Annotated in this window: 55 protein-coding genes and 1 tRNA gene (1 of these 56 running past the window's edge); 20 read left to right on the plus strand and 36 right to left on the minus strand. The window is 56.5% G+C overall.

The genetic code is table 11. The features are described 5' to 3' along the window. From BLS30_RS17220 to BLS30_RS18475, 6 genes are all read right to left on the minus strand, one after another. Positions 1-693, minus strand: partial view of a TatD family hydrolase gene (locus BLS30_RS17220; RefSeq protein WP_090230752.1) — the 5' portion only. Its footprint begins 129 nt before the window's first position; 693 of the gene's 822 nt are visible here — the first part of the coding sequence; its start codon is at positions 691-693; the stop codon falls past the left edge of the window. Positions 694-709: 16 nt separating this feature from the next. Next, positions 710-2,329: a methionine--tRNA ligase gene (gene metG, locus BLS30_RS17225; RefSeq protein WP_090230672.1), complete on the minus strand. Its 1,620-nt coding sequence runs from the start codon at positions 2,327-2,329 to the stop codon at positions 710-712. An 83-nt stretch (positions 2,330-2,412) separates the two neighbouring features. Further along, complete coding sequence (locus tag BLS30_RS17230; protein ID WP_090230674.1) at positions 2,413-3,525, minus strand: DNA polymerase III subunit delta'; 1,113 nt, start codon at positions 3,523-3,525, stop codon at positions 2,413-2,415. Positions 3,526-3,529: 4 nt separating this feature from the next. Then, positions 3,530-4,159, minus strand: a complete 630-nt coding sequence (tmk, locus tag BLS30_RS17235) for a dTMP kinase (protein ID WP_046478558.1) — start codon at positions 4,157-4,159, stop codon at positions 3,530-3,532. Positions 4,160-4,199: 40 nt separating this feature from the next. Further along, the gene (locus tag BLS30_RS17240; RefSeq protein ID WP_082101155.1) at positions 4,200-5,462 is read right to left on the minus strand and encodes a D-alanyl-D-alanine carboxypeptidase family protein; all 1,263 of its coding nucleotides are present in this window, start codon (positions 5,460-5,462) and stop codon (positions 4,200-4,202) included. Positions 5,463-5,583: 121 nt separating this feature from the next. Then, complete coding sequence (locus BLS30_RS18475) at positions 5,584-6,246, minus strand: septal ring lytic transglycosylase RlpA family protein (protein WP_052743963.1); 663 nt, start codon at positions 6,244-6,246, stop codon at positions 5,584-5,586. A gap of 397 nt (positions 6,247-6,643) precedes the next feature. Here BLS30_RS18475 and BLS30_RS17250 point away from each other — a divergent pair. The 3 genes from BLS30_RS17250 to BLS30_RS17260 all read left to right on the plus strand — a co-directional run bounded on the left by BLS30_RS17250 (position 6,644) and on the right by BLS30_RS17260 (position 8,792). After that, positions 6,644-6,733, plus strand: a tRNA-Ser gene (locus BLS30_RS17250). 301 nt (positions 6,734-7,034) lie between these two features. Then, entirely contained in the window at positions 7,035-7,280 is a 246-nt protein-coding gene (locus BLS30_RS17255; RefSeq protein ID WP_090230677.1) for a hypothetical protein, read from the plus strand. 363 nt (positions 7,281-7,643) lie between these two features. Further along, a complete protein-coding gene (locus BLS30_RS17260) occupies positions 7,644-8,792 on the plus strand; it encodes a GGDEF domain-containing protein (RefSeq protein ID WP_090230679.1) in 1,149 nt (382 codons plus the stop codon). 28 nt (positions 8,793-8,820) lie between these two features. Here BLS30_RS17260 and BLS30_RS17265 read toward each other — a convergent pair whose 3' ends face one another. From BLS30_RS17265 to BLS30_RS17300, 8 genes are all read right to left on the minus strand, one after another. Further along, positions 8,821-9,924: a glycosyltransferase family 4 protein gene (locus BLS30_RS17265; RefSeq protein ID WP_046478556.1), complete on the minus strand. Its 1,104-nt coding sequence runs from the start codon at positions 9,922-9,924 to the stop codon at positions 8,821-8,823. After that, positions 9,921-11,039: a glycosyltransferase family 4 protein gene (locus BLS30_RS17270; protein WP_090230682.1), complete on the minus strand. Its 1,119-nt coding sequence runs from the start codon at positions 11,037-11,039 to the stop codon at positions 9,921-9,923. Before BLS30_RS17270 ends, BLS30_RS17265 begins: the two co-directional genes overlap by 4 nt. Positions 11,040-11,041: 2 nt before the next feature. Beyond that, a complete protein-coding gene (locus tag BLS30_RS17275; protein ID WP_046478555.1) occupies positions 11,042-12,010 on the minus strand; it encodes a glycosyltransferase family 2 protein in 969 nt (322 codons plus the stop codon). After that, on the minus strand, positions 12,007-12,978 hold the full coding sequence (locus BLS30_RS17280) for a glycosyltransferase family 2 protein (protein WP_090230684.1): 972 nt from the start codon (positions 12,976-12,978) through the stop codon (positions 12,007-12,009). The genes BLS30_RS17275 and BLS30_RS17280 overlap by 4 nt, the downstream gene beginning before the upstream one ends. Next, positions 12,975-14,081 carry a glycosyltransferase gene (locus tag BLS30_RS17285; protein ID WP_090230686.1) on the minus strand — a complete coding sequence of 369 codons (1,107 nt, stop codon included), beginning with the start codon at positions 14,079-14,081 and terminating at the stop codon, positions 12,975-12,977. The genes BLS30_RS17280 and BLS30_RS17285 overlap by 4 nt, the downstream gene beginning before the upstream one ends. 150 nt (positions 14,082-14,231) lie before the next feature. Further along, on the minus strand, positions 14,232-15,140 hold the full coding sequence (locus BLS30_RS17290; protein WP_090230689.1) for a sulfotransferase: 909 nt from the start codon (positions 15,138-15,140) through the stop codon (positions 14,232-14,234). After that, positions 15,137-16,132 carry a glycosyltransferase family 2 protein gene (locus tag BLS30_RS17295; protein ID WP_090230691.1) on the minus strand — a complete coding sequence of 332 codons (996 nt, stop codon included), beginning with the start codon at positions 16,130-16,132 and terminating at the stop codon, positions 15,137-15,139. The genes BLS30_RS17290 and BLS30_RS17295 overlap by 4 nt, the downstream gene beginning before the upstream one ends. A 5-nt stretch (positions 16,133-16,137) precedes the next feature. Next, positions 16,138-16,893 carry a methyltransferase domain-containing protein gene (locus BLS30_RS17300; protein ID WP_170832506.1) on the minus strand — a complete coding sequence of 252 codons (756 nt, stop codon included), beginning with the start codon at positions 16,891-16,893 and terminating at the stop codon, positions 16,138-16,140. A gap of 95 nt (positions 16,894-16,988) precedes the next feature. Between BLS30_RS17300 and BLS30_RS17305 the strand changes: the two genes are divergently transcribed. Further along, positions 16,989-17,612, plus strand: coding sequence for a sulfotransferase (locus BLS30_RS17305; protein WP_090230697.1), 624 nt, complete (start codon positions 16,989-16,991; stop codon positions 17,610-17,612). 2 nt (positions 17,613-17,614) lie between these two features. On the opposite strand, the gene BLS30_RS17310 is transcribed toward BLS30_RS17305, so the two are convergent. The 7 genes from BLS30_RS17310 to BLS30_RS17340 form a co-directional block, all read right to left on the minus strand. Next, positions 17,615-18,796 (minus strand): hypothetical protein, encoded by a 1,182-nt coding sequence (locus tag BLS30_RS17310; RefSeq protein WP_090230699.1) that lies wholly within the window; start codon positions 18,794-18,796, stop codon positions 17,615-17,617. A 55-nt stretch (positions 18,797-18,851) separates the two neighbouring features. After that, positions 18,852-19,652 (minus strand): sulfotransferase domain-containing protein, encoded by an 801-nt coding sequence (locus BLS30_RS17315; RefSeq protein ID WP_090230702.1) that lies wholly within the window; start codon positions 19,650-19,652, stop codon positions 18,852-18,854. A gap of 19 nt (positions 19,653-19,671) precedes the next feature. Next, positions 19,672-21,459, minus strand: coding sequence for an ABC transporter ATP-binding protein (locus tag BLS30_RS17320; protein WP_170832507.1), 1,788 nt, complete (start codon positions 21,457-21,459; stop codon positions 19,672-19,674). Between the two features lie 501 nt (positions 21,460-21,960). Then, the gene (locus BLS30_RS17325) at positions 21,961-22,344 is read right to left on the minus strand and encodes a hypothetical protein (protein WP_046478547.1); all 384 of its coding nucleotides are present in this window, start codon (positions 22,342-22,344) and stop codon (positions 21,961-21,963) included. Positions 22,345-22,367: 23 nt separating this feature from the next. Then, a complete protein-coding gene (locus BLS30_RS17330; RefSeq protein ID WP_090230704.1) occupies positions 22,368-25,484 on the minus strand; it encodes an efflux RND transporter permease subunit in 3,117 nt (1,038 codons plus the stop codon). Positions 25,485-25,496: 12 nt separating this feature from the next. Beyond that, the gene (locus BLS30_RS17335) at positions 25,497-27,206 is read right to left on the minus strand and encodes an efflux RND transporter periplasmic adaptor subunit (RefSeq protein WP_090230707.1); all 1,710 of its coding nucleotides are present in this window, start codon (positions 27,204-27,206) and stop codon (positions 25,497-25,499) included. Between the two features lie 709 nt (positions 27,207-27,915). Continuing rightward, entirely contained in the window at positions 27,916-28,191 is a 276-nt protein-coding gene (locus tag BLS30_RS17340) for a metal-sensitive transcriptional regulator (protein ID WP_090230710.1), read from the minus strand. A gap of 80 nt (positions 28,192-28,271) precedes the next feature. On the opposite strand from BLS30_RS17340, the gene BLS30_RS17345 reads away from it, so the two are divergent. From BLS30_RS17345 to BLS30_RS17360, 5 genes are all read left to right on the plus strand, one after another. After that, on the plus strand, positions 28,272-30,665 hold the full coding sequence (locus tag BLS30_RS17345) for a heavy metal translocating P-type ATPase (RefSeq protein ID WP_090230712.1): 2,394 nt from the start codon (positions 28,272-28,274) through the stop codon (positions 30,663-30,665). 617 nt (positions 30,666-31,282) lie between these two features. Next, the gene (locus BLS30_RS18195; protein WP_170832508.1) at positions 31,283-31,444 is read left to right on the plus strand and encodes a hypothetical protein; all 162 of its coding nucleotides are present in this window, start codon (positions 31,283-31,285) and stop codon (positions 31,442-31,444) included. Beyond that, positions 31,441-31,662: a hypothetical protein gene (locus BLS30_RS17350; RefSeq protein ID WP_090230716.1), complete on the plus strand. Its 222-nt coding sequence runs from the start codon at positions 31,441-31,443 to the stop codon at positions 31,660-31,662. The genes BLS30_RS18195 and BLS30_RS17350 overlap by 4 nt, the downstream gene beginning before the upstream one ends. Before the next feature lie 71 nt (positions 31,663-31,733). Further along, complete coding sequence (locus BLS30_RS17355) at positions 31,734-33,224, plus strand: P-loop ATPase, Sll1717 family (RefSeq protein ID WP_139165391.1); 1,491 nt, start codon at positions 31,734-31,736, stop codon at positions 33,222-33,224. Between the two features lie 521 nt (positions 33,225-33,745). Further along, positions 33,746-34,057 carry a GIY-YIG nuclease family protein gene (locus BLS30_RS17360; protein WP_046480405.1) on the plus strand — a complete coding sequence of 104 codons (312 nt, stop codon included), beginning with the start codon at positions 33,746-33,748 and terminating at the stop codon, positions 34,055-34,057. A 476-nt stretch (positions 34,058-34,533) separates the two neighbouring features. Here BLS30_RS17360 and BLS30_RS17365 read toward each other — a convergent pair whose 3' ends face one another. Continuing rightward, positions 34,534-35,154: a PRC-barrel domain-containing protein gene (locus BLS30_RS17365; RefSeq protein ID WP_090230721.1), complete on the minus strand. Its 621-nt coding sequence runs from the start codon at positions 35,152-35,154 to the stop codon at positions 34,534-34,536. A gap of 213 nt (positions 35,155-35,367) precedes the next feature. Between BLS30_RS17365 and BLS30_RS17370 the strand changes: the two genes are divergently transcribed. The 3 genes from BLS30_RS17370 to pip all read left to right on the plus strand — a co-directional run bounded on the left by BLS30_RS17370 (position 35,368) and on the right by pip (position 37,172). Then, positions 35,368-35,745 (plus strand): VOC family protein, encoded by a 378-nt coding sequence (locus tag BLS30_RS17370; RefSeq protein ID WP_090230724.1) that lies wholly within the window; start codon positions 35,368-35,370, stop codon positions 35,743-35,745. 137 nt (positions 35,746-35,882) lie between these two features. Continuing rightward, positions 35,883-36,092, plus strand: a complete 210-nt coding sequence (locus BLS30_RS17375) for a hypothetical protein (RefSeq protein ID WP_046478539.1) — start codon at positions 35,883-35,885, stop codon at positions 36,090-36,092. 114 nt (positions 36,093-36,206) lie between these two features. Continuing rightward, complete coding sequence (pip, locus tag BLS30_RS17380; protein WP_090230757.1) at positions 36,207-37,172, plus strand: prolyl aminopeptidase; 966 nt, start codon at positions 36,207-36,209, stop codon at positions 37,170-37,172. Positions 37,173-37,218: 46 nt separating this feature from the next. Here pip and BLS30_RS17385 read toward each other — a convergent pair whose 3' ends face one another. Further along, positions 37,219-37,773: a DUF1269 domain-containing protein gene (locus tag BLS30_RS17385; protein WP_046478538.1), complete on the minus strand. Its 555-nt coding sequence runs from the start codon at positions 37,771-37,773 to the stop codon at positions 37,219-37,221. Positions 37,774-37,862: 89 nt separating this feature from the next. Beyond that, entirely contained in the window at positions 37,863-39,077 is a 1,215-nt protein-coding gene (locus tag BLS30_RS17390) for an MFS transporter (protein WP_210184062.1), read from the minus strand. A gap of 189 nt (positions 39,078-39,266) precedes the next feature. Here BLS30_RS17390 and BLS30_RS17395 point away from each other — a divergent pair, with 189 nt between their 5' ends. After that, positions 39,267-40,178, plus strand: coding sequence for a DUF7946 domain-containing protein (locus tag BLS30_RS17395; RefSeq protein WP_090230730.1), 912 nt, complete (start codon positions 39,267-39,269; stop codon positions 40,176-40,178). Positions 40,179-40,372: 194 nt separating this feature from the next. Here the strand turns inward: BLS30_RS17395 and arsH are convergent, their stop codons facing one another. Next, complete coding sequence (gene arsH / locus BLS30_RS17400; protein ID WP_090230760.1) at positions 40,373-41,065, minus strand: arsenical resistance protein ArsH; 693 nt, start codon at positions 41,063-41,065, stop codon at positions 40,373-40,375. Between the two features lie 367 nt (positions 41,066-41,432). Here arsH and BLS30_RS17405 point away from each other — a divergent pair, with 367 nt between their 5' ends. The 3 genes from BLS30_RS17405 (at position 41,433) to BLS30_RS17415 (ending at position 43,704) form a co-directional block, all read left to right on the plus strand. After that, on the plus strand, positions 41,433-42,608 hold the full coding sequence (locus BLS30_RS17405; protein ID WP_342027559.1) for an MFS transporter: 1,176 nt from the start codon (positions 41,433-41,435) through the stop codon (positions 42,606-42,608). Positions 42,609-42,718: 110 nt separating this feature from the next. Further along, the gene (locus tag BLS30_RS17410) at positions 42,719-43,270 is read left to right on the plus strand and encodes a 2OG-Fe(II) oxygenase (RefSeq protein ID WP_046478534.1); all 552 of its coding nucleotides are present in this window, start codon (positions 42,719-42,721) and stop codon (positions 43,268-43,270) included. Positions 43,271-43,344: 74 nt separating this feature from the next. Next, positions 43,345-43,704 carry an SPW repeat protein gene (locus tag BLS30_RS17415; RefSeq protein WP_046478533.1) on the plus strand — a complete coding sequence of 120 codons (360 nt, stop codon included), beginning with the start codon at positions 43,345-43,347 and terminating at the stop codon, positions 43,702-43,704. A gap of 48 nt (positions 43,705-43,752) precedes the next feature. On the opposite strand, the gene BLS30_RS17420 is transcribed toward BLS30_RS17415, so the two are convergent. Next, positions 43,753-44,160, minus strand: coding sequence for a response regulator (locus tag BLS30_RS17420; protein WP_052743969.1), 408 nt, complete (start codon positions 44,158-44,160; stop codon positions 43,753-43,755). A gap of 434 nt (positions 44,161-44,594) precedes the next feature. Continuing rightward, positions 44,595-44,780, minus strand: coding sequence for a DUF3008 family protein (locus BLS30_RS17425; RefSeq protein ID WP_046478532.1), 186 nt, complete (start codon positions 44,778-44,780; stop codon positions 44,595-44,597). Between the two features lie 537 nt (positions 44,781-45,317). On the opposite strand from BLS30_RS17425, the gene BLS30_RS17435 reads away from it, so the two are divergent. Beyond that, positions 45,318-45,560: a helix-turn-helix domain-containing protein gene (locus tag BLS30_RS17435; RefSeq protein WP_090230735.1), complete on the plus strand. Its 243-nt coding sequence runs from the start codon at positions 45,318-45,320 to the stop codon at positions 45,558-45,560. Between the two features lie 30 nt (positions 45,561-45,590). Here BLS30_RS17435 and BLS30_RS17440 read toward each other — a convergent pair whose 3' ends face one another. The 3 genes from BLS30_RS17440 to BLS30_RS17445 all read right to left on the minus strand — a co-directional run bounded on the left by BLS30_RS17440 (position 45,591) and on the right by BLS30_RS17445 (position 46,617). Further along, entirely contained in the window at positions 45,591-45,872 is a 282-nt protein-coding gene (locus BLS30_RS17440; protein ID WP_090230738.1) for a hypothetical protein, read from the minus strand. Between the two features lie 19 nt (positions 45,873-45,891). Then, a complete protein-coding gene (locus BLS30_RS18200) occupies positions 45,892-46,050 on the minus strand; it encodes a hypothetical protein (protein ID WP_160298718.1) in 159 nt (52 codons plus the stop codon). A 114-nt stretch (positions 46,051-46,164) separates the two neighbouring features. Continuing rightward, a complete protein-coding gene (locus BLS30_RS17445) occupies positions 46,165-46,617 on the minus strand; it encodes an MgtC/SapB family protein (protein WP_076605324.1) in 453 nt (150 codons plus the stop codon). A gap of 170 nt (positions 46,618-46,787) precedes the next feature. Here BLS30_RS17445 and BLS30_RS17450 point away from each other — a divergent pair, with 170 nt between their 5' ends. After that, positions 46,788-47,399, plus strand: a complete 612-nt coding sequence (locus tag BLS30_RS17450) for a hypothetical protein (RefSeq protein ID WP_046478528.1) — start codon at positions 46,788-46,790, stop codon at positions 47,397-47,399. A 60-nt stretch (positions 47,400-47,459) separates the two neighbouring features. Here BLS30_RS17450 and BLS30_RS17455 read toward each other — a convergent pair whose 3' ends face one another. From BLS30_RS17455 to BLS30_RS17480, 5 genes are all read right to left on the minus strand, one after another. Next, positions 47,460-47,783 (minus strand): hypothetical protein, encoded by a 324-nt coding sequence (locus tag BLS30_RS17455; RefSeq protein WP_139165393.1) that lies wholly within the window; start codon positions 47,781-47,783, stop codon positions 47,460-47,462. Positions 47,784-47,894: 111 nt separating this feature from the next. Then, on the minus strand, positions 47,895-48,398 hold the full coding sequence (locus tag BLS30_RS17460) for a DUF992 domain-containing protein (protein ID WP_046478526.1): 504 nt from the start codon (positions 48,396-48,398) through the stop codon (positions 47,895-47,897). 248 nt (positions 48,399-48,646) lie between these two features. After that, positions 48,647-49,864: a formate dehydrogenase subunit gamma gene (locus BLS30_RS17465; protein ID WP_090230740.1), complete on the minus strand. Its 1,218-nt coding sequence runs from the start codon at positions 49,862-49,864 to the stop codon at positions 48,647-48,649. Between the two features lie 11 nt (positions 49,865-49,875). Then, positions 49,876-50,478 carry a formate dehydrogenase FDH3 subunit beta gene (gene fdh3B / locus BLS30_RS17470; protein WP_046478525.1) on the minus strand — a complete coding sequence of 201 codons (603 nt, stop codon included), beginning with the start codon at positions 50,476-50,478 and terminating at the stop codon, positions 49,876-49,878. 25 nt (positions 50,479-50,503) lie between these two features. Further along, positions 50,504-53,677: a formate dehydrogenase subunit alpha gene (locus tag BLS30_RS17480; protein WP_244512523.1), complete on the minus strand. Its 3,174-nt coding sequence runs from the start codon at positions 53,675-53,677 to the stop codon at positions 50,504-50,506. Between the two features lie 754 nt (positions 53,678-54,431). Here BLS30_RS17480 and BLS30_RS17485 point away from each other — a divergent pair. Together BLS30_RS17485 and BLS30_RS17490 are read left to right on the plus strand one after the other, a co-directional pair. Continuing rightward, positions 54,432-54,863 carry a hypothetical protein gene (locus BLS30_RS17485; protein ID WP_052743972.1) on the plus strand — a complete coding sequence of 144 codons (432 nt, stop codon included), beginning with the start codon at positions 54,432-54,434 and terminating at the stop codon, positions 54,861-54,863. 190 nt (positions 54,864-55,053) lie between these two features. Continuing rightward, positions 55,054-55,308 (plus strand): hypothetical protein, encoded by a 255-nt coding sequence (locus BLS30_RS17490; protein ID WP_046478524.1) that lies wholly within the window; start codon positions 55,054-55,056, stop codon positions 55,306-55,308. Positions 55,309-55,627: 319 nt separating this feature from the next. On the opposite strand, the gene BLS30_RS17495 is transcribed toward BLS30_RS17490, so the two are convergent. Further along, on the minus strand, positions 55,628-55,999 hold the full coding sequence (locus BLS30_RS17495; RefSeq protein WP_139165394.1) for a hypothetical protein: 372 nt from the start codon (positions 55,997-55,999) through the stop codon (positions 55,628-55,630). Positions 56,000-56,395 lie beyond the last annotated feature (396 nt).

Genomic DNA, 56,395 nt, shown 5'->3' on the forward strand with positions numbered 1-56,395 from the left:
AGCCACTGCCGCTGCGGTATGCACGACATAAGCCGGCTCATTGGTTTTACCGCGATAAGGAACTGGCGCGAGATACGGAGCGTCCGTCTCAACAAGGATCCGGTCAAGCGGCAACTCTGCAGCTAGCGCCCGCAACGCCTCCGACTTCTTAAAGCTCACCACGCCCGAGAACGAGACGTACAGGCCAAGATCAACGGCCCGCATAGCCAAGTCGCGCCCACCGGTGAAGCAATGCAGAACGGCTGGAAACGCACCCTGTGCATGCTCATCCGCCAGGATTGTTGCTGTATCCTCATCAGCATCACGGGCATGAATCTCGAGCGGCAATCCCGTTTCGCGCGCCGCCCGAATATGCCGCCGAAACCCTTCTGCCTGCCCCTGTGCACTGGAGTGCTGATAGTAATAGTCGAGGCCCGCTTCGCCGATGGCCACGCACTTCGGATGTTGCGCTAAGCGGATGATGTCCTCGACCGGAATATCGAGTTCCTCATCCGCATTGTGCGGATGCGTTCCGACGGAGCAATAGACGTCCTTATACGTCTCGGCGATCACCCGAATGCGATCGAACTGACGAATGCGCGTCGAGATCGACACCATCGTGCCGACGCCCGCCGCTTTCGCGCGTCCGATAACGCCGTCGAGATCTTCTGCAAACTGCGGGAAATCAAGATGGCAATGATGATCTACGAGCATCGCTGCGTTGGTCACGTCAGCCCCGTTCCTTGTTCTTTTTGGACTTTCCATTACCGTCGGACGGCTTCTCCTGCCCCTCCCGCTTCGCCTGTTCCTCAGGACTCACATAGCGCGGGAACACACCTGCTGGCGGTGGCAACGATAATCCGGACGCAAGCCGGCCGCTCTCGCCCAATTGGCTGAAGCTCCGTTGATCTTCACCGAGCCCCAGTTGGTCAAGCAGTTTGGCGCACGATTCCGGCATCGCCGGCTGCGCCAGGATAGCAACCTGCCGCACAACCTCGACCGTGACGTAAAGGATCGTCTCCATGCGCGCGAAATCAGATTTCTTCTTCGCCCATGGCTCTTGGCTGGCAAAATACCGGTTGGCCTCTGCAACGACTGCCCACACGGCGTCGAGGTATTTCTTTAGGCCCTGCAGCTCCATCGCTTCGCGAGCCTTCGCGTACATCCCGTCCGCCACCGAGAGAATAGCGCGATCCTCTTCCGTCAAAGCACCTGGTGTCGGCACCCGGCCCTCGCAGTTTTTCGCGATCATGGACAGCGAACGCTGCGCCAGGTTGCCAAGGTCATTCGCCAGATCAGCGTTGGTCCGGTTGATGATCGCTTCTTCGCTGTAGCTCCCATCCTGCCCAAACGCGACCTCGCGCAGCAGAAAATAGCGAAGCTGATCGAGGCCGAACGTAGAGACGAGATCGTGCGGATCGGCAACGTTGCCAACCGACTTCGACATCTTCTCACCTTTGTTCAGAACCATCCCGTGCGCAAAGACACGGCGTGGAGGCTCCACCCCAGCCGACATGAGAAACGCGGGCCAGTAGACCGCATGAAACCGCAGAATGTCTTTGCCGATGACATGCACGTTCGCCGGCCAGAACTTCCATTTAGGGTCTGCTTCATCAGGAAAACCAACGCCCGTGATGTAGTTGGTCAGCGCATCGACCCAGACATACATGACATGCTCGGGATGCCCGGGCACCGGCACACCCCAATTAAACGTTGTGCGCGAAATCGAGAGGTCTCTGAGCCCACCTTTGACAAAGCTCAAAACCTCATTCCGACGCTCAAGCGGAAGAATGAATTCGGGATTTGCTTCGTAATAAGCGAGGAGCCTATCCTGATAGGCCGACAGCCGGAAGAAGAAGGTTTCCTCCTCCACCCACTCAACCGGAGTGCCCTGCGGCGACAGCTTCGTACCGTCCTCTGTGACAGACAATTCGCCTTCATCGTAGTACGCCTCATCGCGCACCGAGTACCAGCCTGCATAGCGGCCAAGATAGATGTCGCCGTTCGCCTCCAACCGCCGCCACATCTCCTGGCTGGCGCGATGATGACGCTCTTCACGTGTCCGAATGAAATCGTCGTTGGAAATGTTCAACGCTTCGGCCATCGCACGAAACAACGGCGTGTTGCGGTCGGCAAGTTCCGCAGGCGTCATGTTCTGGTTACGCGCCGTCTGCACCATCTTGATGCCGTGCTCGTCCGTCCCAGTCAGAAAATAGACTGGCCGCCCATCGAGCCGCTCAAAACGGGCAATCGCGTCCGTTGCGATAGCCTCGTAGGCATGCCCAATATGCGGAGCGCCATTTGGGTAGGAAATCGCTGTCGTAATGTAAAATGGCGTGGCAGAGCCCATGAATTATCCTCTTGAGATCGAGCTGTATCGACCTGTTGCTGGTGGCCCATTCACCGCCACCCACTGAACGAAGCCCGATTGCCCTAGCGGCGTACCGTCTGCTCGATACGCAATATCGTATCGAGAATCAAAGCCTTCCGGTCCAGATTGAGCGCTAGCGCCTCGGCCCTTTCGCGCGTGATTGTTTCCCACAAGGCCGCCCAAGTGGCAAGTTGCCCGTCCTTAATCAGGCGCTGGGCCAGGGTGAGATCGCGATCGCTCCCCTCGCTTGTGGCCCCGGCACGAATTAGTCGGGCCAAATAGTCCTGAAGTAAGTCAAAGAACAGCCCGAAACGCTGCTCAGCCGCCGGTGTTCCTAAGCTCTCTGCAAGATCATGGACCGCCCCCCAGGAAATCGTGGGCAGACCCGCAATCAAACTCTCGACCGAGCGGAACACCTCTAGGCCCTTGTCTCCTTCAAGCCCCAGAACACGGCGCACACTACCTTGACCGATTGCCAGTAACTGCGGCCATTGATCTGCATCTGGTTCACGTTGCTCTGCGCTCGCCAACGCCTGCCGCACGGCCGCCTGTAACGGCTCAGCCCCAAGCGGCTGCAAATCGAGCCGCCGGCACCGAGAGCGGATTGTCGTCGGCAAGCGTCCAGGCTCTGAAGAAATAAGGAGAAAGACCGTGCGTTCTGGAGGCTCTTCCAGAGATTTCAAAATGGCGTTGGCCGCGTTGATGTTCAACTCGTCCGCTTGATCGACAATAACGACGCGCCAACCACCCGCCGAGCGATGCGAGAGAAATCCCCTCAGTCGGCGCACTTCATCGATTGGAATGCTAGCGGTGAACCGCTTCGTCTTAACGTCATAGACGCGCCGGATCACGAGCAAGCCCGGATGAGACAGCGCTGTCACCTGTCGCGCTGCAATGCTTCCTGATCTGACACTCAAACCACCGGGCTCACGTTCTTCCGGCTCAGCCAACGCATAACGTGCGAACCGATAAGCTAACGTCGCCTTCCCGATACCCTGCGGCCCCGTGATTAGCCAACCGTGATGCAACTTGCCTTGGTTTAACGCCACGGCCAGTTCTTGCTGCGCGCCCTCATGGCCAAAAAGCAAAGCGGTCTCGCGCGGATGCGCGTAACCTTCCAGCCGATCCGCCTCCGGCAGATACTCAATATCTTGAACAACAGGGGCCCGCGCCATCGTCTTATCCGGCCGTCGCAATCAAACGTTCGGTAACGGCCTTCCACACGGCCTCAGCCACCTCGGCTTCCGGTTCGGCACCGTTCAGAACGACGCAACGGTCCTTCTCGGCCATTGCAAGGTCAAGAAACCCTTGTCGGACCTGTTCATGCTGCGCGAGACTCGCTGCATCAAAGCGCGTAAGGCCGCCGCGGGCCTGCGCACGTTCCATACCCACCTTCGCCCCAACATCAAGGACCAATGTGAGATCGGGAAACCACGGCGTCACTGTCTGCTGCTCGATGGCACGGATAAAAGCCTTATCGATGCCGCCGATATCGCCCTGATACACCCGGCTTGAATCGATATAGCGATCACAGACCACCCACGTGCCAGCTCCCAGCGCTGGCGCAATGGTCACAGCGATATGCTCCGCACGCGCCGCAGCGAAGAGCAAGAGTTCCGTCACCGCCGCTGCCGGTCGGTCGCTAAGCACAAGATCCCGAATCTTTTCTGCCAGCGGGGCGCCACCGGGCTCACGTGTTACAATTGTGCTGATATTAGCCGCACCGAGGCGTTCGGCCAGTTGACGCGCTTGCGTCGACTTGCCCGATCCTTCACCGCCCTCGAAGGTGATGAGCTTACCCGTTGTCATCGCCCCATCCGGGGCGCCTTCATACGCCCGCACCCGCTGTTCACGTTCCTCCGATCAACTCGGAAGCTTGATCGGCGACCCAGCGGAACGCCATCACGGCCAGCGAGTCAAGTCCACGCCATGCAATCGAGGCCTCATCGACATCCTCCGCCGCATACAAAGGCACTTCATTGACGGTATTTGAAGCACTTGTGACCCGAAGAACCGCAACGCGATCCCCCTGTTTGATAGGGGGCTTGAGAGGGCCGGTATAGACAATTTCCGCCCTCAACCGAGACGATTCTTCCGACTTCGGAATGAGAATCCCAATTGGTCCGTTGCCGGTGAGTGGCACGTAGTATTTCTCGCCACCCCAAACTCGAGCCGACCCAACAATCTCGCCAGAATCGAACAGCTTGTACTTCGAGAAATTTTGAAAGCCCCATCCTAAGAGCTTTTGCGCTTCGGACCGCCGCGCCGTACTGCTTGCTAATCCATGGACAACCACGATAAGGCGCCTGCCATCTTGAACCGCCGAACCCGCCAGACCGTATCCCGACTCTTTTAAATGCCCCGTCTTGAGGCCGTCTGCACCAATATCGAGAGACAAGAGCGGATTGCGGTTGAAGAACTTGTAAGGCTGCCGACGCCCTTCAGGCTGGTAGGGAAAACGCCGCTCGCCGAACCAACCATAGTATTCGGGATAGGTCTTGATAAGAAACTGAGACAACAACGCGATCTCTCGGGCCGTCATCAACTGATCAGGATGAGGCAAGCCCGTCGGATTGCCGAACGTTGACTTCTTAAGGCCAATTTTCCGCGCTTCTTCCGTCATCAATTTTGCAAAGGCAGCTTCTGATCCGGACATGCCTTCCGCAATGACGATAGCGGCGTCATTGCCCGACTGGATGATCAGGCCCTTGAGCAGATCCTCAATGGTCACTTGAGAGTTCAGCGGCGCGAACATCGCGGACGTGCCAGACGGCGCCCCTCCCGTACGCCAAGCATGTTCGCTCACAGGAAATGTATCCGTGAGCGACAACCGCCCTTCCCTCAAGGCACGGAAAACCACCGCCGCGGTGACAAGCTTCGCCATACTAGCCGGCGGAGCCAGAACATCAGCATTGTGCTGGAAAAGAACTGCACCGCTGTCGGCGTCGATAAGAATTGCTTGCTTAGCAACTGTCCGAAATTCACTGGCCGAAGAGCCAGTTGGCGCAACAGCAAGCAAACTAACGAAAAAAACAAATCCCAAAAAAACAAAGCGCGTCAAAATTTCTCCCCGCGAGGCGTCGACCGTGATTTTACAAGCAGATTTTGTCATCAGCCACTCCCCGCCGGCTGATCCAAATCGCTCGCGACTATCGGAATAATGGGCGACGGGGTCAACGCCGGCACCCCCGATAAACCCACGGCCTGGCGGCTCTACACGAAGATATGACTTTTTATGGCGCGCGTATCGTCATCAGCGAAGCCTGTTCTTGTTCATCGCTGCCATCGAGCGGTGCGGGACCGAGGTACTTGACATGGACCTTCGCAGTCCCCTTGTCGGCAAATCCGAGTTCCCGCGCGACCCGTGCCGAGACATCGATTATGCGGCCTTTCTTGAATGGACCACGGTCGTTGACACGCACCACCACCGAACGGCCATTCGCCAAGTACGTTACGCGCACCAAAGACGGCAACGGCAGTGTTCTGTGCGCAGCCGTCAGAGCATTCAGATCGTAGATTTCGCCGTTCGCGGTCTTCTGCGCATGAAACTTATCGCCATACCAGGAGGCGATCCCTGTTTCTTCGTAGTCCGCATCGTGCTTCGGCGTGTACCAAATACCGGCAACTTGATAGCGCTTGCCAATCTTGTGATATCCGCCCCCTTTGCGCAGTTTGTGCCGCCGTTCGGCTCGCGCCTTCGATGTAAGGGTCTGACTGGCTTTCGCCGCGCTTTCAGAAGGCTTGTTGGTCTGGCTCGCATCGCTAAGGCTTGCGGTGACGATGGGACGCTCACGGTTGACTTCCGTCGTCCAGGAAATTGGCGTTTGCGATATCTGAGGTTTTTCGGAACACCCCGTAAGAAAGTTGCACAGACCTGCAATGACCAGCACTTCCATGAGCAAGACCCAACGTCGTCGCGCAGAACAGCTACGAAGACCGCAGCGCGCCAAACTGCCTGGACCCTTCTGGAATACCCCCGACAACCCCACGTCCCTCGTCTCAGCCCTTCAGTAAGGTAACTCTTCACAGCGGCACGGCGCGCCCAAGCGAGCACATTGGCGCCTCGAAATTAGCCAGCCTAAACCGGGCACCGCAAGTACACGAGAGCAACACCGGGCAATCATGGCCAAGACGTGGTCAACCTGACAGGATTGATACGTTCATCCACATGAGAGGCATGCGCACAACACCCTTATTTGCCAAGCCGTTGCAATGGCACTTGATTGCAGGGGCCTTCCCCTGATATCGGGAGAGGGCGCGCTTGCCCCTCGATAAGGGTTTTACGCAGGCATCGGAGGGGTGGCCGAGTGGTTTAAGGCACCGGTCTTGAAAACCGGCGTGGGTTCACGCCCACCGTGGGTTCGAATCCCACCCCCTCCGCCAAAGCTATTGATTTTATTGAATAATTTCTCAGAGACGAGGTGAAACCCCCGGCTCGGCACCCGGATTGGATTGAGATATTTTGAGGGACAAACTCCCAAAAAGCGAGCCCAAGAGGCTTAAAATAACACAATAATATCAAGCGCATGAGCGCGGACCGACCCGAAACGGGTCGGTCGGAAACACTTTCGAAACCTTTTGAGGTGCATAGTCAACCTGCTCGCCGATTTTCGGCAGGCGGACCGAGCAAGCGTTGGAGCGCTTAGCCCGGCCCTAAACACCATCAGCTAAAGGAGAACTGACGATGTCTGATAGAAGGCTTAGCCTAAATAACGGCGGTTCCACGGCCAGTGAAAACTTTAAGGTCGTGCCACTCAAGGTCGTGCCAAGGATCGTTGAGGTCGAAGTTGTGCGCGATAAGCAGGCAATGATCTCGGCCGCGTGGCGGCATGGCTATGAGGTCGGCCACCGGGCGGCTATGCGCCAAGTGCGCTCTGCCACCTTGAGCGACTGGCTAACGGGCAAGATCGGCTCGCAGAACGGCAAATAGCGGGCAGGCGTGGTCGTAGGCGGCGATTTCGGCGTCAGCTGGGGGTTCTCCCAGGGTCGTTCGCCTAAGCTGCTCGCCCAGCATCAGTCTATTGATCTCCGAGGATCGGTTGGCAGAGGCCGGGAAACACCGATCTATCTTCCCCAATCTCATGGACGTCGAGAAACAGGCTGTCGCGGCCTTTTGTAAAGCGCAGGGCCATGATCCGTTTCAGACCAGGCTAGTCGAAAGTACCGACGTCCTGCCGCTTTGTAGGAGGTGGGCTCGAAGCCGTTCTCAACCTCAAAGAAATATTAGAAAACTCGTGATCTCTTCCCCCATTCGACGCCGCTGCTCAGAGACGAAAGATAAGATTCGAAGAAAATGGATGCGGATCCGTTCACATTGTTTGGAGCCAACGCGGTCATTCTGATCGTAACTGCGTTTGCGTTCCTCGCAGCGTGGGAAAGCCACCCTCAAGAAGTCTACTGGAGCTCCTGGAGTTCCGCCAACATGACGCTCGCCCTCGCCGTAATTCTATTCATGATCGCACTCGGCGGGCAATCGCTCCTGCCGATGATATTGGCCAACTGTCTGCTTGTTCTGGGGTACGGTCTACGTTGGCAGGCCGCACGCCAGTTTAGCGGCCGTCCAAGCCCCCTTGCAGTGATTATCGTGCCTACGGTTCTGACGTTGGGTTTGTTTGCGTTACCGGCAATATTCGCATATCGCACCGCCTACATCGCCGTAAATATCATCCTTGCCATCCAAACTATCGTGATCGCCTACGAATTCTGGCGTGATAGACGTGATGGCTTGCCATCACGCTACGGACTTATGCTGGCTTACGGCTTGATCGCAGTATCGTTCTCCGCACGTGTCGGTCAGGGCATTCTGACAAGCAATGGCCTAACGAGCTACCTCCCGCAGGACGCTTGGCTCCAGATCCACCTCTTCGTAGCCTTGTTTCACACTACGGCGAGCGGCGCCTTTGCCCTTTCAATCGCTTATGAACGCAGCACAAGGGAACTACGTGATGCCGCACTACGAGACCCGCTAACCGGCATCCATAATCGCCGTGCATTCGAAGCAAGACTGCAGGAACATCTGGACAGTGGAGCCAGCACAAATCTCGCCGTGATATTTTTTGATATCGACTACTTTAAACGCATCAATGATCAATACGGTCATGCAGCAGGCGACGCGGCTCTACGCACATGCGCTGAAATCTGCACAAAGAATCTTCGTCCCACGGATTTTGTAGCGCGCATAGGTGGAGAAGAATTCGCCGTCATACTGCCGGACATATCACCACGTGCGGCCTTAGAGGCGACGGAGCGCATACGCCGAGCGGTAGAAAAAACTGTCATCACACACGATGCGAGGCTGTTCAAAGTTACGATGAGCGCCGGCCTCGTTCACTCATCAACGGTTTCCTGTGTCGACATCGACAAACTGATGAAGCAAGCCGATACCGGCCTCTACCGCGCTAAAAACAACGGGCGCAACAGAACGGAAAGCGTCGCTGCTTAATTGACATCGGCTACATCCGGAAGCTCACTCATCGGCGGCCATATTTTTCGAGCAGCACTTCCCACCGATCCACCACACGCTCAATGTCGCATTCCTCAGGAACTGCCGTTGACGGCGCGACCAAACGAACACGTGTATCGCTATCTTGCATGAGCGAACGCAGAACCTCCGCGAACGCACCAACTCTGTCTTTCCCCGAAACCAACGCACCGTTGAGGCCAGGCTTGATGAGGTCATTAACACCGGGACAATCAGCAAAACCCACGGATGGCAATCCGTGAGCCAGAGCCTCGATCACGACAAGTCCCAAGCTTTCATAAAGCGACGAGAGCGCAAACAACTGCGCATTCTCATACTCGACATAAATCTTGTCAGTAGCCCCAGGCAATTGTACGCGCTGGCCCAAATTCAGTTCATGGATCTGCTTTTCCAGATCCGAGCGTAGCTCGCCCTCGCCAACAATGCGCAGATCCCAGTCAGGCACATCCGACGCAATCTTCGCAAACGCCGCGATCAAAGTGCGGTGATCTTTCTGCGGAACCAATCGTCCCACAGACAGCAGAATTTTGCGCTTGCTCGCCTCCCCAACAACGTCAGCACGCGCCGTAATATTCAGCTGTACAGGGTTGGGAATAACCGTGATGTGTCGACGGTCTTTCTCAGAATACTGAGAAAGAATCTGATCGGAGACCACTGTCATCTGCCGGGCCAACCATGGCGTGAATTGCACCAAGACGCGCTGCATCGGCCGCGTATCATAGTGGGCTGGTGCGCTGTGCTCACTCGCAATCAACGGGATACGCGTGCCAACAAGCGAAACACCAAGCGGGACAAACATGCTGTGTAAAAAACCAACCACAACTGCCGGATCAAGCGACAGAATCGTACGTCGGAGAGCTCTAATACGCGCCAGAGTTTCTCCCATCGTAGAGGGTTCATCGATACGTCCGAGCCCCAGTCGCACCCATTCGATACGGGGATCAAGCTCATAGAACGAGCCCTGAGAGGGACGATCATATGAGATGATACCAACGTTGTGCCCGCGGGCCGTCAAGCCGTTTGCGACGTCGACGAGCACGCGCTCTGCTCCACCACCGGGCCTATCCAATCCTTTGATAGCGAAGAGCTTCATTGGCGCTTAACACTCCTCGCAAACAAACTCTCCCAACGGTCCATGATGCCATCCGGCGCAAAAGTCTCTGTCAAATCACGCGCCGAAGAACCCATCCTGGACCGCAACGAAGGATCTCTCATCAGCGTGGCAAGCGCCGAAGCCAAGCTGGCACAATCTCCATTTCCCTGAGCCAACAGCCCATTTTTTTTAGTATCAATAAGTTCGTTCGTGCCTGCGCAATCTGCAAACCCGATAGCAGGAAGACCATGAGCTTGTGCTTCCGCCAGCGCATTGGGAAATCCTTCCCAGCGTGAAGCGAGACAAAAAAGGTGGGCGTTTGCATAGTGTGGATTGGGATCCGACACGGTCCCGGGCAAGAGAATGCGATCTGATAGACTTAAGGCCGCAATTTTGTCTTCCAGTTTCTCGCGCAGCTCACCATCACCTAGAATAACCAAATCCCATTTAGGGAACCCGTCGGCAACCTGCCCAAACGCATCAATCAGACATTCAGGGTTTTTCTGATAGCTCAACCGTCCAACCGAGAGCACCCGATATCGACCTGCTTTATCAGCACACTCGGGTTGAGCCCTAAGCACTGCAGGAGGCACAGGATTGGGAATCGTGACGATATGTTTATGCAGATAAGACGGATAACCGTGACGATACCCTTCGCATTGAACAACAACTGATTTTGCAAAACGAAACGCATTGAATACGATGAAACTTCGTCTTGCTCCTTGCCGGGTGTGCTCAAAACGCGTAGGCGCATTTCGCTCAGCAGCAATCACGGGAATTCCAAGTCCTATGCAATAGGACCACAAGGCGCGAAAAGGCCCGTCTTGGAACGCGACAATAACGTCTGGCCGCCGCTTGCTTAAAAGAGCACGCACGGTGGTGGCCCTTTTAACAACCATGGACAAATCAGCCTTGACCATGGGATCGCCGATGTTCAGTTGATGCCAGACAATCCGGGGATCCATCGCGTAGAAGGCCTTTGCTCCTTCAACGTCCCACGTGATCAATTCTACGTCGTGTCCACGGGCAACCATCGCATTCATGATCGTAATGATCATGCGCTCGACACCACCGGCCATCCGGTCAATGGCGCGCGCGGCAAACAATAACCGCACGTTTATCCCCCTCGCTTGATACGGTATTCATGAAGCAAACGTCGCGGCCCCGTTGAAAGAAGATGACGGGAAGCCGTGAGGGGATGACGAAGAAGCACATTCAAAAACTGAACGATAAATCTCCCGTACCGACGCTTGAAATGCCAATAGCGAAGCTTCGGCCAGTTCGCCGCGTAATGATACCGACCGATGGACTCTAGATACGGCCGGTGCTTTCCCACCAGCATCAGCTCTGATTCAAGGTTCCGCTCCGGCGACTTATCTTGCGCGCTAGTGGAATGCTGCACAAACAAAGGCTCTGCCGTGCCAATGAAATGCCCGCCCTTCAACGCCAGCCGCACCGCAAAATCGACGTCTTCAACGCGGCGTAAACCTGCATCAAAACCGCCAACTGCTTCAAACGTGCTACGCCGAGCCAGCAGCGAACACGAGGGTGTGCCGGTTCCAAAAAACCAACCAGTTTCTTTCCGGTAAAGCAGTAAGTAGTCAGCAACACCTCGCCCATGAGGCGCAACATCCCCGCGCGAACCAATGGCAGCCAGCTGCATTTCATATCCACTGGAGTATCGCCGTTTGCCGGATGCATAGCAGGCTACAAGTGAAGCACCTGTTCGCTGCTCATAATCCCGCAGATAATCAATTTGTTGCCGAACACGCTCTGGAAGTGCTTCGTCATCATCGTCAAAAAAAACCAAGAACGAGCCCTTCGCCGCACTGAGCAACGTGTTCCGGGCTGCCGCCGGCCCCGCATTCGTCTCATGACGGATAAGACGCGCATTTGGCCTGCCATCGATCACACGCGCAACAACTTCGGCGGAATTGTCTGTCGAAGCATCATCAACAATCAGGATTTCGACATTGGGCCAATCCTGCACGAAAGCACTCGTCAGGGCCCGCTCGATCGTATCCGCCGCATTGTAGCAAGTCAGCCCGATCGTCACCAAGCCGTCGTCGTGAACTGCCGCCGTCATTGCGGGTGCCGCGCGCTATGAAATTGGCGAAACGCCACATTGAGACCAACGTGCGGAACGGCCTGCATAAACCGCTGGCTCGTAAGCACCGGACGCGTAAGAGCTAGCCAAGACATAGCCCAGCCAAACGTCAAATAACGTCGTTCGAGCCAAGCCTGCTTGGCAGACATCCAGGACCGGCAGAATTCATATTGGCCCTGCTCTTCGATCACTTGCCGATGCTTTTCAATAATCCGAAGCAAGTTCTCATATTCTGCCGCAAGAGACTTATCTGACGTCGCCGTCATCGTTTGCTCAATAAGCGGCCGTGCGACACCGACGAAATGCCCCCCACTCAGCGCCAAACGCACATTAAAATCCGTATCCTCACTCCTCCGCAAAACCGGATCGAACCCCCCAATATGACGATAGGTGGAGAGCCGCGCGCACTGGCTACAGGTTGCGCAAGCACCATACCCATTCTTTAGCGGCGTACCCATCAAGATACGATGGGCGACAGGCTTACCGGAGGGAGCTAAAGCACCCTCTACCTCTCCCATCGTGCCTGCGATTTTTTCCGTACCATCGGGATAAAGAACGCGGCGAGCGGCATGACAAATGACGGGCGCACCATCAGCAAAATCACGTTCGTAATCGACGATGCGCTCAATCTGAATTGCTAAACGCTCCGGAAGGCTTTCGTCATCGTCATCGAAGAACGCAACAAATTCCCCACGGGCCTCAGCGAGGATACGGTTACGCGCGACAGCAACACCGCCGTTTTCTTCGAGCCGGAACACCCGCACTTCTGGATGGACCTTCGCGAAGTTTTCAAGGACATGCACCGTATCATCGTCAGACGCGTCATCGACGACAACGACCTCCAGCGGCCGCCACGTCTGCGCCAGGACCGACATCAAGGCCCGCTCAATCGTCTTGGCAGCGTTAAAAGCCGTAACGCCACATGTCACCAAGGGCTGCTGCGTCATACTCTCTCCCCATCCAGACACGTCCGGATCAGGTTCTCCCACCTGTCATACTGAATTTCTGGCGAATAAGCGGCCATAGCAAGGCTTGCCTTGCTACCGCGACGCACCCGCTCACTGGCGTCCCCCATGGCGCGCGAAAGCGCCAGAGCCAGCATTTGCGGGTCGTGGAGCCCTTCTGCCAGCCAACCGGAAGCACCGTCTTCTATGAGCTGAGCGACGCCATCAGCACCGCGATATCCGACGGCCGGCAGTCCATGGCTCATGGCCTCTGCCAAGACGTTCGGAAAACCCTCCCACAACGATGGAATAGCGAACAGGTGCGCTTCAGAATAAGCCTTAAAGATATCGAGCGTGGTCGCTTCCAACTTCACGCGGTCCTGCAAGCTGTGTTCCCTGATCAGCTTCCGGAGTTCGTCCTCCTGCGGCCCGCCTCCGACAATGCGTAAGTCCCAATCACGATGCCGCTCGGCGATCGCAGCAAACGCTTGCACGAGATGATCGAAGCGTTTCTGCAAAGGATCAAGCCGGCCTGCCGCCAACAGCGTGTAACGTCCATCTGCACTTGACACACCAGGACGCGCCAACGTGTCAGCAGATCCGACCGGATTACCGATCACCTCCATGCGATTACGCAAATTGGCGGGATAACCGGCCATGTAGTCTGTGAATTGAACCGCAATGCGATCACACAAACGCAGGGACGCGAAGCTGATCCGCCGTTGCAATGCACTGTAGCGCAGCCGATACATCGAAGGACTGTTACGCTCGGCCGCGATCAGCCGCACACCGGATAACTTAGCCGCAGCGTAAACGGTTTTGTCGCCACTCATAACGAAACCAACCAGCGCCCGCGCACCGGCTTTGCGCAACACGGACGCGAGGGCCCGCGTCCGGCGCAATTTGTCCCTCGCTCCTGGGCGAAATCCAAGACGATGCCAACTAACACTGGACCGAAGTGGATAAAACGTCTGCGCCCCCTCAGCGTCCCACGACACGAGGTGGACTGCGAAACCGCGCAAATCCAGCGCATTGGCGAGCTGGCAAATCATCCGCTCCGCCCCACCGGCATTGCTCAGCCCATAGAAGTAGAGCGCAACGACCATCCCCCTCCCCGTTTTCCTCGCGGGCCACGCGCTTTTGAGCAGCGATGAGCCCAGTGGCCTTCACTCATGGAGCTGTTGGGTTACCAACCACCAACAACACCCGGCGGAGCGCGCCTGTGCAACCGGTACGCGACAATCTAGGCCAAGGAATTACACGAGATATCCCAGAGATTTTAGATCGCACTTCATCCTTGCCTGGAGTTCCCTATTACTAGCTTTGTAGTAGTCGCCAAGCTCACCCTGAAGATAGTTGATCATTTCTGCTCGTCGGCGCTTAGCGAACCGCTCTGGCAAAAACTTTGCCGCGGCCCCAAATGCTGACTGTACCACCGGATGGCCTGAGTTAAGACGAGGTATTAGGTTGATCGCAACTGCATGCTTGATGTTCCGCGCATTCTCCGCTCCAGTCGGTAAAGCTTCTGGGACGGGGACATCCACGGCCTCAAAGATCGGCTTAACAAAAGCTTCTGGTGACCGTTTAATTAGTTCGAATGGCACGACCACAACACGATCGCGGCCAAACAAACCATCATAACAGTGGATCAGGTTCATATAGCTAAGGTGGCTGAGCGCAAAAGATGGCCGATGCACCCATTTTACAGGACGAATAAATTCGTGAAGTGTAAGGTTCCCCCCCTCCTGGGTTAGAAAGTGTAAATAAATAGAGACGATCATATCCGGCTGATTGCGCACGACTATCAGTATCGTTGCTTCGGGCAGCGCGGCATGGATTCGTTCAGCGAACGCTTTCCCGGTAACACCTCCGGCGAACGGATGACCACACCAGCCTTCATTGGATAACACGGTGACTGGTGCGCATTCGTCTGTCCTAGACTCAATCTGCGCCCGTATGCCAGTCGAATTGAACTGGAATACATTAACAAAGGTGCCAAAAGCATCCCGGTCATAGAACAGCTCACCGCCCGATTTAGCATAGGCACGATCTTTTCTCCCACTATTCCGCAAGGGGCAAATCGCGGGAACCACTCCGGAAAAGACGTGCGTTTGGAGCCAAGTGCTTGCGGCCTTTGGATAGCCAATATGAACAAGATATTTCATCGAGACTTGTGAGATCCGATTTCTCTGCGGTTGCCTTGGCTATCCCTCCCCCTCGTTAGGAGGTTGAACTTCCCGAAGCCAGCGCTATCCACGAATTTGCGGAAGGGAAACGAACGCAGCGCCATCGCCATTAAGCGATAGGCCCGGCTTACCCATATTCGCCCCTTGCTACCATAGAAATTAGAGCGCGCCAGAGCTCGGGAGACAAAGTATAATCCGCGGCGCCTGAGGTAACTGGAGTGCTTTTCGCGCAAAAGAAGGGAATATTTGAGCGGCAAGGCGCCAGACTTGTCCGCACTTTGCGTTTTGTATTGCGTGATCAACGGTCGGTCGACGGCGATAAAGTGCGCCCCCTTAAATGCGGCGCGAACGGCCATGTCCCATTCTGCGCAACGCCGAAAACTCTCATCAAACGGCCCGACCGTTAGGAACGCGCTCCTGCGCGCCATAAGCGTGCAGCTTCCAAACATACCCCAGACGTAATAAGTGTCAGTCGATATATCGAGGACAAAGTCGGCAACCGCTGGACCGTTGGGTTCTGGCGCACGGCGGCCAATGGCGAGAGCAACATGGTCTGGATCCGCTTGGCCGCACTTTACGACGCTCCGATTGGCGTAGCAAAAAACCAACTCTGCTCCACTCGCGCGCACATAATCCGTGATTCGTTCGTACTGAGCCCTTAACCGTGAGGGAAGGTTATCATCATCATCGTCGAATATGGCGACGAACTCGCCGCACGCAGCATTGATGATCGTGTTGAGCGCACCAGGATAACCTTTGTTGATTCCATGCCTTAACACTTTAAGCTTAGGTTCACTGAGAGCCAGCGTTTCCAGAACTTGCCGCGACTGATCGCTGGAGCAGTCATCCACCACAATGACTTCCAAATTCGGCCAGTCCTGATCCAACGCGCTCTTGACCGCGCGCTCAATCGTGTCCGCAGCGTTGTGGCAAGTAATGCCAACCGTGATAATGGGAAGTAACGACTCCATGTGCTCTAATGGGCTCTTTCGGTACGGCTGGCAAAAGAACGCTTCCACCTTGACAGTACCGCACGCCTCAACAACTGCACGCTTCTCATGATTCCGGGATTGTCTACTCGGGTTACGAGGTGCGAAAACGTCTTGGGATGAACCACATTACGCATTGACGCTGGGAGGCAAAAATAGCCTGACTTTGTTGCAATACTCGCGAGGTCATCCCTTCTAGAAAACAAAAAAATGTTCTGACAATACCACTGAGGAATATCATTCCGATTCCATATCAAGGGCCTCAAGAAGTCATAACAATGGTAGCCACGCTCTTGAAAACGCAATACCCAAAACTCTTGCCACCGTTCATTAACGTGACCATTCCCGCCTTGACCGGGAATTGCAGCCGAAAAAACGACGGTGTTGGATAGGCTGGTCAAAAAATCAAGGAGTTCCTCAGAAAAGCTGACAGGTAGATGCTCTGCAACTTCTAAACATATTGCTAGATCGAAGACCCCAAGATTTTCGGGAGGCTTCGTCAAATCCGTCGCTTGGAATTCTGTATAGTTGATATCCAAATGCTCGACAGGAACATGCGGCCCATCAAGTCCTAGCACCTTTGCTGCTCCGAATTGCTTTGCGACCGCCAGCCATGTACCGGTTCCGCAACCAATATCCACGGCGCTTTGCACGCGAACGCACTTCGAAACCGCTTCAAGAACAGTTGTTGCCGCTCCGACGGTTTCCCCGTGGCGTCGAGCGTACCAAAAGGCATCTGTCACACCGACTTGAGACCCATCCAACGAGTGACTTCGATCAATCACAAAAAAGCCTTTCTATGATAACCTTACCATCGTTGTACCAAGGAGCCGCTCACATGTCCGACCTAATAGATCGCGGATGGAACATTCTGCAACAATTCCGCTTTCCCGACGAAAAGATATTCTTCATCGGCTTCAACAAATGCGGAACAACTTCACTTCATCACCTACTTACGCGTTATGCGATACGGTCGGCGCACTGGGATCATGGTCGGTTGGCCACAAGCATTGAAGCGCTCCACCATGACAAATCAGCTTTACGTCGTTACCTTACACGCGCAACAGCTTACAGCGACATTATATGCTCAACAAAGGAACAACAAATCGAGGGGAATAGACATTTTCGCCTATTCCATGAACTGTTCCCACAAGCATATTTCATCTTCAACGACCGCAGTGTTGAGAACTGGATTCGCTCTCGCTGCACTCATCACAACGGCACTCACTTGGCTCGATCGATGGCTGCGTGGAACATTGATGCTAATGGTGTCAAAGACATTTGGCGACAAACGTACGAAATACATTCGATCGCCGTCCTTAGCTATTTCAAGGAGCATCCACGTTTTCTTCATTTCCGCATAGATGAAGACCCCATCAAGCTTCTAATTGATTTCCTCTCCCCCTCTTTTGTCTTGCGCGAAGGCGGGTGGCACCGCCTCAACGTCACGAACCGACCCTGATTTCAGCTCAACGGCTTGCCCAAATGCCGCCGCCGACCATACCTTACGGACCGCCACAATCTCTTCGCCTGATGAACGGCAGCATGAGCAGGCGTTACGTATCTTCGCAAAGTAGCAAGCGTCACATCTCTAAGAATGAACAATGTTGTGAGAGGGCGACTATACTCCTGCTCGAATGCGGTGCGCGCCCGAGCTATGAGCGTTTCGTCAAGCGGAACCATATCGTCGCCACGATAGGCCACTTTGGCTACAAATGGCTCTGATCCAATCACGTACCTCTGCGTCAACTTAGAATTGTCTTCCGCAACATATGCTTCAAGATCTTTAACTACCTCAGGATCAACGCGGTATGCGGTTCCCAAGCTGCTCTCACGTGAAAGCTTTTTCAAGCTATGGACAATCGCTCGCTCTACCGAACGGCTCTTTGGCTCCCGGTTAAGCAGTCGTTTCACCTCCAGATATTCGCGAGACAAAGATATATTTGCCCTGGCATTAGCCGCCTCCACTTTAGCGAACTCAAAATCAATTCCACAGCGTTCAAGGAAATCTGAAACACTACTTTTTTGAAACAAACGCTCACGCACATACGGAACGGCTTGCAGCTCTCTAGGACGCAAAACTTCTTCCCAAATATCCAGTCTACTACCGTACCTTAGTAAGAACTTTCGCCTCTCGTAATAAGAACGATCATCTTCGTGCGACAAGTCCTTGTGGACCAATCTTCCAAAGGTTATCACCTGTGCAATGCTCGAAGAAAGCCAGTCAACCTGAGGTCTAAGATAAACAATAATGGAAACTTGGTGATGGCCAATATATCCTCTAAGGGTCTCAACCTTCTTTCTGTATTGGAGAAAATAATCGGCCTCATCTTTTACATCCCAAACTCTCGGCTGTCCGCCAAAAAAATGTTCTGCGCTAAGGATCATCAATTTGGCGCTCATTCGGTCGGCATCCGAAAAGAACTGACTAAAATACTCGTTCGCACTCATGTGCGGATACCGAACAACACCAGCCAGAGAGTCCGCTAAGGGATTATGATTCCCGAAATCGATGGGGAGTCCGTGGACACGGGGCGAAGGATAGAGAATTCCTCTTTCTGCTAATTGCTTTCGATGGCGCGTCAGAAAATCTTGAATCGCCGACGTCCCAGTCTTTGACTGGCCGATGTGTAGAATAATTTTCACGTTCGACGTGCCCCGTCTTCATAACTCGCTTGCGCCGTGCCCTCGTAGATTAACGTCAAAGGTAATTGCACCCTTCCGGATATACGACAGAAAACACTTCTGCTTTTAGGGACGAGTTCATGATCCAATGCACTCTCTGGGCAAGGTCATCGGTCAACATCTCGTCATCCGGAACAATCTTCGCCTTTCGAACTCGCGACGGGCCAGTTTCTCTTGATCTGGAACGAAGTTGGTCTGGCTCGCAGGATTTTATTGCCCATAGAAGCGCCGAAACATCAATCTTTCCAAAATGATGCGAAAGCAATGTCTCGAAGGCTTCCTCACGGCCGGATGAAGCAGAATGCAACTGCTCGTAACGCACCACTTGAGCTCTCGGGTTGCGCAGCAGTGGCGGCATAACATCGTTGTAGTATCGAGCGAGTGCCTCCGCACCCCAAGGCCCAAGTGCAAAATCCGCAAATCCTCCGTCAAATTTAACGGATTTCGAAGGGCGACGAAGATGGTGATAGTAGCTGACAATAACGCTGACAGGGTTTCGAACCAGCAGAGTTGTTTTTAGGGCTCGAAGGTCAGTCGCCCTTATAGAGGGCCGCGCACCGGCCCTCATCGCGCCCAGCTTACCGCCATGTGTGAAATTAATCCCTGTAGAACGAGCAAAGCGTCTTGCAGGCTCACTCTGGGTGCTCAGTACAAAGGGCAGCGGCTTGTCCGCTTGCTGATCGCAACGCCACCAGTAGTTCATGAATACATTCAAAAGCCAGGTGCGACCGCACTTCGGGTACGATAGCACGATGCTCCGCCCGCTAAGGTGCTTTGCCATGGTAACCACTGGATCGAGTGGCAGTGCTTTAAACATCTATCTTGCCAGTATCTCTTTACGTCGCTCCCAAGACCTGGGCCGCATTTCCTAGTTCACCCAGTTCCCCTTGACCGGCAACCCTCACAGCTCCCCTCTCCACCATAAAGATCGCGTCGCACCCACTGACAGTCGTCAGCCGGTGGGCGATCATGATGATGGTCTTGCGATGAGCCAGATTGTTTACGGCGTCCATGACTGCTTTCTCAGTCCTATTATCAAGCGCACTTGTCGCCTCATCCAAAACCAACACGTCCGGATCGTGATACAAGGCGCGCGCGATTCCGACACGCTGGCGCTGTCCACCTGAAAGACGTACCCCTCTTTCACCAACCTCGGTCGCATACCCGTGCGGCAACTCGCTCATGACAAAATCATGCAATTTCGCCATCCGCGCTGCGCGCTCGACGGCCGATTGATCAATTTTATCAAGTGGAACCCCAAAGGCGATATTGGCCGCAATGCTCTCGTCCGCCAGGAATATATGCTGTGGCACATAACCCACGGAGCGCTGCCATGCCCTCACGTTCGAACGCTCGATAGGTACGTCATCCACGCGCAACCGCCCATTTTGCGGTTCAAGCAGACCGAGGATGATATCAACGAGCGTCGACTTCCCAGCCCCCGTCTCTCCAACAATCCCGACAGACGTGTGAACGGGTATTCTGAGCGAAACGTCCCTGAGCGCAGGTCGCCCGGCCTGTGGATAGGAAAAGTCTACATGATCAAGCTCGATCTGGCTTCGCAAAGGCAGCGGAACCACATTCGCCCAATCCGATGCTTGACCATCAGCCTCGCAAAGCTCTCGGTGTAGTGCATCCAACGCAGGGCCACCAAAACGCAATGCCACCAAGCTCTGATAAATCGTCTGAACAGCCGGCAAAAGCCGCAATCCCGCAAAGGCGTAAAGGGCGATAATTGGCAATGCAGTCTTGAGGTTGCCATCAGCGCGAAAGAGCAGCACGAGAATGACAACAAGAACACCACCGATTGCCACCAACTCCAACAGATGCCGCGGAACTTCACGCACCAGCTGAAAACGGCTTCTAAGACGTGCGAAATGCTGCGACGCCTTTGAAAAGCGGCGCACGTAGCCCGGCTCAAGCCCTCCGATCTTAACTTCCTTGACGCCCCCCAACACTTCCTGCGCGATCTGATACCGTGCACGGTTAGCCGCCACGCGTTCCTTCCCCAGACGGCGTAGATACGTACTAACCGCCAGGAACACGAGACCGTAAGCCAACGAGACGCCAACCAGCACGCCAATAGCAACGACAGGTTCGATAACCACGACCAAGCCGGTTATGAAAAGGGTAATGATGAGCCGGGATACGAGCTGCAAACACGGCATCAAGCTTTCGTTGACAACCTGTTCGACCTCAGAGAGCACCGACTTGCCCATGTCCGCGCTATGGCGGTTCAGAAACCACGCGTAGGGACGGCGAAGGTAAGACGTGAGTAACTTCACGCTCAGGGCATGGCTCCGCATTTGTGCGTAGCGCAGCACTCCATAACTCGTAACAGCAGTGACCCCCGTGCGCACGACAATGACGAGAAAAACCAACGCAGCGAGGACGATAAGAAAGCTGTTTACGCTAGAAAACCCGAGCGCCTCATACGCCCAGCGAAGATAGGGGTTCGTTTGAATAATACTCGGATCCGAAAGAACTGCGATCAACGGGAGGATCGACGCAACCCCCACCATTTCGACCAATCCCAAAGCGAGCATCAGCACAAGCAATAGCAACGCCTGCCACTTTTCGCGCCGGTCAAGAAGATCGCTTAGTTTGGAAATTGTCTCTCGCATGCAAACCCGTGGGCTCCCCAAGCATTCGCGCCATATATCACTCCGCACCGCTTTAGGCACATCATAACGCAACACGGTGCGCAAATTTGGCCCATAAGTGCGCTCGGAGCCAACGGCTCCCTATCCCGCGCTCCAAAAAGTCGCAGCGCGAGTCACTACCCAAATTCCGACACAATTCCGCATCTGCGCCCAAACCAACGGATCAGGCTACCCGCGTCAGCTCATCGAGCGATCACGGGTGGAACCATGGCGTGCAATTGCCAACAATGATGAGAAAGGCAGACCTAGCCGCCGGCGCCGTTATCTATGTGCTCCTCCCGGGGCTGAACATCGCTCAGCGGCACTACCCACGCCCTCTTTCTGTCACGGCCACGTTACTCAACAGTACAATTACTGCTTGATTTGGTTTCGGCTGTGTTTAGCGCACTTTCCAAATCCAAGAGCCAGCAGAACTTTTTGCTGAGGTGAGAAGCGGCGACGCACGCCACCGCCCCCATCAACCTAATCGAGCTTGACGCGTGCCTGCTCCGGTTTGTGGCCATCCATTGATAGCGTCACGATGATAGTGGCGCCTTTAGACGCTTTGAACGCACCGGCCCCTTTCAGCACACCATCTGATGCCGAAGAGAGCGGAACATCAACCTTCTTGCCATCTGACAAGATAGTCGCCTTCGCTTTGGCTCCGGTAACATCCTCCGGCTTGCCATCCTCGCCAATGACATGAATTTCTAGCGTTCCATCTTTGGCGACGACTTCAAGGTGATGGTGGCCACTCTCAACCATCACTCCTCCGTGCTTGCTCTTATGGTGCTCGTCCTCATGAGCCTGCAGCGGCGCGACCGTGATGACGGCGAGAGCGAGCACTGCCAAGAGTTGCTTGACCATATATTCCTCCGTTTTCTCTAGGTTTAGAAGGCTTCGGCGTGAACCAGCGTGTCCTCATTGACCATCAACCGTTCCAGGGCTTTTCGACCAAACCGCAGAAACAGCACTGGCGTGAGGAAAGCGTCGAGGAGCGTGGCTGAGATCAGCCCCCCAAAAATCGTCACTGCCACGGGATTGAGTATCTCTTTCCCAGGCTCGCCTGCACCAATCATCAAAGGCACAAGCGCAATACCCGCGGCAAAGGCCGTCATAAGGACTGGCGTCAATCGCTCTAGCGTTCCGCGGATCACCATCTTCCGCCCGAACTGCTCCCCTTCGAACAGCACGAGATTGATGTAGTGGCTGATCTTCAAAATGCCGTTCCGCGTCGCGATGCCGGCAAGGGTGATAAATCCAATCGCGCTCGCAACCGAGAATGGCTGCCCGGCAATCCACAACGCAGCCACACTGCCAATGAACGCAAGCGGCACGTTGCCCATAATGATCAGAGCCAACACCCCGGAACGATAACGAGAATAGAGCACAACGAAGATCATGAGCAGCGATAACATCGACAGGGCTGCGATAAGTCGCGATGCTTCTTCCTGCGCTTGAAACTGCCCTTCTAGGCTAGTGAAATAGCCCTGCGGGAAATCTGACCTCGCAACCTCGGCACGAATATCCTCCACGATTTTGGCCATGTCGGAACCATCAGTATTGGCGAGTACCGCGATTCGTCGGCGACCGTTTTCCCGCAGAACCTGATTGGGCCCATCCGTCTCGAGAACTTCCGCAACCGCGTTCAGAGGAATACGACCAGCGGGGCTTTCGATCAGCATTTCACCCAGCGCGCGCGTACTGCGGTCTTCGTCGCTCAGACGTAAGACGACATCGAACCGCTTTGACTGATCGATAATCTGTGAAACGACGCGGCCATTTGAGAGAGTTTCCAGCGCTTCCGTAATTACACTCGGATTGAGACCATAGCGCTTTGCCTTCTCATAATCGACGCGCACCTGCAGCTGCGGAATACGCACCTGCTTTTCTGTCTGGAGATCGACGATGCCCGGGATACTCTCAAGCCTTTTTTCCAGATCCGTCGCTAGACTACGAAGCGTGTCGTAATCATCACCGTAGATCTTAAGCGCGATCTGCGCCCGCACCCCAGAAAGCATGTGGTCAAGACGATGCGCGATCGGCTGTCCCACCGTGATGCTGGCGGGAAGCACCGACAAGCGACTGCGAATGTCAGCGAGAACCTCTTCACGGCTACGATCGGATTGCCTCAGATCGACATCCAACTCACTCGTGTGGACGCCTTCCGCATGCTCATCGAGCTCGGCTCGCCCCGTGCGTCGGCCCACGGAATGCACTTCTGGTACCTGCGTCACAATCTTTTCGGCCAAACGGCCAATACGGTCAGACTCCGCCAGACTGATTCCAGGTTGCAGTGTAACGCTGACCAGGACCGTACCTTCGTTAAATGCTGGCAAGAAGGCGCGCGGGAGTAGCGACCCTGCGAAAATCGCCGCCAATACCGCAACAGCTGGGATACCCAGTACGAAAGTGGGGCGATCAAAGCACCACTCAAGCCCTCGCTTCTGCCAGCGCTTAAGAACATGCACTAACGGGCTCTCGCGCTCGCCAAGGTGCCGCATCCGCGGAAGTATCCAGTACGACAACACCGGGGTAACAGTCATCGAGACGATCAAGCTCGCTACGATCGACACGATGAATGCGATACCCAGCGGGGTAAACAAACGCCCTTCGATGCCCGACAAAGCGAACAGAGGAATGAACACCAGCACGATGATTGCGGTGGCGTAGAGAATGCCTGATCGCACCTCAATCGAAGCCTCAGCCACCACCTCCTGGATACTACGTTGGTCGCGCCCTCCGGAGGCACGGTGTAATCCAAGACGCCGATAGATGTTTTCAACATCAACAACCGCGTCGTCGACCAAAGCACCGATGGCAATCGCCAAGCCACCTAGCGTCATCGTATTGATGGAAAGGCCCATGATCTGAAAGACAATGACGCTCGTCAGCACCGAGAGCGGAATAGCCACCAGAGAAATGAACGTCGTTTGCCAGTTCACCAAAAATGCAAACAACACGATCGCCACGACCACGAGCGCTTCAACCAACACCGTCATCACATTCTTGATCGAAGTCTCGATGAACGTTGCTTGACGGAATTGCACATCGGTCACACGCACGCCTTCGGGCATCACGCGCTGGAGTTCAGGCAGCATTTCTTCGATGCCACGCGTGATCGTGACCGTATCGGCCGCCGGTTGCTTTTGGACTGCCAGGATTACTGCGGGCTTTGCATTGAACCCGGCATCGCCGCGCTTAGTACGCGCCGCGAAATCGACCTTTGCCACCTGACTAAGCGAGATCACACGGCCATCGCGGTAAGCCACCACCAAATTCTGGAGATCTTCGATCTTCGTGGTGCGGCCAATATTCCGAATCAAAAATTCACGTGCCTTGAGGTCAACAAAGCCGCCACCCGTGTTACCGCCAAACTGTTGAATCGCCTTCTCGATAGCCTCAAAGCTGATATCAACCGCCGCCATACGCCGGGGGTCCGGAATAACCCGATATTGGCGCACCTCCCCCCCAATGGGGATGACCTGAGATACTCCAGGAACCGTGAGAAGTTGCGGACGCACCGTAAAGTCTGCAAGCTCGCGAAGCGTCATCGGATCAGCCGTCGTACTCGACATGGCGATCAGCATTATTTCGCCCATCACCGACGAGATGGGGCCCATTTGCGCCGTGATGTTGCTCGGCAATTGTTCACGAACCAATTGCAGTCGCTCAGAGACTTGCTGTCGCGCACGATAGATCTCCGTCGACCAGTCGAATTCAATGTAGACGACTGACAAACCAACGCCGGATACCGAGCGCACACGCGTAACACCGGGCATTCCGTTCATCGCCGTCTCAATTGGAAACGTGACGAGGAGTTCAACTTCTTCTGGCGCCAAGCCCTCGGATTCCGCCATCAGCGTGACGGTAGGCCGGTTGAGATCAGGGAAAACATCGACAGGAAGTTGTCTAAGTGTCATCAAGCCGTAGAGCATGATGACGACGCCGGCGACCAACACAAACAACCGGTTCGCGAGGCTACCGCGCACGATGGCATTAAACATCTCTGGGTCACCCTAACGGATCTGATTGATAAGTTCGGAGCCTTCCACGACAACACGACTCTCCGCGTCGAGCCCCTTTGAAACCAGAACTCGCGAACCATCGAGCGCGATAGTTGTCACGGTTACCGGCTCGAACTTTTCCGGAGCAACCTTGACCCAGACCTGAGCCATACCATTGAGCGCGCGAACAACCGCGGCCTGCGGAAGCACAATCCCACGTGCTTCCTTCTCGCCTTGCATGATGACTCTAAGTGTCGAACCAATAGCCAGAGCCTCATGCGTGTCTTCAACTTTGAAGAGGATTGGCAGAGATTGCTGACGAAGTGTCGGTGATCGGCCAACGTAAGAAAGCGCGATACTGTGGCCTTCGGCATCAATCGCGTAAGCCGCCTGAATTTTCATCTCGTCATGGCCACCAATACCGATCGCTTCGACCCAAAGCCGTTGCGGATCCACGATTTCAAAAAGCGTATCGCGTGCACTAACGACTTGTCCGGCCTTGACGTTTGCAATTGAAATCACGCCAGCTACCGGCGCTGTCAACTTCAGCTTCTCGGCTGATTTCGGAGCCAGCACGCGTTGTTGTTCGCGCAATGCTTCAAGCTCCGTTTGGGTATCTTCAATTTCCCTTTGTGCAACGACGCCGGCGATCCGCGTCAGGCGTGCCAGTTTTTGCTCTGCAATGCGCAGTTTGCCTTCGACCTCGGCAGTCAATTGCTGCAGCGATCCCCGGTCCGCCACTGGGATCGTTGGCGAAAGCATCGCCAGAACCTCGCCTCGCCCGACGCGCTGGCCGACAAAGGCAATCCCTCGGTCCGTGAGTTCGATCTGCCCATCCATCGGCGCCTGAACATGTCCGGAAGCAGAAGGGTCTGAGATGACCACGCCGATTAATTCGCGGCCTTCCGCTGCGTCTGTGATCTCGGTGACTGTCGTCCGCACACGCAATAGCCGTTGCGAATTTTTCGGAACGAAGACTGTTCCGTCCGGAAGCTTACGAGGCGCGTTCCCTCCCGTGGGTGTCGCCGCGGGCTCTCCGTGATCATGGCCCGGCCCCGCGTGCACATCGGACGCCTGGGCCAACACGCTAACGATAGCCACCAACACAGCGGCCGCCGCCTTGCTACCCTGCTTCGCGACTGTATCGGAGTGAGGAACAGCACTGGCCGCAGGTTCACCCGGCAACCGCGCAGGACGAAACGCGAAGGAAAAGAAGAAACCAAACAAGGCTGCGAGACCGCCGATCGCCCACACCATGGGCTGAGCCAAAAGATCGGACCAGGAATTTGCAGCATCCTGTTTTGGCGCTTCAGGACCAAGGATATCGAGCGTGCCATTCAATAAATCCATGGTGTCGCCCGCGCTCACCATAAAGATCAGTGCGTACGTCCCAGGATGGTCGAGCCACTCACCCTCAATCTCATAGACACCCTCCCCAACCGGGGACGCCGTGACCGTAGGGATACTATCACCGGAAACCTCGATCGTTGCGCCTTCTACAGGCTCATTGGTCGCGAACCGGTCTAGATAGATCGTAAGCGTATGACCTTCCGCTGTTGCCACCAGCTCAAGATCGGAACTGGAGCTCTGAAGCCGAGGGATTTCAGGAGCGGCAATCTCAGATTGAGCACCATGATCGTGTCCGTGATCATGTCCGGGCCCCGCAAGAACGGGGTGCGCGAGCGTAAACGCCCATAGAATGACGGCAAAGAGCCAATGCATGCGTCGAACCTTTTATTCGCTTTAAGTTCGGCACCGGCTCTTGCCCGCGTAACGCTCGCCCAGAAGGGGCAGGCGATTCCGCCATACCCAACATGTCGAGCGACATTAATTTGAGCGTAAAGAAGCCGCGCCGATCATACCAAGCGACACGGAAAGACGCCGTGCCGCCGCGGATCACGCGGCGAAACTGGGGGGGCGCTGGGGCAAGTAAGATGGCTGCCTCAACGGTACAGCCGATCCCAGATCAAAAGGCGACGTGCGGCCTTGGGCCTCAAATGTGAACGGTGTCTCGATTGCCGCTAGTGCCAAAGTACCGCAACAATTTACGTGGGCATGCGGGCAACCGTAATGATCGGCCCCGTGTTCGTCGCAATCGTGAGCACCGCAGGCTTCACCCACATAAACAGTCGCGTGGGCGAGTTCCAAGGGCACCGTGTGAGCATCTGTGATCGCAGCAATATGCCTACCGCCACCTACGCAGGTGACAGCAATCATCAGTATGGTCAACAGTCGTAGCAATAGCCCTCGCATACGCGGACATGAGCAGCAATTCTCCCGATCAGTCAAGCACACAAGCTTGTCAGATCCACCGTCAACATGAACTTCATCTCACCAACGGTCAGTAACAACTCAAACCACAAAATCGGGCAGTTCGGGGGCAAGCCCCACATCCTCGGCCTCAGATGCAACGAGTCTCAGCTTCGGACGTTCACCGATTTGTCCGGGCGAGCACTTCCATCAACTCAGCCACCTTCGTCCGCTGCTCATCCGCGTCGCCACTCGCAATCGCATGCTCGACGCAATGGCTCACGTGATCTTTGAGAACCGCCTCTTCGACACGCCGAAGGGCCGCGCGGGCGGCCGCGATCTGCGTGATGATGTCGATGCAGTAGCGGTCCTCCTCAACCATCCTGGAGATGCCGCGGACCTGGCCTTCGATTTTGCTCAGACGTTTAAGGCACGTCGACGCCGTTTCGGGTTCCATGCTTGACGCATACCCCTACCGGGTATAAGTGTCAACGACTATACCCCCCAGGGGTTTAAAATTCAAAATCCGAGGACACCATGAGCCATCCACCACAAGGGCCGAAATCCGAAGACCACAAGAGCCATGGAAGCTGCTGCTCAGGCCACGACCACCGCCACGACGCTGGCGCTGAAACCACACCGGCCGCTGGCACCACAGTCAAAGACCCCGTCTGCGGCATGGATGTCGATCCGCATACCGCAAAGCACCGCGCCGACTATCGAGGCCGCACCTACTATTTCTGCGCCGCGGGCTGCCGGAGCAAATTCCTTACCGATCCGGAGCGCTACCTCGGCGACCGCGTTGAGGAACCCGTCCCCGAAGGCACGATCTACACGTGCCCCATGCACCCTGAGATCCGGCAAGTCGGCCCCGGCTCATGCCCCATATGCGGCATGGCCCTGGAGCCCGAATTGGTCAGCCTCGACTCGGAACCCAATCCCGAACTGATCGACATGACCCGCCGCTTCTGGATCGGGCTAGCCCTCACTCTCCCTGTCTTCATCTTGGAAATGGGCAGCCACCTTGTAGGCTGGCACTTCTTCGACCAGCAGACATCCAACTGGATTCAGATGTTCCTGGCGACCCCGGTCGTCCTCTGGGCGGGCTGGCCCTTCTTTGAACGCGGATGGCAATCGCTCATCACCCGCAATCTCAACATGTTCACCCTGATCGCCATCGGAACGGGAACGGCGTGGGTCTATAGTATGCTCGCCACGCTCACCCCGGGTATATTTCCGCCGGCCTTCCGTGCCGCCGATGGCTCCGTGGCGGTCTATTTTGAAGCTGCCGCGGTGATCACGGTTCTCGTCCTGCTTGGTCAGGTCCTCGAGTTGCGGGCACGCGAAAGCACGAGTGGCGCCATCCGTGCCCTCCTCGATCTCGCACCCAAGACCGCGCGACGCATCCAGAGCGATGGTACAGAGGAAGAAGTCCAACTCGATGACATCCAGGTCGGCGACCATCTCCGCGTCCGACCGGGCGAAAAAGTCCCGGTTGATGGCGAGGTGATAGAAGGCCGTAGCGCCGTCGATGAATCCATGGTGACCGGCGAATCGATGCCCGTCACGAAGGAAGCTGGCAGCCAAGCGATCGGCGGCACGATGAACCAATCCGGCGGCCTCGTCATAGAGGCTCAAAAAGTCGGACGCGACACGATGCTGTCGCAGATCGTCCAACTCGTCGCCGAAGCCCAGCGCAGCCGCGCGCCAATCCAGCGTCTCGCCGACCAGGTCTCGGGCTGGTTCGTGCCCGCCGTCATCCTCGCGGCCATCGTAGCCTTCGCCGCGTGGGCGATCTGGGGTCCCGAACCGCGCTTCTCCTTCGGCCTGCTGGCGGCCGTCTCCGTGCTGATCATCGCCTGCCCCTGCGCGCTGGGCCTTGCCACGCCCATGTCCATCATGGTCGGCGTCGGCCGCGGCGCCCACGCCGGCGTCTTGATCAAGAATGCCGAAGCACTGGAGCGCATGGAGAAGGTCGACACCCTCGTCGTCGACAAAACCGGCACCCTCACCGAGGGCAAACCCGCCGTCACCGCCATCATACCCTCCCAAGGCTTGACGGAACCCGAAGCCCTCCGTCTTGCCGCCAGTGTCGAACGGGCCAGCGAGCATCCTCTGGCGAACGCCATTGTACGCGCAGCTGAAGATAGGGGGATGCCAACGGCATCGGTTACCGATTTCGACTCGCCGACGGGCAAAGGCGCCCTGGGCACCGTCGAAGGGCGGCGCATTGTCCTGGGCAACAGCGCGTTCTTGTCCGAGCAAGGCATCGACGTTGGTCCGCTCAGCACCGAAGCCGACCGCCTGCGCCAGGATGGAGCGACCGCCATCTTCATGGGTGTCGATGGCCAGCCCGCCGCCATCTTCGCCATAGCCGACCCCGTGAAGGCATCGACGCCGGAAGCCCTGAAGGCCCTGCAGGACGAAGGCATTCACGTCGTCATGCTGACCGGAGACAATTGGACGACGGCAAAGGCTGTCGCCCGGCAACTCGGCATCGACGAAGTGGAAGCCGAAGTGCTGCCCGACCAGAAAAGCGCCGTCGTCGCACGGCATAAGAGTTCGGGCCGCGTGGTCGCCATGGCCGGAGACGGCGTGAACGATGCGCCCGCTCTCGCCGCCGCCGATGTCGGCATCGCCATGGGCACCGGCACAGACGTCGCCATGGAAAGCGCCGGCATCACGCTGCTCAAGGGCGACCTCAACGGCATCGTCCGCGCCCGTCGCCTGTCGGAAGCTGTCATGAGCAACATCCGGCAGAACCTGTTCTTCGCGTTCATTTATAACGCGCTGGGCGTGCCCATCGCGGCGGGCATCCTTTATCCCGCGTTCGGCATCCTGTTGTCACCGATGATCGCGGCCGCCGCCATGTCGCTCTCATCGGTGAGCGTCATCGCCAACGCCGCGCGCCTGCGCGGGGTCAAGCTCTGAAGCGACGGACATGGCCGGTGCGACGTGCGCCGGCCCACCCCGAATTGCCCCGCGCGCCGGACGGGCGCCGAGGTGACGGCGGAGGTGGAGCCCTCGCGAAATTCCGAGGGGTGCGGAGCGACGTCAAAGCCGCGAGATGTGTTTTGGTACGGCCTTCACGCCGCCCCGCGAGCTACCGATCCAACATGATCGGACAAGGCCACCGATCCGGTTTGCCTGGACGTTGCGGCGGGCGGCCACGGCCGACGCAAGGGACCCAGGTGGTGATGCATGCGGGTGGCGCCGTCAGAGGCATCACGTCCGCCCGGCCGGCCCGCCGTTCACAGGGCTTGGCTAAGCCCCGTTGTTTTGAACGACTTGCTCCCCCGCGCCTGCCTTCAGGTCAGCCTCCGGACGGCACCCCTCGGAAACGCGGTTGCACTCAGAATAGGAGCTGCCCAGAGGCGCGGGGGTAAGTTTGCGCTGGGGATCGAACGTTGCCCGCTGACGTCAGGCCCCAAGTTTTCGACAAAAACGCTAGCGTTTACGCCGGTCTTCGACGCCGAACCTGGATTGCACAAGGGATACATTTGAGGGCACACTGACGGTTCGATTGGCCCAGGATAAGGGGAGGTGTCATGGGACCCGATCTGTCGCTGTCCGACAAAATCAAACTGGCGATCGTCGCGCTGGGCGTGCTCGCCGGCGCCGTGCTCTGCTTTATCGGTCCCGCGGAGTTGCGGGAGGACGTGCCCTACCACCGCGAACTGGGGCTCGGCTTCGGCGCCTCGGTGCCTTGATCTTCCTCGCGCTCTTCAGCGTGCGCGCCAAAGCCTTCCTGATCTTCATCATCGTCACGGCCCTCGCCCTCGGCGAAGCCGTCGTCACCATGACCTTCCCCTTCCCCAGCTGGCAATTCATCGGCCTCGGCGTCGTGACGCTTCTTACCGCATGTTACGCGGTGTTTTGTTTGATCGATGCGGTGCAGGGGAGAGATCCAAGTGGGGTGGATGGGTGAGGGACAGCAATCATAAACTGACCATGACCAATAAAACCAATGACCTTTGCCTATATAACAGGATCAACATAATGACAGAGCTAGCCAAGCGGTTGTCAAACTTACCAAGCTTTGGCGGGATTGATGCCACCACAGACAACATTTTAATTCAAGCGTTCGAAGACCACGATGCATACAAATCTATAATATCATTTGAAAAAACAATGATAACGGGAAGAAAAGGCAGTGGAAAATCCGCAGTTTATCGCAAGTTGCTCTCTCTCGCCAACTGGAACACATTCACTCTCGGATTCACATTCTCAGATTACCCTTGGGATTTTCACGCAACCCAAAAACAGCAAGGCGTCCCGAGGGAAGAATGCTATCGAGAAAGCTGGAAGTACTTTATCGGGCTAGCGATATCAAAACTGCTCCTCGAAAATTCAGGCGCCAGACACCATGGGAACGATAGCAATTTCGCCTACCAAGATATAGAAAAGTTTGTGACCGATAGTTACGGAACGACAAACCCAGACCTAACGAAGATATTCACGCCTGGAACAACGATCAAACTATCAGGAAGACTTTCACTGCCTGGCGCATCAGCAAAGGTCGAGCCCATTGCCATAAACCACCTCCCAAAATTCTACTCGGAAGTAAACCGAAACATAGCAGATTGTATAATCAGAAGCCTATCAACAGAACAACATTTCTACATATGCTTTGACGAGCTAGACATCGGCTTCGACCCAAATGACACAGAATACAACTCGCGGCTCATTGGCCTAATCAGAGCCGCAAAATATTACAACGACAGATTTCGCCAAGAAGAACTGCGGGCGAGTGTGATTATACTGCTGAGAAGCGACATATGGTCGATGATCAGATTTGAAGACAAAAACAAATTAACTCAATCACAAGTCAAAGAAATAACTTGGGGGCAGGACAATGGACCCCACTGCCTCAGGGAGTTGATGGAACGAAGGTTTACAGCACTTCTTGGCGACGATACCCCCATCCGTTGGGTGGACATTTTTGACGAACAAAGAAAAATGAGAGGAAATCAATCAAAGTATGCATACATATGCGATCGCGGATACTTACGACCCCGCGATATAATTCAATTCTGCAACGAGGTTCTGGAAAAATTTAAAGACGACAACCGCTCGGGACGCTCATTTGAGAATAAACACGTCCAAAACGCGGAGCAGGATTATTCCGATTATTTCCTTCAGGAATTAGACGACGAGCTACACAAACATTCAGAGAAATATCAACATTATTTTGAGCCACTGAAACGGCTTTCAAAGCTAACCTTTTCAAAAGAGGATTTTGACACTGCTTGGCACGAAGTGAGATCACTCTTTTGCGAGCCCGACAACCCTACAGATGCTTTGACCGCCCTATTCGAATTCTCCGTTGTCGGATACCTAACTTCTGGCGGACATGGCGGTGGCGGTAAGTATGTGTGGCGATACCGTGACCCCAGGAGTAAATTCAACCCGGACGCAAAGTTTTTCAAGGTCCACCTAGGACTAAAGAATGTATTCGATTTAAAGTTATACCAGAGAAAAAAGAAATAACAGAACATCATTATAATTTTTCTATAGAGGGCGCCACGCAGACTGTCATCGCGGAACTTTGCCCCCGGGATCCAAGGTTCAGCCGTTGCCCAACGCGAAGAGTGAAGCACAACCTCGGAACCATCCCCCAGCCGAGAGTTGGATCTCGGCAATGAATGCCGGGATGACGGTTGAAGAGTGGGGGACGTGCGGAGTCTGGTGAGCAAAGGCTAGGATGGCAGGCTGACGGTCGCGGATGTGGAGGGCGTGACACCTGAGTAGCGAAGGCAGTCGTTCGTGGCGGACGGCTTCCCTGCAAACAACTCCGCCTGTCATCCCGGGGCTTGTCCCCGGGATCCAAGGTTCAGCGGTTACCGACGCGAAGGGGGCAGCAGAAGCACGCAGCGGACTCCCCAGCTCTGGTCTGGATCCCGGCAACCCCGGCAATGAATGCCGGGGCAAGCAAATGCCGGGATGACAGTGGCGGGCGTTGAAAGATAATAGCCAGGGCACGGCATACTCCGATGATGCAGGAGATCCGCATGCGCCGATTTTGGGTTTACATTCTCGCCAGCAGTCCACGCGGAACTCTGTACATCGGCATGACGAACGGTTTGGTCCGGCGCGTGGAAGAGCATCGCGACGGAACCGGCTCGGTGTTCACGCGACGGTATGCCATTCATCGCCTCGTGTGGTTTGAGGAACTCCCCAATGTGCAGCAGGCGATCCAGCGCGAAAAGACGCTGAAGGAATGGCCGCGCGATTGGAAGCTGAACCTCATCGAGCGAGACAATCCGAATTGGATTGATCTTTATCCTTCGTTGCCGGGTGTCGCGCCGCTCAGGAAGCTTTAGCTTCACCTCAACCGTCATCCCGGGGCTCCAAGGTTCAGTGCCGACGCGAGGGGTGAAGCACGACCTCGCAACGAACACCCCAGCCGAGAGTTGGATCCCGGCAATGAATGCCGGGATGACCGTGGTGGGTGTTGAGGGCGTGAAGCGTATGCAGTGAACGCAAGCGTTCGTGGCTGGCAAGACCCGAGAAAAACATCTCATCCGTCATCCCGGGGCTTGTCCCCGGGATCCAAGGATCAGCGGTTGCCGACGCGACGGGTGAAGCAAAACCGCGCAACGGACACCCCAGCCGAGGGTTGGATCCCGGCAATAAATGCCGGGATGACGGTAGTGGGTGCGTGAACGCATGCGCGTACCTTCTCCGCACGAGGCAGTCGCCGCGCACGCGCTAGCGCCAAACACAAAAACGCACCGGCGCATGTCTGCAACCGGTGCGTCCTCGCTCGTCGTTAGGCCCGATACGCGGGGTTCGGATCCTACTTCTTCTTGAACTGCTCGGCCTCTTTGCTCGTGACGGAGGCGGTCAGCTTGTCGCCGTCCTTGCTGATCTTGTCGATCGGCAGAACGTAGGTCGTCGCGAAGAAGCCCGAGCCCAGAATGCCAGAGGTCTCAACCTCCACGCTGGAAACCTTACCATCGGCCTCGTTCACACCGACAACCCTGCCGAGTTCCTTCCCTGCAGAGTCAACGACGTTCAGACCGTCGACATCCGACGCCGTAAGGGCCGGAGCCGCAGGAGGTGTCTCGGCCTTTTCAGCCGGCGCCTCGGCTGGAGCCGGTTCAGACGGCGTTGCCGCAGGGTCCTCTGCCTTCTCAGCAGGTTCGCTCGGAGCCGCCTCTTCTGCCGGGGCAGCAGCCGGCTCTGATGGCGTGGCGGCAGGCTCCGCAGCCTTCTCGGCTGGTTCGGTCGGAGCGGGTTCTTCCGCAGGTGCTGCAGCCGGTTCAGACGGAGCCGCAGCCGGCGCCTGCTCTTGTGTCTGTGCCGGGGTGGTGTCCGGCTCCGGGTACTGCGCGAAGGCAGATGATCCCATTAAACCCGTCACGAGGATCGTCGAGAGAGTCATCGCAAGATATCGCATCAATTTTGTATCCCCCATTGAATCGATCTTCGGGCGAGGACCAAGCCTCGCCTGCGCGTTCTATGACATACTCAGGCTCGCTGACCAAATTTCGACGCGCTCGCACATCTGATTGCGAGGGCTCGCAATCTGGCATGCCAAATGCCTCCAATCCGGCGCAAAGAAAGTTCGTGAGCGGCCGACAGTGTTTATGGGAAACCACGTGCCACATCACTCAAGAAAGGCGGCGCAATGATCGATCATGTCTCGGTGGCCGTGCGCGACTTGGAGCTCAGCGGCAAAGTCTATGAAGGCATGCTCGCCCCACTCGGGCTGACGCGGCTCGTCACCCGCGAAACGGCTATCGGCTTCGGCAAGCGCTATCCCGAACTCTGGCTCAATCAACGGCCCACCCTCGTTGGCGTGCCCGCCGATACCGGCTTCCACATCTGCCTGCTCGCACCGACCGAAGACGCCGTGCGCGCCTTTTTCGATATCGCACTCGCGGAAGGCTGCATCAGCGCTGGAGCACCGGGCCCGCGCCAAGCCGCGATGACGCCCTACTTCGCCGCGTTCGTCTACGATCCCGACGGCAACAAGATCGAAGCCGCGAATTTCCCCAGCGCGTGAGCTGCGAACCATACCGCCCGAAACGCCGCCATCTGGTCAAAGCAAGCCCCTGCGCCGCCGGCCGCACGAAACCAAGTGCGGCTTCCGCGCATTTCAAAGTTGCATACGCCAAAGACTGACCATCGATGGAGTAAACCATGCCCAATTCACACACAGCCGCTTGCGAGAGCTGCCGCTTTTATGACGACCACAAACTCAACGACGCGACCGCTGAGGACGAACACGGGCTATGCCGCTTCAATCCCCCGGTGAACCAGCCCGATCCGCTCGGCCACGGCTTATGGCCGGTTGTGGCGGCCGAAGACTGGTGCGGACACTTTTCGCCCGAGCAACTCGCGGCGGAATGAACGAGAGCCTGCTCTGAACGTTTTAAGCGAACGCCGGCAGCACTGGAGCACCGGCGCGAAGTCGTGCAGTCTGCGCGGATGACATCAACTGAACCGCGAGGCCGCACGCCCCTTATGACTGAAGCCGCAGAAAAGAAACCCGAGATCCGCCCCGCGCAAATCCGTCCCTATGACGCGATCATGCTGGATGTCGGCGACGGGCATTGGCTCTACGTCGAGGAGGTAGGCAACCGCGACGGAGTCCCCGCCCTGTTCCTGCACGGCGGGCCGGGCAGCGGCGCCCAGCACACGAGCCGCAACGTGTTCGATCCCGAACGCCACCGCGCCATCCTGTTCGATCAGCGCGGCGCAGGTCGCAGCCATCCCTACCTCGCGCGCCACGCCAACACGACCGCGCACCTTATCAATGATATCGAGCGCATCCGCTCACACTTCCGGATCGAGAAGTGGCTTGTGGTCGGCGGCTCCTGGGGCTCGACCCTCGCGCTCGCCTATGCCGAAGCCCACCCGAAGCGCGTCGCGGGCATGGTGCTGCGCGCCATCTTCCTGGGAACGCGTGCCGAGGTCGAATGGGCGTTCATCGAGGGCCCGAAACGCTTTCGCCCCGAACTCTATGCCGCCTTCGTCGCGTTCCTGGATAAGCGGGAGCGCGACGATCCGCTCGAAGCCTATCTCGCCCGCCTCAACAATCCCGACCCGGCCGTCTACGCCCCCGCCGCGCACATGTGGAACGCCTACGAACGCGCGCTGTCGCAGCTTGCGCCGCGCAATGCCAAACTTCCAACGAGCTTCGATAAAAAAGCGCGACTGCCCCCGACAGCGCTAATGGAAGCGCACTACATCGCCAGCGACTTCTTCCTGCAGGACGGCCAGTTACTCACCAACGCGCACGCGCTCGCACGCATCCCCGGAACCATCGTGCAAGGCCGCTACGATTTGTTGTGCCCGCCCTCGGCAGCCTACGCCCTCGCCCAGCGCTGGCCGCATGCCAAGCTCGAACTCGTCGATGGCGCGGGCCACGACGTCAACGAGCCGGGCATTCTGCCGGCGATGCAAAAAGCGTTGCTGGAATTGACCTAACGGGGATCAGCGGGAGAGGAGCGACAGGCCTCTCTCCCGCCTGCGCTTACGATGCCTTGGATTGAGGTGCGGCCGCTGCATCGTTGGCCGCCGTGTGTTTCGACAGCGCCTCCTGCAGCCGTGCCTCCTGCTCCGGTGACAGCGACGAGCGCAGCACGCGGCCGGGGAACTTCGAGAGTTCGGCCAAGACTTTCTCAGGTTGCGCTTTCCGCACCAGAACGAACAGCGCGGAGCTGTCGTTGGGGAGCGTTTGCGCCAGAGATTCGATGAACTTGTCGTCGATACCGTAGTCGACGAGCGTGCCCGACAGAGCACCGCCGCCGGCACCCGCGAGCCCGCCAATCGCGAAACCTGCGAGCGGGTTGAGGAACAGCAGTCCCACGAGCGTGCCCCAGAGCGCGCCGGTCAATCCGCCGGTCGCCGCGCCCATGCGGACCATATTCACACTTTGCTTGAGCTGTATTTTGCCGTCGGGCTGTCTAATCACAACGACGGCGTCTTCAAGATCAACCAGATACTCTTTTTGCATCCGGCGGAGGTCGGTCAGAACTTGATCGGCTTCCTGCGGGTTATCAAAACCAATTGCAACCATTTCTGCCATTGGGGAACCTCAAAATCATACATGGGGGGTCAATGTACGTTTTGAGAACCGCGCCGGATGAACTTCGTTCCATTCGCCCCTGATCACACTCATGTTTTTGCCGGAGACGGAGTCGGCTTGCGGCCCGTAAGCTGGCGTAATCGCGACATCGAGAAGACGCCGAACACCGGCCCCAGCCCCAGAATGATAAGAACGACGGGCCAGCCGGTCGTCTCCGCCAGTAAGGGCGCCAACTGCACGGTGAGGATGGTTAAGGCGAAACCCAGCGCCGTCTGCAGCGTCATGAGGCTGCCCGCGTTCTCCGCCACCGCCGTATCCGCCACGATCGCGGAGAATTGCGGAGAGTCCGGCACGATGCTGATGCCCCACAGCAGGATCAGAACGAACGTCAGCCACGCCGGACCACCGAACGTCAGCGCGGTCCCGACAGCGCACGCCCCACTCACCACCATCGCGATGATCGTGACTTCCGGCTTACCGATCTTGTCCGCAAAGAGCCCGCCGATAACGCAGGCCACACCGCCAAGCCCGATCGCGAGAAACGCCGTGAGCTTGGCAAACTCCACCGCCTCGTTGTTCGGCATCGTCGCGCTATAGGACGTCGCCGCCACCACGCCGATCCACGCCCACATGGCGTAAAGCTCCCACATGTGGCCGAGATAGCCGCCATAAGCGAGCCGGATGCGCCGGTCCGTCCAGGCGACCTTGATGCAGTTGATGTCGAAGCGCTTGGCCCGGGCGTGATACGGCCCAAGACCGCTTGCGAGAACGAGAAGCCCTCCGAGAATGGCTGCAACGGATGTGATACTCACCGCCGTCCGCCAGTCCGCGCCGCCAAGCAGCGAGGCCAGATGCGGCGAGGCAGACCCCAGCGTCACCGCGCCGACGAGAAGACCGATGAGCAGCCCGCGATCTTTCGTGCCCCACCCAGCCGCGATCTTCATGCCGACGGGATAAGCCCCCGCGAGCAATGCGCCAGTCACGAACCTCATGGAGATCGCCAGCACGCCGCCGATAGGAGCCACGAGCAGAACGGCGTTGGCCAATCCGGCTGTGACCGCACACAACATGAAGACGCGGCGCGGATCGAACCGGTCCGCCAGCCCGAGGAACGCCGAGATCAGCGCGCCGACGACAAACCCGGCTTGCACAGCGCTGGAAAGAAGCGCCTGGCGCACGGGCGACATCTGACTTTCCGCCACCATCTCCGGCAGCACCGCCGCGGAGATGAACCAGAGGCTCAATGTCAGAATTTCAGCAACGACCAGTATAGCGATGGATTGAAACTTGTTCCCGTGCGCCACCTTAGCAATCCACCCCGTTCCTCAGCATCGTCCGTCTGCGCGAACTCGAAGAAATCTCACGATCTTGCACGGAAGGGAAGATGTTGGGGGCATTGGGTCGGATCTGCGGTGATGACTGAGGGAGGACTCAGGTGACTACTGATCGTTTTTGGTTAATCTGTCACTTCCAAGGCGGTTTGAGGGAAAGATATGGAAAGAGAATTAGCGAGACCAATTCTCGTCGAATTCGATGGGCTCGATGCCGCGCAACACATGATAGATGCCCAACAACTTGGCCGTTCCTTAGCTGGCATCGGACGATTGTATCGGTCGGTCAATCATTTCTATTTCACCGGAAAAATGCCCACAAAAATAAGAAAATCCGAGGTCCAGATTCTTGTGGGACCACCACAGGAAGGATCAATCAGCTATGCACTTTGGGTTCTTATAGCTCACGGTACGCTGCCAATGTATCCACAGTTGCTGGCTGAATTTTCGGACATTTGCACTCCAGAGGTTGTCAAAGCCGTCATAGCGAAGCGCGCCGGGCAAACTAAAATCGCTGAAAAAGCCATAGATAAAATCGCGGAAATAGCAGAGCACAATGCCGAGCTCTCCAAACGCTTCATCGAATACGCACAACTGGTGGAAGCCGGTCACCAAGAACGAGCGCGCGCCGACCAGCAAGACAAAGCCAAGTTGTTGGGCGTCATCGAACGCCTGGGACAACTCAATGCGTCTGCGATGACGGAAATGGTAGCACCAGTCGGTCCATCCGTGAGGCAGTTGGTACATTCAAAAGGCGATACGGCCGAATATGTGATCGACGAACCCGTGGCCGACGCCATACGCTCTCGTGGTGTCCTTGAAGTTCAAGAGGCGATATCAATGACAGTTCGCATTGAAGCGGTCGATAAGATTCGCAGGACATGCAAAATAATCTCCGGAGATGGCACTCCGCCAATAACCGGAAAGATCACCGATCCCGTGGTCACAGAACCCCAAAACGTGTACACGCGCGCGCTCGACAACGCCACACCAATAGTAGTGACTGGAAAGCCGGTGCTTAAGGACGGAGATTGGCACGCTTTTTACATTAGCGGTGCACGTGCCCTTGAATAAGGTAGCCGTTCCTTGAGAAATCATTCGAGCAAACCTACACTTTCAAGAAGTCAAGGCATTACGTTTGCTGGAAATTCTGACGATAAGAATTTTGTTTTGCTCCCGTTTTTCTCCCAAGCTCGAGTTATATTAGCCATACGACATAAAAAAAACTCAAGCCACACAAGCACTAAGCACCATTATGCGCTGCCCCCTCAAATCCCATCCTGATTGACCCGCGCTGAGAGAGCCTCCGCGCTCTCCACCCGCTCGCTGTAGCGGTCGGTGAGGTAGGACGACACATCACGTGTCAGCAGCGTGAACTTCACCAGTTCTTCCATCACATCGACGATGCGGTTGTAATAAGAGGACGGCCGCATGCGGCCCGCGTCATCGAACTCGTTGAACGCACGCGCGACAGAAGATTGATTGGGGATCGTCAGCATCCGCATCCACCGGCCCAACACACGCATTTGATTGACGGCGTTGAATGACTGTGAGCCGCCGCACACCTGCATCACTGCAAGCGTCTTGCCCTGCGTCGGACGCACCGCGCCTTTGGAGAGCGGAATCCAATCGATCTGCGTTTTCATGGTGCCGCTCATCGATCCATGACGCTCGGGCGAACACCAGACCTGCCCCTCGGACCAGATCATCAGATCCATAAGCTCCTGCACCTTCTCATGCGACGTCGGCGTATCGTCCGGCAACGGCAAACCGTTGGCGTGAAAGATGCGGACCTCCGCACCAAGCCGCTCCAGAATCCGCGCCGCCTCCAACGTCGCAAAGCGGCTGTAGGAGCGCTCTCGCAACGATCCGTAAAGCATGAGAATGCGCGGCGGATGCGTCGAGCGCTTAAGCGGAAAGAGCCGCTCGACATCGAGCGGATGCAGATGTTCCGCGTTCAGTGCGGGAAAAGTCCGATCGTCCTGCGTCACGGCATCATCCTAAGTATGAGACGTTTTGCCTTCAGGGGCAGCCACACTCTTTGCTATGATCAATTGCTGCACTGCGTCGTTCCCGTTCAACGGAGGGGAAAAACAAGGAACGACACCCGGCGGCAACCCGCCTTATTTCGACAGTTCCGGACGTATCATTGACTCTTCGTCAGAGCAACGCACAGCCATGGCCCATAAAACGCGACGGCGCTGCCGCCCGTCCTAAAGCCTTAGGCAACCCGACACGGCGGGCCGAACACAGCGTCGCGCCGGCAAAGCCGTCCCTCCATTCTCAGGACGCCGGTCCCTGTCGATCAGGGCGACCAAGGACAATCAGGTGACTGACGCTTCTCAAAAATCCCGGGTCGGTATCACTGTCGCGCTCGGCTTCGCCCAAATGCTCGCCTGGGCGTCAAGCTATTACCTTATCGCCATCCTCGGCGACCCGATGGCCAAGAGCTTGAATATTAGCTCAACGATGGTCTTCGCCGCTTTCTCCGTGGCGCTTCTCGTCTCCGGCCTCGTCGGGCCCAAGGTCGGCCGCACCATAGATTTGATAGGGGGACGGGGCGTCCTGGCCGGCTCCAATCTTGTCTATGCCGCCGCGCTCGTTACCCTGGCCTGTGCTTATGACCCGATCACGTTGTGGGCGGGATGGCTTCTGCTTGGGGTCGGCATGGGCCTCGGGCTCTATGACGCCGCCTTCGCCACGCTCAGCCGCATCTATGGATTATCCGCACGCCGCGCCATCACCGGCATTACGCTTCTGGGCGGACTGGCAAGCACCGTCGGTTGGCCGCTCTCCGCCTGGGGCGTTGATGCCATCGGCTGGCGCTGGACGTGCCTCGCCTGGGCGGCAGCGCAGATCTGCATCGGTCTGCCCCTCAATCTGCTCGCCATACCAAAAACACCGCGACACGAAGTGAAGACGGAGACGCACGCCGCAAAGCCACACGTCCCCATCGACCGCACGATGATGCTGCTGGGGTTCGCCTTCGCTGTCGGGTGGATGGTTTCGGCAGGCATGGCCGCACACCTGCCGCGCCTGCTCGAAGCCGCGGGCGCGACGGCATCACAAGCGCTCATCGCAGCCTCCCTCATCGGTCCGGCTCAGGTCATCGCCCGGTTGGCCGAAGCCGCGATCTTCAGTCAATACAATCCCCTGATCAGTGCGCGCATCGCGATGATGCTTCACCCGATAGGGGCGGGATTGGTCGCCATCGGAGGCGGTGCCCTCGCGCTGCCCTTCACATTTCTGCACGGCGCCGGTAACGGCATCCTCACAATTGCGCGCGGCACGGTGCCCCTCGCCGTCTTCGGACCGGACAATTACGGGTACCGCGTCGGCCTGATCAATGCGCCAACACGCATCGGCCAAGCGGCCGCTCCGCTGGCGTTCGGGTTGCTCATCGAAGCCTATGGGGCAGGGACACTCGTTGTTTCAAGCCTGATGTGCCTCAGCGCCGTGCTGGCCTTCTCCTGCGTCCGCCGCGCACCACACAATCTATCCTGAGGAGCCGTATGCCGATAAAGGGAGGCTCGCATCCATTGCAGGATGCATCTGGCCAACCCACTTGATGGGTCTTATTGATCCCATCATCCCTTAGCTAGGCACACCGCTCCATGCTTTTGCCGATCGAAGTTGCCAACGTATTTTCTCCCGACGAATGTAAGAAGATTATCTCCACCACCGATGAAAAAGCCTATGCCGACGCGCGCCTGATCGACGGGGCCCGGCAAGACAATACGCGCCGCGCCCGCATCACATGGCTGGATGATACCGACAAAGATGAGTGGGTCTTCCGACGGTTGCTCGACACCGTTTCGGAAGCCAACAGGCATCACTTCAAGTTCGGGCTTGAGGAATTCTCCGAACGGATGCAGGTCGCCTATTACGGCGCCGAGACGGAAGCCTTCTTCGACTGGCACATCGACATCGGCGACGGCCAGTTCGCCCGCCACCGCAAGCTGACAATCGTCACGCAACTGAGTGAGGACGACAGCTATACCGGCGGAGATCTTGAGACTAATGCCGACGGAAACGTGCGCCGCGCCTCACGGGCGTGCGGTACGGCTATGCTCCTTCCGAGCTTTGTCCTGCACAGGGTGACGCCCGTGACCCATAACGCTCGCTATTCACTAACCCTCTGGGCCCATGGACCCGAGTTCCACTAACGGGCGTTATGTTTGGGTATCCTCTCCATCGCTCCTATCTCAGATGACAGAGGTTTGCTCATTTGGAGGTCAAGATGCCCGCATCGTTCCACGTTCCGAAGCATTGGCAGGATTGGGTCAGTTGGATTCTCGGCTTCTGGCTGTTGCTCTCACCGTGGACACTGCACTACTCCGATGACTCACCGGCGCTACGCAATGCCGTCATCGTCGGATTCCTTTTGATCTTTGCGGAAGTGGTGACGCTCTCGGCATTCCGGCCGTGGGAAGAGTGGGCAACGATACTCATCGGAGCATGGCTGATCGTCTCTCCGTTCGTCCTGGAATTCATCCACCCGATGGGCACAGCGAACGCCATCATCATCGGCGCAATTGTCCTGCTGCTCTCATCCTATGAGCTCTGGCGTGTCAGCACGGGAAGAAAAATAGAATCCTGACGACGCGGTGGCCTGGCCTCACACAGCCGAATTGTACCCGCGAGGTTGTTAGGCGACCTGCGCCTTTAGGTACATGGTCTGCACACAATTCAGCAGGTCTGCGGCGACAAAGGGCTTCCCGACTGTTGGAACATCGCAATATGCCTTGGGAAGCGCATCTCGACTGAGGCCAGTGACAAATGCAAAGGGGACCGCATTTTCCATGAGCCGTTCGACGACGTCATGCGCATCGCCGTCTGTCAGCAAGTAATCAATCAAAGCGCAATCGACGTCCTGCGTTCCAATCAATTCCAAAGCTTCCGACACCGACGCAGCCGGCCCGATAACCTGAAAGCCAACCGCAGCAAGGATGGATTCAATATCCATCCCGACGATCGGCTCATCCTCCACGACGAGCACACGCGCGGTAAATTGCATCGGCTCGCCGCTGATGGATGCCAGGTTTTGGCTCCCCATAAATTCACCTGACTGAAACGCTCTACACACAATCGATCGTTAGCACATCCCCAGCCAGTCACAAGTTTTTCTTGATAGCTACGAGTAAAAAAACAGCAGCAGAAGCCTGTCGGTAAAATTTGCATCACAACAATACTATTAAGACGCTGGCATCCCAATAAAAACGCCAAAGATATTAAACATGCCCAATGGCAGAGCTTCCCGTGAAATGGCGGGTCAGCTGCCTGAAAAGTCGAGCCGACAGTTCCAAGCTAGAAGTATTTCAATAATATTTTCTCAGAACTCATCTCAGATAAATGATATAGAATAAGAAAACCAGCGCGATACGACACCACCTTCACAGGACACCTCATCTCGCAGGCTGTTCTGTGCCGAATAGAACTGACTTCAAGCTGCGAAAACCTCAGAAATGCAACGTGGGCGAGTATTATTATTCATTCGCTTTTCTTTTCCGGGAGGCCCTTGCGCTTAGTGGAGGCGAACTCCTCCAGTTCCTTCTCCGTCATGGAGTCGTACATCTCCCGCGATGCGCCCTTAAGCTCTGACACCTTGGCCTCGCCGCGCTTGGCCGCTAGCGCGGCTCCTGCGGCCATCTGCTGGGCTTTTGATTGCGCTGGCATGTCACAAACCCTTCCAGTTAATTAGGATCCCGCCAAGGCAATCCTCAGCGGCGGCTTCCTTAAAAACTGGCCCGGCGCGCGCCCAGTTCCGCATCAATGTTGCGCAAGCATTCACCTGTGACCGGGCCGTCCTTTGGTCCGGACCCAAAAAGTCGAAAGCGAACGAAAAAAATTCGAACCCCCACGGAACCGCATGCCGAACTGATGCATTGGGATGGGTAAGTTGGAGCCACGGTCGCAAGTTTCCCCCCTCCCCCTCCCCCTGCTTGCACCAGCTCCCATGGCCCGCGGCGTCGCTCCCCTTCGCCGCGGGCAACTTTTTGTGGGGGCGCTCTGCATCATGCCATCGGAACCGGTGAAGCTGAGGGGGCGTTTCAGTTCACGCACTCCACAGCGTCCGCGATGGACCGCACAAATCGAAACGTGGAGCGTAATCAGGTCGTGAGCTCGCACCCGGAGTTGCAAAGGCAGCAGATGCGTCCCGCATGATGCACAACGCCTCGTCTTCCCTGGGCAAGCACAATGAGGAGGACCTAAATGGACCTCACATCAAGTGAAATTGAAATCCTGAAAGCGATCGAGAAGAGCGGCAACGACCGCGGCGACTACACGAGCTTTCGCCGTATGATTGGTGCCATCGCCGATCCCACGCTCACCATCGATGACGCCGAAATCCACGAAGCTCTCGATAAGCTCAAAGAAAAATCATTCATTGAGATCGAAAGAGGCAGAGCCGTGAAGCTCACCGAAAGCGGCATCGTGGCTCTGCGCGCGCTGTAGGGGCAAGGCGCGAATGTGACAGCAGATTGATTAGGTCTCTTCTTCCGGGACATCACCCGCAATCAACGCGCTGCGAGAACTTTCGATCTTGCGCAACAGTTCAGCGTCAGCCGCCTCCTGCGCGCCTGAAACGGGCATTCCTTCATCGCCGGAAGCAAGCCGCCGGTTGACGAGAAAAGCCCAGCGCTTCAACGCGGCAATCTTCTCACCACGCGTCAAACCTTCAGACGCCATGAGATCATCAGGAGTCTGAAATTGAGATTCAGGTTCCGCCTTGGCGGCTTCCCGGTCAATCTTCAGCCGTTCGCCCATACGAGACATCCTTCGTGAATTACCCAGCAAAAACGCCCGGCCAATAGACGCCGATACCAAATCCCACTGCCAATGCGAGCAGCAACGAGATAGCAAGGACCCAAATCAGTCCGGTTCTCTTCGCCTGACGCGCCTCGTTCGTCGTCAGAACTGGCGCGCTTTGGGATTCTCTATTCATGATCATTCCTCCTCTTTGCGCAGAGTCCAGTCATGGCAGGCGAATGGGTAAAACGCCTCTAAACGAGTGAGGTTCCGCCACGGGGCGTCCTTGAAACACCCTCGCGGAGCAATCTCAGGCCTCGTCATTGTTCTTAGGATCTAACGGCGGCTCGGGCGGAAAAATTCGATCTTCCAGCCGCTTAACGAATGCCAAAATCACGATGGATATGACGACCGCGACGATGGCAACGTAGTAATATCCGCCACCGCAAGCTAACCCGATGGCACCAGCAAGCCACATCCCCGCGCCAGTCGTCAGCCCCTGAATTTTCCGGCCACTGACGATGATCGAGCCGGCGGCCAGAAAAGCGACGCCGGCCGTCACCGCCTCGATGATACGGATCGGATCAACGTTCCCGCTCGGAAACTCTCCGCGAACTTGATAGAAAATCTCGAAAGTGATGATGGTAAAGAGCGCCGCCGCCAGCGAGACCATCATATGCGTTCGCAAACCGGCCGGCCTGTCCTTCAGCTCACGATCAATTCCGATCACTCCGCCAAGCCCTGCAGCAAGCAGCAACCGCATTGTGATCTCCAATTCCGGCACATGTGTCCGTGAAACCACTGATATGTCGAACAGGTCCACTCGCTTCCCAGTGCTTGTCATTGTAAAGACGCGGCAACAACAAAACCAAAGGTCGTCTGAATCCGTTCCGTAAGTGAGAGGCGACGCCGAAAGCTGATCGAGAGTTGCAGATGAACGAAACAACGAGCGCAGTCTCACCGGCCCGATACGAGTTTCGCATCTTCACGACCAACGGTGCCAATCTGATAGAACGCCTACGTGCGTTGCCCGGCGCAAAAAAACCGGAGCGCGATCAGGGTGCACAGACCTATATCGTCCGGCACAACTACGATCATATCAGCATCAAGCTGCGCGAGGACCGGTTAGAGGTCAAAGAGCGGTTCGGCCAGCTAGATTGCCTCGAACGCTGGCGATATCGCTTCGTTGCACCACTCCCCGTCACGGCAGATCAAGTCGAAGAGCACCTCTTTGCTCCACTCGGCCTTTCTGTTTCGCTCAAGGCAGGCACACGTTTCTCGGCCCATGCACTCATCGAACTTGTACAAGCTCATTGCCCTCCGTTGGCCCTCATCGAACTCAACAAGGATCGAGTGAAATGGTCCCTCGGAGCTTGCAATGCAGAATACGTGAGCCTCGACGCTGACGGTCATTCTCTGTGTAGTATCGCGTTAGAATCGACTGACCCTAACGCGCTGCGGCAGCTCATAGGAACGCTGCAGCTCGATCACTATGAAAACCAGAGCTACATCGCGTTCTTGAATAGTTCGGAAAAGAATGGCTGAGACGCACACTCGATAACCGAGTGAACGTCTCGCAAACCGCTGCGCCCTACAGGCAGGGAGTTATTTTGTCTTATCCGATTTCATGTCCGGCACAGCTTCGCCCACACGGTTGGTCGGCGCGTGTTGGGTTTCGTCCTTTTTGTGCGTAGAAGACCCACTCTGCTGAGTGTCAGCCTTAGGCTCAGCCTTCATCGTTGGGACGCTCTCACCGACGCGATTTGTCGGGGCGTGCACATCTTCTTGAGCCTTACCGCTCGAACCGCCAGTTTGACTTTGAGCAAGCTGACCGCCTCGCTCAGATGATAGCTGCGCACTATTGCCGGCAAGCAACGGCGAGGACGCAAACACAGCGATAGCAGCGAGGCCTAAAACTTCCCTTCTCATGATATCCTCCTTTATAGCGGCCGTTGATCGGCCATATCGGAGGAAAACGTTGGCGCCGAAGGTCTGTTCCAAGTCATTTCCGCACGGGTACAGTTGGTTCAACGATCAGTGCTACGCCTTTATGGAATGAAGCGCCAACTCCAAAACGGAGATTGCGGGCTCCGAAGAAGGTGAGAGCGGATCACTCACGGGACGCAATTCGATCGTGTCGTTAGCGCCTCCACGCAAGCCAGCGGCCGTACCATCGGGCGACGAAGATGTAGAATTCAACGTCCCCATATACTGTCCTTCCAGATCCTTGAGCTCAACGTCCGGCGTAGGAGCCAGCACCGCCCAGGACAGGATAACCTTCGGTTCAGCCTCCTTGTCGCTGCTGATCCGCTTGATGACACCGTCAAAGCGCCCGCCAGGCCCACTAAGGGCTTCGTACTCACATGAAAGAGCCGTCGCCCCTTCAGGCAACTTTCGCTGCGCTTCTGCATCTGCTGGAATCGTGCAAGTCAACGTCCCCGCATTCGCCGGCGGAGGTGGCGTGTCTGCAAAGGCCGACGTTGTTACACTCAATCCCAGTACCGAAACGCAAACCGCTAGCTTGAACGGTGAAATCGAATCCATCGTTATACCTCCTGAAGAGGCCAACGATGTCGGCACCAACGAAGTTCCCCTGACGCCCGTTTGGCAAGCCGTTATCCGTGATGTGGACCCAATCGGGTGTCTCCATGCCACAGTGCTCCCTGCACCACAGAAATGTGTGTCCGGTCCAACGCTACCCACGCCAGCGACCCGATGAGCACGGTGATGGCCAGCCCGGTCAGGAATGTCTTCATGTTGGCAAACCTCATTATTGTGTTGCGAAATTCTTCTTACTCGGCAGCCTTTGGGTGGTGGTGATGCGTGGAAGACGTTTGCTCGGTCCCAGTCCCGTCCGGGTCGCGCCAGTTGCCACTGATATCGCGATACCAAAGACTGTGGTGCTCTTTCGCCCAATTGCGATCGACGCGCCCTGACCACATCGCATCGATCGCGCCTTCCATACCGACGGTGCCGATGTATATGTGGCCGATGATCAGAGCGATCATCAGTAGCGCGATAACGGCATGAGCAAGCTGAGCCCACTGCATCCCATCAAAGCCGAGCCACGCAAACGGAAACATCAGCGTGACACCGGAAATAAGCGCCGCCAGCCCACCAAGCGTAACACCCCAAAAGACAATCTTCTGACCCGCATTGAATTTACGCGCTGGCGGATTGTGACGACCGTCAGAAAGAAAACCGCCACCCTCTTTGAGCCACTCCACATCAAGACGTGATGGCAAATTCTCCCGCAACCAAAGCCAGGCCATCGCCACCACACCAATGGCAAACGCTACCGACGCCGCCATGTGGAGCCACGCACTGATCGAAGCCACCTCATGAAATGCTGATGGACTTATGAACGGAAGCAGAAGCGGTTTTCCGTAAAGAACGACGAGCCCCGTAAGAGCCAGCACAACAAACGCCGTCGCCGTCATCCAATGATTGGCACGTTCAACCTGATTGAACCTCTCGACCGTGCCGCTGCTCCGGCCTTCCGCAATACGAATACGCCCGCGTGCGAATAGAAAAAGCGCCAGTGCCAAGGAAACTCCAAGGATCAACCAACCGCCCGTATAGACGACCGTACCGTTCCGGGCTCTCCGCCAGTCGCGACCCTGCGGCTGCTCCAGCAGGTTCGTATTGCGATAAGGAAGTGACGTTGTTCCAGTGCGCTTCTCCGGAGTAATCAGGATCTGGCTGTCCGCTTTATCCAGCTTCCAGCTCTGCACAATTTGCTTTGGATTGGACACCGAACCGCCAGCCTGGGTACCACCGGCCACGACATCCTCTTGCGGACGAGCAACCGCTGGTAGCGTCTCTGCCGCATTCCGGTCGGACAGCAGTTTCGAACGATCGACCCAGACGGTTCGTTCACCAGGTTCGCCCCCGATCTGGACACTCGGCAGCACCATGGGCTTGGGCGCTGCGGCATACGTCGCCATCCATATCAACAAGGCCGCCAATAAAGCTGCAGCGAGACCACCGGCAACGCGATACGCAGACATCACCTGCCTCCTTATCCTTGTACTGCTTGTGAACTGTAATAGGCCGTAGACCAGCCCCAAGCACCGGCGCCATAACCGCGCCTGACGATACGCTCTCTATAAATTTGCGAGACGATATCTCCGTCGCCAGCCAACAGCGCGCGCGTCGAACAAACCTCAGCGCAAAGGGGCAATTTTCCTTCGGCGATGCGGTTACGCCCATACTTCTTGTATTCCGCTTCCGAACCCGGCTTTTCAGGACCGCCCGCGCAATACGTGCATTTGTCCATCTTGCCGCGGGAACCGAAATTCGACGCCTGCGGATACTGCGGCGCACCGAACGGACACGCGTAGAAGCAATACCCACACCCGATGCAGATATCCTTGTTGTGCAGCACGATGCCGATGTCGGTTTGATAAATGCAGTTGACCGGACACACCGCGATGCAAGGCGCATCCGTGCAATGCATGCAGGACGTAGCTATAGATTTTTCACCCGGCCCACCATCGTTGATCGTCACGACCCGACGCCGAAGTATGCCCCACGGCACCCCATGTTCGTTCTTGCAAACGGTGGAGCACGCGTTGCACTCGATGCAGCGATCGGAGTCACATAGGAACTTCATCCGTGCCATGATTTACTAACCTCCGATCGGTCTCTCACGCTTTTTCGACGCGGCAGATCGTTGCCTTCGTCTCCTGCATGAAGGTCACCACGTCGTAGCCGTATGTCGTTGCTGTATTGGCGGCCTCACCGATAACGTAAGGCACTGTGCCTTCGGGATAGCGGTCGGATCGGTCCTCGCCCTGCCACATGCCGGCGAAGTGAAACGGCATAAACACCGCCCCCTTTCCGATGCGCTTCGTAACCTGGGCCGTCACGCGCACACGTGCTTTCTCAGGCGTAGCAATCCAGATCATCGAGCCGTCTTGGATGCCGAGCGCAGTAGCATCCTCGGGATTGATTTCCGCAAACATCCGCTGCTGAAATTCCGCCAACCAGATATTCGCCCGCGTTTCATCGCCTCCGCCCTCAAACTCAACGAGACGTCCGGAGGTCAGGATCATTGGAAAGTCTTTTGAAACGTCGCTCTTCTGGATCGACCAGTAGAGCGTCGGCAAACGGAAATCTTTACGGTCTTCATAGGTCTTGTAACGGGGCAGGAGATCGCGCCGCACGGTGTAGAGAGGCTCCCGATGGACAGGAATGCCATCCGGGAAGTTCCAAACCAGCGCACGCGCCTTGCCGTTACCGAAAGGCGCCAAGCCATTGGCCACCGCTACGCGCTGAACGCCACCCGAGAGGTCCGTCTTCCAGTTGATCTTCAGGATTTTTTCGATCACGTCCGTATCGGGCTCGACCATGCCTTGGTCGCGCGCCGCCGTTTCGCCACTACTCGACTGCGAACCGCCATCGCCCTGCTTCGATGCACCGTTGGTCTTGTTCGGATGATGCGCAAGATACCCTTCAATGGCCGCCCGCGCGTTCGGCGCGAACGCACGCAAACCGAGTTGCTGCGCTTTGGCTGCACCTTCTGCATCGTTGGCACTCGGTGGCATCGCCGCACCACCCCCCCCCTCTTTCATGAGCTGCGCGGCTTCATCGTCCGTTATCTTAAGAAGGCGCGGGTGATAATCACCCAACGCAATCGCCGCGATGATGAAATTTTCGCGCGGCGTCAATTGATCCACGAAGCCCAACTTATCGAGCACCGCGACGGTAATTTCCGGATATCCATCCTTGATAGGAGAACCTTCGGGATAAGAGTTCTCGGCAAGCAGGTTTACGCCCTCATGCTCAACACCCCACGCCGCGCGGAACGGAAGGCCACCCTGCGCCACAGTCTTGGTAAGATCGTAGAGCAGCGGCGTACCGGGATGCTTCATCTCCGGCGTTCCCCAACAGGGCCACGGGAGCCCGTAGTACTCACCCTTCACGGGCCCGCTCATGCCGAGCAACGTCGTTGGATCAAACAGGCTTTGGTTCGCCATGTGCACTTTCAGTCGCTCCGGGCTTTGCCCGGTGTAACCGATCGTCCAGCATCCGCGCGTCAATTCGCGAAGGAGATCCTCCGCAACCGGCGCGTTGTCCTTCACTTCAACCTGGTTGAACATCTTGTCGGCGAAGCCGAATTTCTGAGCGAGCAGATAAGCAATCTCGTAATCGCTCTTGGCCTCGAACATCGGTGCTATAACCTGCTCCCGCCACTGCAGGGATCGGTTCGAATTCGTGACCGAGCCTGACGTCTCCATCGTAGAGCCCGCCGGCAATAGGTACACCCCGTCCTGCCGGTCGCCGATAACGGCTGAACTCGTCGGCACCGGGTCAATGATGACCAGCAGGTCGAGTTTTTCCATTCCCTTTTTGAGATCTGGCCCGCGCGTTTGCGAATTCGGCGCATGCCCCCAGTAGATCATGGCGCCGATCGTGTTCGGCTGATCGATGTTCTTGGCATCTTCGAGAACACCATCGAACCAGCGGGACACCGGCATGCCTTTGCGTTCCATCAGATCTTTGGAAGCAAACCGCCCCTTGAGCCACTCATAATCGACACCCCACACACGTGCCCAGTGCTTCCAAGCTCCTTCGCTAAGTCCGTAGTATGCTGGGAGGCTGTCACAGGTAACACCGAGGTCTGTGGCGCCTTGCACGTTGTCGTGGCCGCGGAAAATATTGGCACCGCCACCAGGCTTCCCGATGTTTCCAAGCGCGAGCTGGATGATGGAGGCCGCCCGCACCTTGTTGTTGCCGATGGTCGACTGCGTCAGCCCCATGCACCAGATGAGAGCGCCAGGTCGGTTCTCCGAAATCAATTTCGCCACACGCTCAATCTGAACCGGCGGAACGCCGGTGATGTTGGCAACAACGTCCGGGGGATAGTTTTTCACTTCCTTGCGGACATCGTCGAAGCGGAACACCCGCTGATTTATGTAATCCTTGTCCTCCCAACCATTCTCGAGGATGTACCACAACACACCCCACATGAAGGCAACATCGCTTCCGGGCCTCAATCGCACGTATTCGTCGGCATGGGCTGCGGTCCGCGTAAAGCGGGGATCAACAACGATGAACTTGCATCCGTTCTCTCTCGCACGCAGCACATGTTGCATGGCGACCGGGTGCGCTTCCGCCGGATTAGCTCCAAGCAAAAAGATCGACTTGGAATTATGCATGTCGTTGAACGTATTCGTCATCGCCCCGTAGCCATACGTGTTGGCCACACCGGCAACGGTGGTCGAGTGACAGATACGCGCTTGGTGATCCGTATTGTTCGTGCCCCAGAACGCCGCAAACTTCCGGTGCAGATATGCCATCTCGTTAGAGAACTTGGCCGAACCGAGCCAATAAACGCTGTCAGGTCCTTTGGCGTCGCGCACCTTGAGAATCTTATCGCCAACCTCGTCGATTGCGACGTCCCAGGGAATTCTCTTCCACTTCCCACCTTCGAGCTTCATCGGATACTTAAGCCGGCGATCGCCGATAGCGAGTTCGCGCGTCGCCGCGCCTTTCGCACAATGCGTTCCAAGGTTGATAGGACTCTCGAAGGCAGGCTCCTGCCCAATCCACACCCCGTTTTGGACTTCCGCCCAGATGGAACAACCCACCGCGCAGAAGGGACAGATTGTCTTCTTAAACTGGATGTCAGTGGGAGAGGTGGGAGCCGGACGAGGCTGCGCGCGAACTCGACGCGTCTTCAGCGTGGCTGCGCCCACAAACGCGGCTGATGCAAATCCTGACGCCTCTAAGAAATGACGCCGCGACATGCCGCTCGTTCTGGCGAAATCCGACAGAACTGCAGTCCCGGCTTCACCGGAACGCTTCTTCTTGAGCATCTATTCGGCTCCTGCACGTTTATGCCGTTGCGCGGCAAGGCAGGATTATCGTCGGGCGAGCGCGTAAAACGTCCGGATATGAGGAGTTTCCCGATACTCTGACGCACGGGGATCTGATCGTTGACCGGTGGACATCTCGGCCTCAGCCGTAAATGCCACTCCGGCACCCAATGCCAAAGCTGGGAGCCCCGTCACCAATGCACGCCGCGACGAAACAAACGGCACGGGGTCATGGTGGGGACGAGGATCTCGGGTCGATGGCGGATGTTGCATGCTCGCTTTCTCTACCAAGAGCGCAACGACGATGACGGCTGAACGCCGCCCCTCTCTAAAGGTTCCATAATTTCTTTGAAAAAACCGAGACTTCCACTCCATTAGCTCACGGAGCGGTGATCCTGCACGGACCTATTGTTCACCACCAGAGCACTCATGCGGTCGCAGTCCAATGCACAAATGCGATCAGCTTTCGACAGTCAAAGGTTTCACGTGAATCCACGCCGTAAATCTGGCTCGGCCCGCATCTCGTAGCACGCACAGCGCTTCCCCCTCTCATCCGTTGCCGCTCTACTCCGGACACCAACATAGGAAGAAACTTCGGGGTGAATTGCTATGGCGTATTAGAATGCGTTCCCCATATTGTTTGCCAGACGTTACGGGTTATAACCGGAACGTTATTTCGCAACGGCCGTAAACTAAAGTGCACAATTGAAGACTTACGGCCCAATACAGAACGCGCTAGGGAAGGGTGTAATATATGCGACTTCAAGTTCTAGCCGCCGTCGCCGCATTGGTTTTGACGGCTGTAGCTTTTGGCAATGAGGCAAGCGCACAATCGGGATTGCTCGGCAAGGCGGTTCGTTTAGATCCGATTACCCTCTCAGCCGGAAAGCCACTCGCTGATAAGCCCTACGAACTCGAATCTGGAAAATACTACAAACTCACGATCAAGGCGGATGGATCTCAGGAGCTAGCCATTGAAGGACCTGAGTTTTTCCGCAACATCTGGATCAACGAAATCGTCATCAACGATATCGAAGTCCGCCCTCTCGGCGTATCATCATTAGAATTTGACGGAGAAGGCGAAGCGGTCATTAGCTTCGTCACAATTCGCCCCGGATCTTTTTACTTGAAGATCCCAAACACAACGGGCGAAACGCAACGCGCAATATTCAATGTAAAGGGATAAAGTCCAGAATTCTGGGATTCAAATGCGCTAGGGATATTTTCCCGAATTAATGTGGAATATTTCCCGAAAACATACGGGCAATGGGCCGCATTTCAGGAACGGAACGAACACGTCATAAATGCGTAGTGCATCTGCGTTGTACGAAGTGTTCGCTCCGTTCGATGCAGTTAAATTAGAGGAGGTATGTATAATGAAGCGCTTTGTCGTGGCTTTCGCCGCGTTGACTCTCGGCAGCTCCCTGGCTTTCGCCGACGAAAAACCAAGCGATGCCGAAGCCGCCAAGATCAAAGAGACTATCTCAGCTTGGGGCTGCAGTGGCGGTGAATACGAAAAAGAATCCGAAGGAACCGGCGTTTTCGAAGTTGACGATGCAAAGTGCAAAGATGGTCAATACGACTTCAAGCTGGACAAGGATTTCAAGATCCTCAGCGTGACGCGCGACTAAGATTTGCAGCTGGTCACAGGGCGATACCTTTGCAAACCTTCTCGGCTCCTGCTTCCCCCGAGGCACAGTGAGACGAGGAAACGGGCTCTAGGTATCACCGTGCCCCGCTATTGACGGGCCGGTACTTTTGTACCGGCCCGTTTCGCATTCCGGTCCGTCCAAGCTCGCCAAACCGACATAACGCTCAGCCATGTGCAATAGCGCCCATTTTGCCGCCTGCCCTGAACTCAGGAATCAGCAAAGCTGATCATCGATTTCGTAAAAGCAAAGGGGCGCAAAAGCGCCCCAGAACATTCAGATCCAAAAAGATCTACGCGATTCAGAAACGGTGCTTGACCGACCCGCGAATGCGTAAGTCATCCGTTTCTGGTCCTGGATCATTCTCCATCTTGTCCTGCTGCCCATTCGCTCCGTAGAGCAACTCCAAACCAAAATCCATCTTGGGCAACACGCCGAGCTTACCGAGGCCAGGAATGCTGACTTCGGTACCACGATCCGCCTCACTGGCTGCGTTAGGAGCAGAAAAATCAGCAGCGGGCGGAGCCACGTCTGCAGCCGGTGCGGAGGGCGCAGCAGCTGCAGGAGGCGGCGTAGAAGCGCTGCCACCTTGCTGTTCCTGGAAGGCGAACGCGGGCAGGCTGGCAAGTCCAACCAACATCACCCCGGCCCCCAGAGTCTTTACCCATTTCATAGTATTCATCAAACCCCGCAATGCACGGACTCCGGCACTGGAGTGAACATGAGTGCCAGTCCCGCGAAACACAAGCATGTTTCCATCGTAGTTAAGCCCCAGTGAACGTTTCTTGAAATGCCTGTGTTCCTGATGCCATGTGACCAGCTGACCACAACAATCGATATTGAGCCAGAAAGCCTTTTTGTTGCCTAAACCTGCATAATGCCACCACAAATCGTGACCAACGCGTGTCAACGAAAAGGCAGAAAAAAGGGGCCGTTTTAGAGCGGCCCCTCTGCTATCAGATCTTATGAGATCGATCAGAACTTGATGCGTGCACCGCCGACAACGGTGTCGAACTTATCTTCGTTAGGATCGACAAGTCCAGCCGTGCCGCCGTCCAGCTCGTAGTGG

The sequence above is a fragment of the Filomicrobium insigne genome (assembly GCF_900104305.1).
Classification (GTDB): Bacteria; Pseudomonadota; Alphaproteobacteria; order Rhizobiales; family Hyphomicrobiaceae; genus Filomicrobium; species Filomicrobium insigne.

Bases quoted from the DNA above. Each gene is read 5' to 3' on its own strand.
- metG (WP_090230672.1), bottom strand. From the start codon at position 2,329: ATGGGCTCTGCCACGCCATTTTACATTACGACAGCGATTTCCTACCCA.
- BLS30_RS17230 (WP_090230674.1), bottom strand. From the start codon at position 3,525: ATGGCGCGGGCCCCTGTTGTTCAAGATATTGAGTATCTGCCGGAGGCG.
- tmk (WP_046478558.1), bottom strand. From the start codon at position 4,159: ATGACAACGGGTAAGCTCATCACCTTCGAGGGCGGTGAAGGATCGGGC.
- BLS30_RS17240 (WP_082101155.1), bottom strand. From the start codon at position 5,462: ATGACAAAATCTGCTTGTAAAATCACGGTCGACGCCTCGCGGGGAGAA.
- BLS30_RS18475 (WP_052743963.1), bottom strand. From the start codon at position 6,246: ATGGAAGTGCTGGTCATTGCAGGTCTGTGCAACTTTCTTACGGGGTGT.
- BLS30_RS17255 (WP_090230677.1), top strand. From the start codon at position 7,035: ATGTCTGATAGAAGGCTTAGCCTAAATAACGGCGGTTCCACGGCCAGT.
- BLS30_RS17260 (WP_090230679.1), top strand. From the start codon at position 7,644: ATGGATGCGGATCCGTTCACATTGTTTGGAGCCAACGCGGTCATTCTG.
- BLS30_RS17265 (WP_046478556.1), bottom strand. From the start codon at position 9,924: ATGAAGCTCTTCGCTATCAAAGGATTGGATAGGCCCGGTGGTGGAGCA.
- BLS30_RS17275 (WP_046478555.1), bottom strand. From the start codon at position 12,010: ATGACGGCGGCAGTTCACGACGACGGCTTGGTGACGATCGGGCTGACT.
- BLS30_RS17280 (WP_090230684.1), bottom strand. From the start codon at position 12,978: ATGACGCAGCAGCCCTTGGTGACATGTGGCGTTACGGCTTTTAACGCT.
- BLS30_RS17285 (WP_090230686.1), bottom strand. From the start codon at position 14,081: ATGGTCGTTGCGCTCTACTTCTATGGGCTGAGCAATGCCGGTGGGGCG.
- BLS30_RS17290 (WP_090230689.1), bottom strand. From the start codon at position 15,140: ATGAAATATCTTGTTCATATTGGCTATCCAAAGGCCGCAAGCACTTGG.
- BLS30_RS17295 (WP_090230691.1), bottom strand. From the start codon at position 16,132: ATGGAGTCGTTACTTCCCATTATCACGGTTGGCATTACTTGCCACAAC.
- BLS30_RS17305 (WP_090230697.1), top strand. From the start codon at position 16,989: ATGTCCGACCTAATAGATCGCGGATGGAACATTCTGCAACAATTCCGC.
- BLS30_RS17315 (WP_090230702.1), bottom strand. From the start codon at position 19,652: ATGTTTAAAGCACTGCCACTCGATCCAGTGGTTACCATGGCAAAGCAC.
- BLS30_RS17320 (WP_170832507.1), bottom strand. From the start codon at position 21,459: ATGCGAGAGACAATTTCCAAACTAAGCGATCTTCTTGACCGGCGCGAA.
- BLS30_RS17325 (WP_046478547.1), bottom strand. From the start codon at position 22,344: ATGGTCAAGCAACTCTTGGCAGTGCTCGCTCTCGCCGTCATCACGGTC.
- BLS30_RS17330 (WP_090230704.1), bottom strand. From the start codon at position 25,484: ATGTTTAATGCCATCGTGCGCGGTAGCCTCGCGAACCGGTTGTTTGTG.
- BLS30_RS17335 (WP_090230707.1), bottom strand. From the start codon at position 27,206: ATGCATTGGCTCTTTGCCGTCATTCTATGGGCGTTTACGCTCGCGCAC.
- BLS30_RS17340 (WP_090230710.1), bottom strand. From the start codon at position 28,191: ATGGAACCCGAAACGGCGTCGACGTGCCTTAAACGTCTGAGCAAAATC.
- BLS30_RS17345 (WP_090230712.1), top strand. From the start codon at position 28,272: ATGAGCCATCCACCACAAGGGCCGAAATCCGAAGACCACAAGAGCCAT.
- BLS30_RS18195 (WP_170832508.1), top strand. From the start codon at position 31,283: ATGGGACCCGATCTGTCGCTGTCCGACAAAATCAAACTGGCGATCGTC.
- BLS30_RS17355 (WP_139165391.1), top strand. From the start codon at position 31,734: ATGACAGAGCTAGCCAAGCGGTTGTCAAACTTACCAAGCTTTGGCGGG.
- BLS30_RS17360 (WP_046480405.1), top strand. From the start codon at position 33,746: ATGCGCCGATTTTGGGTTTACATTCTCGCCAGCAGTCCACGCGGAACT.
- BLS30_RS17365 (WP_090230721.1), bottom strand. From the start codon at position 35,154: ATGGGGGATACAAAATTGATGCGATATCTTGCGATGACTCTCTCGACG.
- BLS30_RS17370 (WP_090230724.1), top strand. From the start codon at position 35,368: ATGATCGATCATGTCTCGGTGGCCGTGCGCGACTTGGAGCTCAGCGGC.
- BLS30_RS17375 (WP_046478539.1), top strand. From the start codon at position 35,883: ATGCCCAATTCACACACAGCCGCTTGCGAGAGCTGCCGCTTTTATGAC.
- pip (WP_090230757.1), top strand. From the start codon at position 36,207: ATGACTGAAGCCGCAGAAAAGAAACCCGAGATCCGCCCCGCGCAAATC.
- BLS30_RS17385 (WP_046478538.1), bottom strand. From the start codon at position 37,773: ATGGCAGAAATGGTTGCAATTGGTTTTGATAACCCGCAGGAAGCCGAT.
- BLS30_RS17395 (WP_090230730.1), top strand. From the start codon at position 39,267: ATGGAAAGAGAATTAGCGAGACCAATTCTCGTCGAATTCGATGGGCTC.
- BLS30_RS17410 (WP_046478534.1), top strand. From the start codon at position 42,719: ATGCTTTTGCCGATCGAAGTTGCCAACGTATTTTCTCCCGACGAATGT.
- BLS30_RS17415 (WP_046478533.1), top strand. From the start codon at position 43,345: ATGCCCGCATCGTTCCACGTTCCGAAGCATTGGCAGGATTGGGTCAGT.
- BLS30_RS17420 (WP_052743969.1), bottom strand. From the start codon at position 44,160: ATGGGGAGCCAAAACCTGGCATCCATCAGCGGCGAGCCGATGCAATTT.
- BLS30_RS17425 (WP_046478532.1), bottom strand. From the start codon at position 44,780: ATGCCAGCGCAATCAAAAGCCCAGCAGATGGCCGCAGGAGCCGCGCTA.
- BLS30_RS17435 (WP_090230735.1), top strand. From the start codon at position 45,318: ATGGACCTCACATCAAGTGAAATTGAAATCCTGAAAGCGATCGAGAAG.
- BLS30_RS17440 (WP_090230738.1), bottom strand. From the start codon at position 45,872: ATGGGCGAACGGCTGAAGATTGACCGGGAAGCCGCCAAGGCGGAACCT.
- BLS30_RS18200 (WP_160298718.1), bottom strand. From the start codon at position 46,050: ATGAATAGAGAATCCCAAAGCGCGCCAGTTCTGACGACGAACGAGGCG.
- BLS30_RS17445 (WP_076605324.1), bottom strand. From the start codon at position 46,617: ATGCGGTTGCTGCTTGCTGCAGGGCTTGGCGGAGTGATCGGAATTGAT.
- BLS30_RS17450 (WP_046478528.1), top strand. From the start codon at position 46,788: ATGAACGAAACAACGAGCGCAGTCTCACCGGCCCGATACGAGTTTCGC.
- BLS30_RS17455 (WP_139165393.1), bottom strand. From the start codon at position 47,783: ATGAGAAGGGAAGTTTTAGGCCTCGCTGCTATCGCTGTGTTTGCGTCC.
- BLS30_RS17460 (WP_046478526.1), bottom strand. From the start codon at position 48,398: ATGGATTCGATTTCACCGTTCAAGCTAGCGGTTTGCGTTTCGGTACTG.
- BLS30_RS17465 (WP_090230740.1), bottom strand. From the start codon at position 49,864: ATGTCTGCGTATCGCGTTGCCGGTGGTCTCGCTGCAGCTTTATTGGCG.
- fdh3B (WP_046478525.1), bottom strand. From the start codon at position 50,478: ATGGCACGGATGAAGTTCCTATGTGACTCCGATCGCTGCATCGAGTGC.
- BLS30_RS17480 (WP_244512523.1), bottom strand. From the start codon at position 53,677: ATGCTCAAGAAGAAGCGTTCCGGTGAAGCCGGGACTGCAGTTCTGTCG.
- BLS30_RS17485 (WP_052743972.1), top strand. From the start codon at position 54,432: ATGCGACTTCAAGTTCTAGCCGCCGTCGCCGCATTGGTTTTGACGGCT.
- BLS30_RS17490 (WP_046478524.1), top strand. From the start codon at position 55,054: ATGAAGCGCTTTGTCGTGGCTTTCGCCGCGTTGACTCTCGGCAGCTCC.
- BLS30_RS17495 (WP_139165394.1), bottom strand. From the start codon at position 55,999: ATGAAATGGGTAAAGACTCTGGGGGCCGGGGTGATGTTGGTTGGACTT.